Below are 47,129 nucleotides of genomic sequence, written 5' to 3' on the forward strand. Positions count from 1 at the left end.
TCGTGGTCGCCGCGCAGCGTCGCGGCCACGCCGGTGACCAGTGAGGTCATCAGCTCCGCGGCGGGCGGGTCACCGGCTCGGCGCAGCGTCGACACCCGGCGCGCCACCTCGGCGTACCGGTACTGGTCGCCGGCGAAGCAGACCGCCTCGCCGGCCCGCACCAGCGCGCCGAGGGCGGCGAGGCGGTCTACGCCGCAGACCGCCTCGGCGGCGGCGAGCAGCGTGGTCGAGGCGACCGAGGGCGAGCCGCACCGCAGCTCCAGCTCGCCGCGGAGCAGCTCGACCCGGCCGGCCACGGCGGGGTCGGCCCGGTCGGTCGGCAGCCCGGCCAGCAGCCGCCGGGCCCGCTGCGGCCGGCCGGCCGTCCAGGCGTGACGGGCGGCGGCCACCAGGCGGGCGGCGGCGTGCCGCGGTTCGGCGCTCAGCTCGGCAGCGCGGTGCAACGCCGCCGCGGCGGTCTCCCCGGCCGAGCGGGCGGCCGCCTCCTCCAGTTCCGCCGCGAGCGCCGGGTCCGGGCCCTCGGCCGCGGCGGCGAGGTGCAGGGCCCGGCGCAGCCGCTGCCCGGGGCCGTCGAGCACGCCCGCGAGCAGCAGGTGGGCCGCGCGCCGCTCGGCCAGCGGCGCGCCGTCGACGATCACGGCCCGCGCCGGTGGCTGGGGCAGGGCGACCCGCCGGGGGCTGACCCGGACCAGACCGGCGGCCTCCGCCGGGGCGAGGGCCTCGACCGTGGCGCCGGCGGCGCGCGCCGCCCGCACCAGGGTGGCCGGGTCGCCGTCCTCGTCGAGCGCGGCGAGCAGCAGCACGCGCCGGGTCACGGCCGGCAGCCGGTCCAGGCGGGCCCGGTACCCACGACCCAGCGCCCCGTCGACCGGCGGCGCCTCGGGCAGCGGCTCGTCGCCCCGGCACTGACCGGGCGTGAGCACCTCGGCGAGGTCGACCAGGGCCTGCGGATTGCCGCCGGCCACCGCGGTCAGCGCGGAGGCCACCGCCGGCGCGACCTCCGGCGCCCGGTCGGCGAGCAGGGCCGCGCCGGCGCGCTCGTCGAGGGGCGGCAGCGCGTGCTGGGGCACCCCGCCGACCACGGCGTCGGCCCCCGCGGTGAGCAGGACGGCGACGGGCAGGTGGCGCAGCCGCCGGGCCACGAAGCCCAGCACGTCCGCGGTCTGCCGGTCGCCCCGGTCGAGGTCGTCCACGGTGCACAGCAGCGGGCGCTCCCGGGCGGCGACGGCGAGCAGTCCCCGCACCGCCATCGACAGGGCGAGCCGGCGGTGGGCGGGACAGCCCTCCCCGGCCAGCGTCCGGCGCAGCACCCGGCGCTGCGCCTCGGGCAACGCGTCGGCGCGGTCGAGCACCGGGTCGAGCAGGCGTTGCAGCCCCGCGTACGGCAGCGCCGCCTCCTCCGCCAGGCCCGCGCCGGCCAGCACGGTACGGTCCCCGGCGTGCCGGTGCGCGTAGGCGACGAGGGCGCTGCGGCCCGTGCCCGGTTGGCCCCGCAGCAGCAGCGCTCCCCCGGCGTCCGGTCCGCCGTCGAGCAGCCGACGGACGGCCCGGCACTCGGCGTCGCGGCCCCACAGTACGGGTTGTTGCACTGTCGATGCACTAACCATGCATCGAGTGTTACCTATAAGTAACCGGAAGGAAAGGGGTGGCTCCCCCGGCCGGCGGGGACGCCTCAGCCGGCCGCCGCGCCGGCCAGCAGCGCGCCCACCGTGCGGGCCATCACCGCCCTGGCCTGGTCGACGCCCAGCCCCAGCCCGTCGCGCAGCATCGACCAGGCCGGCCACATGCTCGCCGCGACCAACGCGTGCACCAGCTGCTCCCGGCCCGGCCCGGCCTGCGCCAGCTCGGCGGCGAAGAGCCGCTCGACCTCGTCGCGGACCCGGGCGATGTGCATGAGCCGGTTGCGGTGCAGCTGCTCGGAGACCGGCTCGCGCATCTGGGCGGCCCGGGCGGACGGTGCGATGAGCTGGAGCAGCCGGGCCCGCTGCCGGCAGTACGCGTCGACCCGCTTGGCCAGCGGCAGCGCCGGCGAGATCGGCCGGTACGCGGCGTCCTGCTGGCGGAGCACCTCCGCGCCGCTGGCCTCGAAGAGCGTCTCCATGTCCTTGAAGTTCGTCCAGAGCGTCCGCAGCGAGATGCCCGCCCGCTCGGCGATGCGCTCCCCGGTGGGTCGCAGGTCGCCCTCGGAGATGAGCGCGAGGTGCGCCTCGACGATCGCCGCCCGGGTGCGCGCGGCACGGGCCGCCCGCCCGTCGACCCGGCCCGGCGCCTCGACCCCGCCCATCCGCGCTCTCCCCCTCACCGCTGCCACCTCGCCACCGCCTCGCGAGTCTAGACGCGCGCCGCGTCGCGAACCGGCTGGTGCCGGCGCAGCTCCCGGCGGGCCAGCGACTGCCGGTGCACCTCGTCCGGGCCGTCGGCCAGCCGCAGCGCGCGGGCCCGGACCCAGAGCCCGGCCAGCGGCGTGTCCTGGCTGACCCCCGCGGCCCCGTGCGCCTGGATGGCCCGGTCGATCACCCACTCGGCGGTCGCCGGCACCGCGATCTTGATCGCCTGGATCTCGGTGTGCGCGCCCCGGTTGCCGACGGTGTCCATCAGCCACGCGGTCTTGAGCACCAGCAGCCGGGCCTGCTCGACGCGGACCCGCGCCTCGGCGATCCAGTCGCGGACCACGCCCTGCTCGGCCAGCGGCGCGCCGAACGCGTGCCGGTCGGAGACCCGGCGGCACATCAGCTCGACGGCCCGTTCGGCCATGCCGAGCAGCCGCATGCAGTGGTGCACCCGGCCCGGTCCGAGCCGGGCCTGGGAGATGGCGAAGCCATTGCCCTCCGCCCCGATCAGGTTGCCCGCCGGCACCCGGACGTCGACGAAGTCGATCTCGGCGTGGCCGCCGTGGTCGCTGTCGTCGTAGCCGAAGGTCCGCAGGCCCCGGCGGACGGTGACCCCGGGGGTGTCCCGCGGCACCAGGATCTGGCTCTGCTGCCGGTGCCGGGGCGCGGTCGGGTCCGTGCGCCCCATCACGACGAGGATCGCGCAGCGCGGGTTCAGGGCGCCGGTGACGAACCACTTGCGGCCGTTGACCACGTACTCGTCGCCGTCGCGCTCGATGCGGGTGGCGATGTTCGTGGCATCCGACGACGCGACGGCCGGCTCGGTCATCGCGAACGCCGAGCGGATCCGGCCGTCCAGCAGCGGGGCGAGCCAGCGCTCGCGCTGCGCCGGGCTGCCGAACCGGGCCAGCAGCTCCATGTTGCCGGTGTCCGGCGCCGCGCAGTTCAGCGCGACCGGGGCGAGACCGGGCGACCAACCGGTGATCTCGGCCAGCGGAGCGTACTGCAGGTTGGTCAGGCCGGCGCCGTGCTCGCCGGGGAGGAAGAGGTTCCACAGGCCGCGGCGGCGGGCCTCGGCCTGGAGCCCGGCGACCACGGGCGGGGCGGCCCACGGGTCGGCCCCCTCACGCACCTGCTCCTCGAACACCGGCTCGGCCGGGTGGACCCGCTCGGCCATGAACGCGAGCAGGCGTTCCCGTAGCCGCTCGGTGGTCTCGTCGTACCGGAAGTCCATCAGGCGCTCTCCATCCTCTGCGGAAGCGGTGCGGCCACCGGCGGCGGCCCCGCGCCCCCGCCGGGCCCGCCCCCGGACGTGCCGGCGGGACGCGTCCCCCGCCGGGCGGCGCGGGCCGGACCGCCCGGCGCGGGCGGGCGGTCCGGGGTCGTCGGGGTCGGGCGGCTCAGCCATGCCGGCGCTGCTCGGCGTCGCGCTGGGTCCGGTTCATCGCGCGCAGCCAGCGGTCCGGGTCGGTGGCGCGGCGGGCGTACCAGGCCGCGACCTCCGGGTGGGGCAGCACCAGGAAGCGGTCGTCAGCCAGCGCCGCGCTGACGCACTCCGCTACCTGCTCGCAGCTGACCGCGGTGGCGTCGAGCAGGGCGGCGCTCGTGTCGTCGGCGGCGGCCAGCATCGGCGTGCGCACCCCCTGCGGGCAGAGCGCCTGGACGGTGATCCCCCGGTGGGCGTAGCTGGCCCGCAGCCACTCGGCGAAGGCCAGCGCGGCGTGCTTGGTCACCGAGTAGGGCGCCTTGCCGAGCAGGGTGAGCAGGCCCGCCGCGGAGGCCGTGACCAACAGCCGGCCGCGACCGGCGGCGAGCCAGTGCGGCAGCAGCTCGCGCGCGGCGAGCACGTGCGCCATCACGTTCACCCGCCAGGCCCGCTCCCACGCCTCGTCGGGGGCGTCGACGCCGCCGCCCGGGGCCACGCCGGCGTTGGCGCAGAACAGGTCGACCGCGCCGAGGCGGTCGCGCGCGAAGCCGACCAGGGCGGCCACCCCGGCGGGATCGGCCGCGTCGCCGGGGCAGGCGTACCCGCCGATGCGCGCCGCCACCGCGCGGGCCGCCGCGGCGTCGAGGTCGTTGACCACCACCCGGGCGCCGTCGGCGGCGAACCGGGCGGCCAGGGCGGCCCCGATGCCGGACCCGGCCCCGGTCACCACCACGCCCGCCCCGGCCACCGTCAGCCCGCGGGACGCGGGCGCCGCGGTCATCCGGCGATCCGGCCGGCGAGGCCGACGCCGCCGTCGAGGACGAGGGTCTGCCCGGTGATCCAGGCGGCGTCGGCGCAGGCGAGGAAGGCGACCGCGCCGGCCACGTCCTCCGGTTCGCCGAGGCGGCCCAGCGGGTACGCCCGGGCGACCTCGTCCTCCCGGCCCTCGTGCAGGGCCGCGGCGAACCGGGTGCGCACCACCGCCGGGGCGACCGCGTTGACCCGGACCGCCGGCGCGAGCTCGACGGCCAGGCAGGCGGTGAGGTGGTTGAGGGCGGCCTTGCTCACGCCGTAGAAGGCGATGCCCGGCGACGGGGTCAGGCCGGCGATCGAGGAGACGTTGACGACGCAGCCGCCCCGGTCGGCCATCCCGGCGGCGCAGACCTCCTGCACCCAGCCGAGCGCGCCGACCAGGTTGACGTCGAGGATCTTGCGGGCCGCGGCCAGGTCCAGCTCGGCGAGGGGCCCGTACACCGGGTTGATGCCGACGTTGTTCACCAGGACGTCCACCGGCCCGAACGCCTCGGCGACCAGGCGGACCGCCTCGCGGCGGTGCCCGGCGTCGTCGGCCCGACCGGGCACGGCCACGGCGCGGGCGGGGCCGCCCAGCTCGGCGACGGCCTCGGCCAGCGCCTCGGGACGACGGGCGGTCAGGCCGACCCGGGCTCCCTCGGCGACCAGTCGCCGGGCGACCGCCAGGCCGATCCCGCGGCTGGCCCCGGTGACGAGGGCGACCTGGCCGGACAGCCGGCCTGAATCTGCATTCACGATGCAGATAGTAGAAGTGGCGCGAGTACGCGTCAACGACAAATGCCGATGAGCTTCTCACAATCCGTTGACACGGCCGCCCGATTAATCGCACCGTCGATGCAGATACCGACACCGCTCGGGAAGGGACCTCCGCCATGCCGGAAGCCGTCATCGTCGCCGCCGCCCGATCGCCGATCGGACGGGCACACAAGGGCTCCCTGCGCGACCTGCGCGCCGACGACCTCGCCGCCACGATCGTGCGGGCCGCCCTGGACCAGGTGCCGCAGCTCGACCCGGGCGAGATCGACGACCTGATGCTCGGCTGCGGTCAGCCCGCCGGCGAGCAGGGCCACAACCTCGCCCGGGTGGTGGCCGTCCTGCTCGGGCTGGACCACCTGCCCGGCACGACCGTCAACCGGTACTGCTCGTCGTCGCTGCAGACCACCCGGATGGCGCTGCACGCCATCCGGGCCGGGGAGGGGCACGTCTTCGTCTCGGCGGGGGTCGAGTGCGTCTCCCGGTACGACCGGGGGCGCGCCGACGGGCACCCGGGCAGCGCCAACCCCGCGTTCGCCGACGCCCTGGCTCGCACGGCGGCCCGGGCCGCGGGCGGCGCGCCGGCCTGGCACGATCCGCGCGAGGGTGGCGCGCTGCCGGACGTCTACCTCGCCATGGGGCAGACCGCCGAGAACGTCGCCCACCTGCGCGGGGTGTCCCGGCTCAGCCAGGACGAGTTCGCCGTACGGTCGCAGCTGCTGGCCGAGAAGGCGATCGCCGACGGCTTCTGGGCCCGCGAGATCACCCCGGTGCGCGTGCCCGGCGGCGCGGTGGTGACCGCCGACGACGGGCCGCGCGCCGGGGTGACCCTGGAGGCGGTGGCGGCGCTGCCGCCGGTGTTCCGGCCGGACGGCACGGTGACCGCCGGCAACTGCTGCCCGCTCAACGACGGCGCCGCCGCGCTCGTCGTGATGTCCGACGTGCGGGCCCGCGAGCTGGGCGTGACGCCGCTGGCCCGGATCGTCGCCACCGGCCTGAGCGCGCTCTCCCCCGAGATCATGGGGCTCGGGCCGGTCGAGGCGTCCCGGCAGGCGCTGCGCCGCGCCGGCATGTCCGTCCGCGACGTCGACCTGGTCGAGATCAACGAGGCGTTCGCCGCCCAGGTGTTGCCGAGCGCGCGCGAGCTGGGTGTCGACTGGGACCGGCTCAACGTCAACGGGGGCGCGATCGCGGTCGGCCACCCGTTCGGCATGACCGGCGCCCGCATCACCACCACCCTGATCAACTCGCTGCGCTGGCACGACCAGCAGATCGGGCTGGAGACCATGTGCGTCGGCGGCGGACAGGGCATGGCGATGATCATCGAGCGGCTGAGCTGACACCGGCCGGGGGCGCGCCCCGACCGCACCCGGCCACCGCGGACCGGGCACGGTCGGGGCGCACGCGCGGTCGCCGGCGGCGCCGACCGGTCGGGCGCTCGCGCGGTCGCCGGCCGCGCGAGGTCCAGGGGACTCAGGAGGCCGACGGGATCCCGTTGGCGGGCGGGCCCACCGGCGCGGCCGTGTACTCCCGCACCGGCCCGTCGCCCTCGTCGGTCTCGTACGTCGGCCCGAAGTAGGCCTGCGCGCCCCCGCTGACCCGGTTGAGCCGCTGCCCGCCGTATCCCGAGTGGTCGGTGGCGGAGAAGCGCAGCGGGGCCAGCCCCGGCCCCTGGTAGCCGCCCTTGCCGACCGCCTCCAGCACCGACTCCCGGGTGACGTCCTTGCCCGCGGCCTGCAGGACCTGGACGAAGAGGTAGCCGACCGCCATGCCGTAGACGGTGTTGCCGTCGAACGGCGCGTTTCCGTTGTGCTCCTTGTTGATCCTGGTGAAGAGCTGGATCCACGGGTTGGCGGCGTCGTTCTGCATCGGCAGGTAGTTGGCGCCGATCATGCCCTCCAGCAGCCCCGCGTTCTCGCCGAGCTGCTTGGCCAAGGTCGGCTGGTCGGCGCCGACGTTGGAGACGAGCCACTGCGGCTTGAAGCGGAGCCGGGCTGCGGTGCCGACGGCGAGCGCGGTGAACCCGGGCACGGTGGCGAGGATGACGACCTCGCACCCGGCCGCCTTGAACGCGCCGATCTGGGGCGCCACGTTGGGGTTGCTGGTGACGTACGTCTGCTTGGCCACCACGGCGCCGGCGCCCAGCACCTTCTCCACGCCGACCAGGCTGTCGCGCCCGAAGTCGTCGTCCTGGCCGAGGAAGCACACCTTGCGCCCCGGCAGGCTGGTCTTGACGTGGTGGGCCAGGATCTTGCCCTCCACGGTGTAGTCGGGGTTGAACCCGAACGTGCCCGGATACCGGTCGGGCTGGTCCCAGCTGCGGCTGCCCGAGGCGACGAAGAGGTCGGGCACCCGGTTGCTCTTGAGGAAGTCGAGCACACCGCTGTGGGTCGGCGTGCCGAGCCCGTTGAGGATCGCGAAGACCTTGTCCTGGAGGACCAGCTGCCGCACCACCTGCTGGGTGTTGGCCGGGTTGTACCCGTCGTCCATCACCTTGTAGGTGATCTTGCGGCCGTGCACCCCGCCGTTGGTGTTGACGTAGTCGAAGTACGCCTTGGTGGCCGGGGCGATCTTGGAGTAGCCGGCCGCCGCCGGGCCGGTGAGCGGCATGTGGGTGCCGACCACGATCTCGGTGTCGGTGACGCCGGGCACCGGCCCGCGGCCTGTCCCGCCGCCGTCGTCACTGCAGCCGGCGGCGGTGACGAGCAGGGCGACGGCGCTGGCGATCGCGAGAGCGCGTCGTGTCGAGGGTGGCATGTGGACACCGACCTTTCCTCGGTCCGGTTTCTGGTGGTGGGGCGGGGGTACGCGTCCGGTGGGACCGGACGTTCAGGAGCGCCGCCGGCCGGGCAGGCGGGCGGCCAGCGCCCGGCCGAGCCGGGCCAGCAGACCCTGCACGCCGCCGGGCGCGGCGATCATGACGACGACCAGCGTCACCCCGAAGATGGCCAGCGGGAGGTTGCCCTCCATCCGCTGCGCCGCCGCCGGGGAGAGGCTGAGCCCCTCGGTCAGGGCGTGGGTGAGATCGGGCAGGGCGACCAGCAGGACGGCACCCCAGAGGGCGCCGGTCAGGCTGCCCAGGCCGCCGACGACGACGGCCATCAGCAGGAACAGCGACAGCGTCAGGGAGAACGCCCCCGGCGACACGCTCTGCGCGAGGACCGCGAGCAGGGCGCCGCCGAGGCCGGCGCCGGCGGCGCTGACCACGAACGCGAGCACCTGGGTACGGGCGACGTGGATGCCGGCGAGCCGGGCGGCGACCTCGTCGTCGCGGACCGCCCGGAAGGTGCGGCCGTACCGGCTGCGGACCAGGTTGGCCAGCAGCAGCAGGGCGAGCAGGGTGGCCGCCGCGGCGATCCAGAGCTGCCACCGCTCGTAGGGGAAGTACGGGCCCAGCGCGGCCGGCGGGGGCTCGACCGGCACCGCCAGTCCCTGCTCGCCGTTGAGGACGCCGTCGAAGGTGACGGTGAGCGCGGGCACCACGACCGCGACGGCGAGGGTGACGCCGGCCAGGTACGGGCCGCGCAGCCGGGCGGCGGCCACCCCGACCACGGCGCCGACCGCGAGGGCGGCCAGGACGGCGGCGCCCAGTGACACCGCCAGCAGCCAGCCGCCGGTCGCCCCGGCGTCGGCGAACGCGTTCTGGCACAGCGCGACGGTGTACGCGCCGGTGGCCATCAGCGCGCCGTGCCCCAGCGAGAGCTGCCCGTTGAGGCCGGTGAGGACGGTCAGCCCGGCGGTGGCGCAGAGGTAGGCCGCCACGGTGGCGAGCTGGAAGTTGCGGAACGGTTCCAGCCCGTAGCTGGCGGCCACCAGCAGCAGCGCGGCGACGGCCGCGACGCCGAGGTGGCGCAGCAGCGTCGGGGCGCGGCGGGCGTCGGCCGGACCCGCGCCGGCGCTCGCCCGCGCGCTCGGCGGGGTCGCCGCCCGGGTGGCGGTCACACCCGCCTCGCCGTGACCGGGGCGAACAGCCCGCCCGGGCGGACCAGGAGCACCGCCAGCAGCAGCACCAGCACCGCGAGCGGGGTGAGGTCGCTGCCGGCGTACCCGCTGACGTAGGAGAGCACCAGCCCGACCGCGAGCCCGCCGACCACCGCCCCCGGTGGACTGTCCAGCCCGCCGACCACGGCGGCGGTGAACGCCGAGACGAAGACCAGGTCCATCGCGTGCGGGTGCAGGCCCAGCTCGGTGGGGATGACCAGCATCCCGGCCAGCGCGCCGACGCCGGAGGCCAGCGCCCAGCCGAGCGTGAGCATGCCGCCGACGTTCACCCCGAGCAGCCGGGAGACCTCGGGGGCGAACGCCGCCGCGCGCATCCGCAGGCCCACCGCCGTGCGGGTGAAGGTCCAGGCCAGCCCCACGACCACCACCGCGACCGCCGCGAAGACGAACAGGTCGTACGGCGAGAGGACGGCGACCCCGCCGACGGTCAGCGCCGTGCGGGAGAACGGCGCCTCGGCGGGGCGGAACTCGTTGCCGTAGACCATGCCCAGCACCGCCTGGATCAGCAGCACCAGCCCGAGCGCGACGATCACCGGGTTGAGCGGCGACGCGTGGTCGACGAAGCGCATCACGGCCACGTCGACGAGCGCGCCGAGGAGCAGCCCGGCGGCCAGCGCGGCCAGGAAGCCCAGCCAGTACGAGCCGGTCGCGGCGGAGACGCCGTAGGCCACGTAGGCGGTGGCGACGGCCATCGCGCCCTGGGCGAAGTTGACGATCCGGGCGGCCCGCCAGATGAGCACCAGAGCCAGCGCGAACGCCGCGTAGACCGCCCCCCTGGACAGGCCGTCGAGGGTGAGGAAGACGAAGCGGTCCAACAGTCCTCCCTTGCGGGGACGAGATGGTCAGAAGCCGAGGTAGGCGTGGCGCAGGTCGGCGTCGTCGCGCAGCCGGTCGGCGGGGGCGGTGGTGACGACCCGCCCCAGGGACATCACCACGCCCTGGTCGGCGATCCAGAGCGCGCTGCGCACGTTCTGCTCGACGAGCAGCACGGTCAGCCCGGTGCGATCGCGCAGCCGGCGCAGCAGGGCCATGGTCTGGGCCACCACCCGGGGCGCCAGCCCGAGTGACGGCTCGTCGAGCAGCAGCAGCCGGGGGCGGCCCACGAGGGCCCGGCCGAGGGCCAGCATCTGCCGCTCCCCGCCGGATAGCTGGTGGCCGAGGTGGCGCCGCCGCCGGGCCAGCGGCTCGAAGAGCTGGTAGACCTCGTCGAGCGCGCGGGCCGCGTCGGGCCGGTCACGGCGCCACAGCCCGCCCAGGCGCAGGTTCTCCTCGACCGTCAGCTCGCCGACCACGCCGCGCCCCTCCGGCACGTGTGCCATGCCGCGGCGGACGAGCTGCTCCACGGGGACGCCGCGCAGGTCCTCCCCCGCCAGCACCACGCGGCCGGCCGCCGGGCGCAGCATGCCGGAGAGCGCGCGCAGCAGGGTGGTCTTGCCGGCGCCGTTGGCCCCGACCACCGCTGCGATGGTGCCGCGCGCAACGGTGAGGTCGACCTCGTGCAGCACGGGCGCGCCGCCGTAGCCGGCCACCAGCCCGCGCACCACGAGCAGATCCCCGTCGCTCATGCCGGCCCTCCACTTCGCTGCGCGCCGGCATGAGGCACCACCGCACCCAACCCGATGATCCGCTCGCTCATGCCGCGGCCTCGTCGACCTCGGCGCCGAGGTAGGCGTCGGCGACGGCCGGGTCGTCGCGGACCTCGTCGGGGGTGCCGGCGGCGATCACCCGGCCGAAGTCGAGCACGACGATCTCGTCGCAGACGGACATCACCAGGTCCATGTGGTGCTCCACCAGCAGCACCGCGCACGGGTCGGTGTCGCGCCGGGGCAGCTTGCGGATCAGCTCCGCCAGCTCGGCGATGTCGTCGGCGCCGAGGCCGCCGGCGGGTTCGTCGAGCAGGAGCAGCCGGGGCCGCGCGGCCAACGCGCGGGCCAGCGCCACCCGCTGGCGTACGGCGAAGGGCAGGGTGCCCGGCGCGGCGTCGGCGTGCCCGGCGACGCCCAGGCTGTCGAGCACCTCGAGGGCGTGCCGGCGCAGCCGGCGCTCGTCGCGGTCGCTGCGCGGCAGGCCGAACAGGGCCGGCAGGAATCCGGCTCGGGCCGTGTGGGTGGCGCCGACCATCACGTTCTCCAGCACGGTGAGGCCGGCGAACAGGCCGGTGCCCTGCAGCGTCCGGGCGATGCCCAGCCGGGTCAGGTGGTGGGGGCGGGGTCGCAGCGGACGGCCGTCGAGGGTCAGCGAGCCCTCGTCCGGGGCGACGAAGCCGCAGACGACGTTGAACAGGGTGGTCTTGCCGGCGCCGTTGGGGCCGATGACCCCGACCACCCGGCCGGGGGGCACCCGCAGCGAGACGTCGTCGAGGGCGGTGAGGCCACCGAAGCGCACCCCGATGTGGTGCAGCGCGAGCCCTTGCTCCATCACCCATCCTCGGGATCCGACGACAGTTATTACACTGGGAGTGTACGTTTCTGGAGTCCGTCGTCAATACCTTCGATGCGCCGCCGCGACACGCACTGCGGTCTCCACCCCGACACACGGCGGCCGGCCGATTTCTGCACCGGCCGGGCAGCCAACCGCAGCGGGACACGCGTCGGGGCGGCCGCGCCGGGCAGCCGCCCCGATGCGCGTCACGCGCTCGGACAGGTGTTGCGGTACTCCTCGACGGCGCTGCCGCTCGGGCCGGGGCAGAGGAACTGCTCGTAGCGGGTGTCGTTGTCCACGAACCGCTTCAACCAGGCCACCGCCTGCCGCGCGGTGGGCGTGTTGACCGTCTGCGGGAAGAAGTGGCTCGCCCCGTTGAGTTCCAGGTACGCCTTCTCCGACGAGGCCGGGATGCTGGTGTAGAACGGCTCCGAGTGCGACGAGACCGGGGCGACGCTGTCGCTCTCGCCGCCGATGATGAGCGTCGGCACCCGGACGTCCGACCAGCTCTTGTCCAGGTTCCACGGCGCCAGCGGCACGGCGGCCTGCAGCGACGGCCGGGCGACGGCGGCCTCCAGGCTGCCGCCACCGCCCATCGAGTGGCCGGACACCGCGAGCCGGGTGCTGTCGATGCGGCCGCGCACCGAGCTGCGCTCCACCAGGTAGTCGAGCGCGGCGAGCAGCTGCCGGCCGCGGCTGTCCGGCTGGTCGAGGCGGGTGTTGGTCTCGATGCCGATCACCACGAACCCGTGCGAGGCGATCCGCGGTCCGAGCCAGCTGATGCTGGACCAGGCGGCGGTGTAGCCGGGCGAGATGGCGACGGCGCCGAAGGTGCCCTCGCTGGTGCTGGTCGGGTAGTAGATGACCCCGCCGCCGAAGCCGGTCACGCTGAGCGAGGAGACGCTCTGCGAGGCGGTGGCGAAGGGGCCGCGGCTGGCCTCCAGCAGCGCGACGGTCGGGGCGGGACCGCGCTCGTACGGGTTGTCGGCGGCCCGGGCGGCGGGCGGGGCCGCCAGGGTGGCCGTGGCGGCCAGTGCGGCGGCCAGGGCCAGCCCGGCGGCGCGGCGGACGGAACGGGGGCGGGTGGTGGTTGGTGATGACACGTCGGGCACTCCCTGCGGGTCGGGGCATATCGACATGCATCAGTCTTGGGCGGCGGCGGGGCCCTCGCATCGGCGAAATCGCCAGTCCCCCCGGCCGGCGAAATCCGGAGCCCGGGTTTCCGGCCCCGAACCCCGGGTAGGGCACCCGGTACCCCGGCCGAATGGAGACGCTGTGTTCAATCCGTTGGACCACAAAGGAATCCCACTGGAGAGCCAGATCCGCAACTGGCGCGAGCTCAACGTGGAGCCGATCGACCCGGAGGCGGTCGACCCGTACACCCGGTGCCGCATCATCACCATGAACGGCATCGAGGTCGAGGCGATCAACTTCCAGCACCAGTTCGCCCGCAACTGCCCGGACCAGGAGGTCCGCCGGCAACTGGCGTACGTGCGGTATGTGGAGAGTCAGCAGCAGCGGGCGGTGAACTGGCTGCTGCCCGGCGTGGCGAGCGTGCTGGAGACCACGCTCGGCTACGAGCAGGTCGCCGTCGACCTGACCGCGTGGGTGGCCCGGCACGAGCCGGATCCCTACCTGAAGCAGGGCTACGAGTTCGGCGTGCTGGAGGACTTCGACCACCTGTACCGCTACGCCAACCTGTACGAGATGGTGGAGCGACGCAAGGCCGAGAAGATCGTCGACGGCCTCACCGAGGTCATGCCCGGCCGGCCGACCGTCGCCGAGCACCGGCACCCGTTCGACGAGGTCCGCACCCCGTACGACCGCGACGCCGTGGACCCCCGGTCCAAGCTGCACGCACTGACGATCCTGTCGGCCGAGCAGCAGGTGATGTTCTACTACATGAACGTCGGGCCGCAGTACATGGAGCCCATCGCCCGGCAGCTCTACCAGGAGATCAGCCTCATCGAGCAGGAGCACGTCACGCACTACGAGTCGCTGCTCGACCCGGGCGAGAACTGGTGGGAGCGGCTGCTCACCCACGAGTACAACGAGTGCTGGCTGTACTACTCGTTCATGGAGCAGGAGAGCGACCCGCGGATCAGGGCGGTGTGGGAGCTGCACCTGCAGATGGAGCTGGCGCACCTGCAGCAGGCCGCCGACCTGCTGCGCCGCCACGACGGCCGGGAGCCGGAGCAGATCGTGGGCACCGGGCTGCCCGAGCCGCTGACCTTCGAGCCGAACAAGGAGTACCTGCGCCACCTGCTCGCCACCCAGGTCGACGTGACCAAGATCGGTGAGGGGTACGTGCGCGAGGCCCACGAGCGGTTCGAGTGGATGCAGCAGCAGCTGCACGACGGGCAGAAGCCGCCGAGCGAGCAGGTCATCGACATGCACCGGGAACGGTTCGGCGACGAGTACCGCATCGAGACCGAGGGACCGCACCCGGTGGAGGCGCTGCGCGCCCGGGGAGGCAGCCATGCCTGACACCACCGGCACCCCGGCCACGCCGGGGCCCGCGGAGGACGTGGTCGACCTCCTGCTCGCCCAGCACGCCCAGGTCGAGCAGCTCTTCCTGCTGGTCATCGGCAGCACCGGCCAGACCCGCCGGGACGCCTTCGACGACCTGGTCAAACTGCTCGCCGCCCACGAGACCGCCGAGGAGGAGGTGCTGCACCCGCTGGCCCGTACCCTGCCCGGCGGGGGCGGCGACGCCATGGTCGACGAGCGGCTCGACGAGGAACGCCAGGCCAAGGAGACCCTGAAGACCCTGGTGCAGGGCGGCGTGGACGCCGACGGCTTCGACACCGGCATCATCCTGCTGCGCGACGCCGTGCTCGCCCACGCCCGTCACGAGGAGCGCTACGAGTTCCCCCTGCTGCGCCAGCACGTGCCCACCGACCGGCTCCGCACGCTGGCCGCCGCGGTCCGCACCGCGGAGGCGACCGCGCCCACGCGCCCACACCCGAGCGCGCAGACCGCCAAGGGCAACCTCGCCGCGGGCCCCGCGCTGGCGGTCATCGACCGCGTGCGCGACGCCGTCCGCAAACCGTCCGCCAGCTGAGACGCCGAGCACCCGGCACGCGACGCGACGCGCCCACCCCACCACGACGGTCGGGTGGGCGCGTCGCACGGGCCGGTTCCACCGTCGGGTTCCACCGGGCGCCGGACGCGCCGGCGGAACCCGGGGAGGTCACCCGAGGGTGAACCGGAAGAACCGGGGGCGGTAGATCCCCGGGTCGCGGTAGTGGTCCCCGTCCGTCGAGATCCGGGTGTCCATGCTGTTGACGTTGTACGACGCGACGAACGTGTCACCGGAGCTGAGCGCCGCGTGCACGTGCGCGTTGTACGAGATCACGTTCGGGTTCCAGTAGCTGCCGTACGGTCCGGGCTCCGGCATCCGGTAGACCGGGGTCTTCTGGGTGAACGGGCCGAACGGCGAGCAGGACGTCCAGGCGTTGATCTGGCCGCTGAACGCCTGGGTGCTGTCCTGGCTGAGCAGCAGGAACTGCCCGCCCCACGGGGTGACGCTGTACTCGTTGGCGATGCCGGTGAGCAGGTTGCGGGAGTTCTGTTCCCGGAAGGTCCAGCCCCAGGGGGTGTGGTACTGCCAGGTGCCGTCGGCCAGGTCGCTGCCGTACACCCGGGCGATGCGCATCTGCTTGTTGATCGGGGAGTCGTCGACCCCGTAGACGTAGGTGTAGCCGTCGTTGCTGCGGCTGGCCGGCAGCAGCGCCGAACCCCACGCCACCCCGCTGGCCGACGGCAGCTCCCGCACGCTGACCGGGGTGCGCAGGTTGGACAGGGCGAAGTCCGCCACCACGTTGCGGTTGAACCGCCAGTCCCAGGCGCCGGGGCCGAACCGCTCGTACTCCTGGAACACCACCTGGAGCTGGCCGTCGGAGAGGTGACCGTCGCCGATCCAGTACCACTTGCCGAGCGCCGACGGCGGCATCAGCGCCTGCGGCGCCCCGGCGGTGCCGCCCTGGTAGGTGGTCAGGCTGCCGCCGCTCTGCACCACGAACGTGTTGTTCACCAGCGGCGCGCTCAGCGGCCGGGTGCCGTCGGCGTTGAGCGGGCCGAGCCAGGTGTCGGAGAAGAGCCAGACGATCCGGCCGTCCGGCAGCTTGACGGAGTACGTGGAGTCGCCGCCGGTCCAGCCGTCCGGCGTGCTGGCCGCGTACCGGTTGAAGGTGCCCTGCGGCTCGACGTTGATCTCGACACTCTTCACCGAGAGCGGGCGCAGCGCGCACGAGCGGGGCTTGAGCGGCAGCGTCGTCTCGACGTAGGTGCTGAACGTCTTCGGGCTCTCCGCCGCGTCGGCGGAGTGGATGTCCAGCTCGGTCCAGGTGGAGACCAGGGTGGCGACCATCGGGTACTTGAAGTCCGGCACGGTGATGAGGCCACCCGCGTCGGGGTACCGGACGGTCTGGATGCTGGGGTAGGCGGCGGTCGTCCCGCCGCTGCCGGCGGGCGCCCAGACGATCACCGCGGAGCTGCGGTTGGTGTCCTTCGTGACGTCGACCAGCAGCGTCGAGCAGTATCCGCAGCTCGAGTCGCCGGAGTTCCGCACCGCCCAGAAGTCGTGGTAGACGGCGCCGCCCTTGCGCAGGATGTCCTCGTACGTGACGTGGGTGCCGGCGGGGGTGGAGTGCTTCTTGCGGGCCGGCCGGGCGCCGCCGAGCCCGTCGTCGTTGGTCGGGGTGACGCCGCTGATGTTGCCGCGCCACAGCGCCGTGTCGGGGTCGGTGTAGCCGTAGTTGCGCCACGCGTCCACCGTCGGGGCGGGAGCGGCGTTCGCCCTGGCCAGCCGGTAGTTGGCGATGTGGTAGCCGAGCAGCATGTCCTTGAAGTTCAGGCCGTAGCCCTGCGCGGTGTGCCGGATCGCCTCGATCGGCAGGTGGTCGTGGTCCCGGACGCTCTCCCACGTGCGGCGCACGAAGGCCGCGTCGACCTGCTCGGTGAGGTAGGTCGGCAGCAGGAACGCGCCGTACTGGGGGCCGCCGCCGAGCCCGCCCCACGAGTTCAGCGCGGCGCCGGGCTTGCTCAGCACGTCGTGGACGTTGCGGGCGTACAGCGCATCCTCGCCGGCGATCGGCACGTACGGCTCGCGCACGTACGTCTGGTGGGCGGCCCATTCGGCGGTGGCCTCCATCCACCAGTTCATCGAGCCGAACTCCTTGCCCCCGACGAAGTGGGAGAAGTAGTCGATGCCGACGTCGCTGCGGTCCCAGTACTGGTACTGCATGACGTGGAACAACTCGTGCCGGGGCAGGTAGTCCCAGTCGTCCTGCCCGTTGGGCACGAGCATGGTGGCCTGCTGGTTGAGCCCGATCGGCAGCACGAAGGGCGCGTCGATCGGGAAGCCGAGGCCGCCGACGACGGGAAGCTCGTCCACGCCGTAGACCAGCACCCACGGCTTGCCCTCCCGGACCGGCAGCGGGTAGCCCATCTCGCGATACTCGGCCACCGCGATGCTGAGCGAGTTCAGCATGTACTGCACGGCCTTCGCGCGACCGTTCGGGTTGAAGTCCGCCGGGACGCCGGGCTGACTGCCGGAGGCGACGTTGTACAGGATGAGGAACTCGCCGGCGGAAGCCCGGCACCGGAAGGTGACGCCGAGGTACTCGTACGGTTCGGCGGCGCAGTCGTCGTAGCCGGCCGCGGCGGCGGGTGCGGCGACGTCCGGGGCGATGCTCCGCGCCGCCTCGGGCCCGGCGCCCGCCGCGAGCATGGACAGGTAGGCCAGGTACCGCTGCGGGTCGCGGATCGTGCCGGTGGGCCGCAGGTGCGCCGGCACCGAGCCGGGCGCGCGCAGCGCCGCCAACCCGTGCCGCACCGCCTCGTCGCGGGAGAGCTTCCCCCGGTGGTACGCCGACAGGATCTTCTCGTTGGGCCCGAAGTCCGGCGCGGCGGCCTTCGGGCGCTTCCCGCCGCTGGGCGGCACCGCCTTGAACGGCTTGGCCCGCTGCACCGGCGGCGCGGTCGCCCCCGCGTCCGGCGCGTCGGGTTGCTGGGCGGTGCCCACCGTGCGGCCCGCGGCCGGCGGCGGGCCCGGGTCGGGGGCCGCCTGCGCGGCGCCACTGGTCAGCACGGCGGCGGCCAGCAGGACCGCCGCGGTGACCAGGGCCAGAGGGTTCCTCATCTCGCTCCCTGTGATCGATGACCGGCGTCGGCCGGTACCGTCGCGACGCGGCCGGCTCCGGCCGCGGCCGGCACGGTAGCCACGGGCGGTTAACGATCGGCTGGCGTCAGGCCGCGCGGTGAGCGCCGGCGCGGGGCGCCGGGGAGCGGGCGGCTTTCGCACGGGTGGCCGTCCCCGGCGACGGCGGCGCGGGGGCCGGGCCGCCTCCGCATCCTCGACGCGGCTGTGCGATGCGGCCGGGCGGCGACACCGGTGACCGAACCGGTCAGGAATCAAGAAGCGTCGGGCACGGGCCTGTTCGTAGCGTGATCCTCAAGTGCATCATCCTCACGCACCAAGGAGACAAGGCATGAAGGCGAACGTCAGCTCGATCCTCCTCGGCGTCCGGGACATGGCCCGGTCCAAGGAGTTCTACACGGAGGGGCTCGGTTGGAAGATCAAGGACGACTACGGCGTCTCGGTGTTCTTCGAATCGGACACGGGCTCGCTCGTCGGCTTCTACGGGCGCGAGGGCCTGGCCGACCAGGTGGGCGCGAGCCCGCAGGGCAGCGGCTTCAGCGGGCTGGTCCTCACCTACGTCGTCCGCAGCCAGGCGCGGGTCGACGAGATCATCGCGCAGGCCGAGAAGGCCGGCGCCACGATCCTCAAGCCCGCCGGCGCCCTGCCGTGGGGCGGGTACGGCGGCTCCTTCGCGGACCCGGACGGCTACATCTGGAGCCTCGGCTACAGCGACCAGGGAACGGACCAGCCCTACGCGGAGTAGCCGCCGGGAGGCGTCAGCGGTTCTGGGCGAGGCGGCCGGGTGCCGGGCCCTCCGGCGGGACGCCGCCGGACGGATGGGGCCCTCGCCGCGGCGGCGGGACCCGCGGAGACGGGTGGGGTTCGGCGTCGACGCGGGATCGCGTCGACGCCGGACCGCCGCGCCGTCCACCGTGGACGTCGGCTAGATTGCGGACGTCTTCGGGGAGGCCACGTGCCACGTAATGCCATCGACCTGCGCCTGCTCGGGCCCGTCACCGCGACCAGCGGCAGGACCGACATCCCGCTGGGGGCGCCGCAGCAACGCACGGTCCTGGCCGCGCTGCTGATGGAGCCCGGTCGGGTGGTGCCGGTCGACGACCTGATCGACGCCGTCTGGGGCGAGCGCCCGCCGGCCGCCGCCCGCAAGGCCGTCCAGGTGTACGTCTCGCGGCTGCGCCACGCGCTGCCCACCCTCGACCTGCACGGACGGCCGCCGGGTTACCGGCTCGACGTCGCGCCGGACCGGGTGGACGTGCACCGCTTCCGCGCGCTGGTGCGGGCGGCCGACGCGGTCACCGGCGAGGACGCCCGGGGGCTGCTGCGCCGGGCGCTGGCACAGTGGCGCGGCACCGCACCGCTCGCGGGCCTGGGCGACGCCCCGCTGGCCCGGGCCCTCGCGCCGGTGCTCGTGGAGGAGCGGCTGACCGCGCTCCAGCGACGGGTCACCCTCGACCTCGAGGCCGGCCGGCACCGCGAGGTGGTCAGCGAACTGGTCGCGCTGACCGCCGCGCATCCGTACCGGGAGTCGGTGCACGGCCTGCTGATGCGGGCGCTGCACGGCGCCGGCCGGTCCGCCGAGGCGCTGGCCGCCTACCGGGCGCTGGAACAGCGGCTGGCACGGGAGCTCGGGGCGCGACCCGGTGCGGAGCTGCGCCGCCTGCACGGCCGGATCCGCCAGGGAGACGCCGCGACGCCGCCGTCGCAGGCGGGCGTCCCGCACGCCGCCGGCCCGTACGGTGCCGAGGTGGAACGCGTCGACGACCCCGCGCTCGTGGCCGAGCGGCTCTGGTCCGTGGCCCGCGACGCGCGGGAGGTGCTCGCGGTGCACCCCGACCGGCGGGCGCACCCCGAGGATCTGCCCCGCTTCCTGCACCGGCTGGGTCGCGGCGGCACCGTGTGGCGCACGATCGTGCACCAGCGCTGCCTGTCCCGGCCGGATCAGGTGCGCTACTCGGCCCGGCTGCACCGGGCCGGGGACCGGCACCGGGTCACCGAGCACCCGGTGCAGCGGATGGTGCTGGTGGACCGACGGATCGCCTTCGTCGCCAGCACACCGGGCGACGGGCGCCGCGGCGGCGCGCTCGTGATCCGCAACGCGGGCGTCGTGGCCACCCTCGCCGACCTCTTCGAGCACACCTGGGCCAACACCGTCGACATCGAGCCGGCCGGGGACGGCCGGACCTGACCGGCCGGTTCCGGGGCCGGAGCCCACGACCGGACCGGACGCCGTACCCGTCTTCCGGCGCCCGCCCGGCGGCTCCGGGCGGCCACGCTCAGGTGGCGGGCAGCGCGGCGGCGAATTCCCGCGCGTCCGGACCCGGCGACCGGACGACCAGACCGAGCGCCGACTCCGGCAACCCGGTGACCGGCACGAAGGCGACGTCCGGGCGGACCTGGAACCCGGCGGTGCGCCGGCACACCAGCATCCCGCCCCGGCCCGCGGCGACGAGGGCGATGCCCTCCTGGAGGGTGCTCACCGCCGGCCCGGGCGGGATCGGCCGGCCGTCGGGCGTGACGACGGGCGCCTGTGCCGCCCGCCAGTACTCCGGCGCGGGTGCGGCCGGACCGACCAACGGCAGCTCCACCAACTGCTCGGCGTCCACGGCGGGGCGCGCGGCGAACGGGTGCCGCACGGAGACGGCGACGGTCTGCTGCTGCCGCGAGAAGACCCGCCGCAGCACCAGGCCCGGTTCCCGCACCGGCAGCAGCACGATCGCGGCGTCCACCTCGGCGCGGCGCAGCGCGCCGAACGGGTCACTCAGCGGCAGCTCGGTCAGGTCCACCCGCCGGCCGGGCGCCTGGTACGCGTTGACGGCGGCGGCGATGCCCGCGTCCACGTGCCCCTGGAAGCCGAGGCGCAGCACGTCGCGGACGCCCCGGGCCGCGTCCCGGGTCTCCTCCACCGCCTGCCGCAGGGCCGCGTACGCGGGCCGCACCCCGGCGAGCAGTTGTTCGCCCAGCGGGGTGAGGGCGACCCGGCGGCTGGTGCGGTCGACGAGCCGGCCGCCGACCCGCCGTTCCAGGACGGCGAGGAGCTGACTGACCCGGCTCTGCGAGACCCGCAGCCGCTCACCGGTGCGTCCGAAGTGCAGCTCCTCGGCGAGCACCAGGAAGCACTCCAGCTCGCGTAGCTCCGGTCCGCCGGTCATGCCGTTCCCCTCCCCCGTCGTGCCGGGACCCGCGCGCGCCCGATCGATGAGCCACGCTCATCGTCCGACGAACACTTCGTCGTTGTTCCGTGCGGCCGGCCGGACCAGGCTGGACAGCATGACCAAGATCAACGCTGTGGCGTCGGCCACCACGACCCGGTGGACCGGGGTCGGCGCGGTGGCCGGCGCCGTGTTCGCCGTGGTGACCACCGAGATGCTGCCGGTCGGGCTGCTCACGGCGATCAGCGCCAGCCTGGGCAGCAGCGCCGGTACCGTCGGACTGACCATGACGGTACCCGGCCTGGTCGCGGCGGCCGTGGCGCCACTGGTGCCGCTGGTGGCCGGGGCACTGGACCGCCGACGGTTACTGGTCGCACTCGGCGCGGCGCTCGCCGCCGCCAACGTCGCCTCGGCCATGGTCACCGACATCGTGCCCCTGGTGGCGCTCCGCCTCCTGGTGGGCGTGTGCATCGGCGGCATCTGGTCGGTGGCCGGCGGGCTCGCCGTCCGCCTGGTGCCGGCCCGCTCGGTCGGCACCGCCACGTCGATCATCTTCAGCGGCGTCGCCGTCGCGTCGGTGCTGGGCGTACCGTCCGGGGCGCTGCTCGGCGAACTCGTCGGCTGGCGGGCCGCGTTCCTGGCCGCGGGCGGGCTGTCGCTGGCGGTGACGGGTCTGCTGGCCGCCACGCTGCCGCCGATGCCGGTACGGGAACCGGCACGCCTGCGGGCGATGCGCGAACTGCTCGATGACCGGCTGGTGCGCACCGGGCTGATCGCCGTCGCGGCCGTGGTCGTCGGGCACTTCGCCGCCTACACGTACGTCCGGCCGGTGCTGGAGCGGCTCGACGGCGTCGAGGCGGGACTCGTCGGCGCGCTGTTGCTCATGTACGGCCTGGCCGGGGTGGCCGGCACCTTCGTCAGTGGCGCGTTCGCCGCCCGCACCCCGCACCGCACGCTGGTGGCCGTCGCGGCGGCACTCGGCACGGTCGTGCTCGCGGTGCCGCCGCTCGTGGCGGCGGGGCTGCCCGGCGCCGTGACGGCCATGCTGGCCTGGGGAGTCGCCTACGGCGGCGTCTCCGTCACCTGCCAGAACTGGCTGCTGCGGGCGGCACCGGGGGCCGGGGAGCCGGTGACCGCGCTCTTCGTGGCCGCGTTCAACCTGGCGATCGCCGGCGGGGCGCTGTTCGGCGGCCGGGTCGTCGACGCGGCCGGCCCGACCGCCGCGACGACGGTCGGCGGTGCCCTGGTGCTGACCGGACTGGCCGTCCTGGTGTTCGGAGCCGGTTCCCGCCGTACGGGCGTCTCGACCGCCCGACGTCCTGACCCGGCTGCGGGCCGCGGCGGCATGCCGGCGACGGACGGTCACGGGGCCGATCCACGGCGGACCGGACCGACCGGTCCACGGCGGACCGGCAGCCGTCGCTGATCATCTTGTCGGGCGCACCTGTTACGGTCTCGCCGCCGCTGCACCAGTCGACCGGAGGTAGGCGTGATCAGTTCGCACGTGTCGTCGTTCGCCGGGCTGCCGGTGTTGCCGTTCACACCGGGCATGACCCTTCCCGACGACCCCTCGGCGGTGGCCTGGCGGCTGGAGGTCGAGGACTTCGACGCCGAGCCCGAGGAGTTCGACGGCCTCGTGCGGGCGCTGCGCGAGCAGGTGCCGGCCGACGCGGTGCGCGCCCTGGTGATCGGCGAGTGGGGCGAGGCGTACGAGCGGCCACTGCCGGTGGAGGCGCTGGTGGCGGCGGCCGGGGAGTGGACCGGGCTGCGGGCGCTCTTCCTCGCCGACCTGACCTTCGAACAGTGCGAGATCTCCTGGCTCCGGCACGGCGACATCACCCCGCTGCTCGCGGCGTACCCGTCGCTGGAGGTGCTGTGGGTGCGCGGTGCGCAGGACCTGCGACTGGAGCCGGTCCGGCACGCCGGGCTGCGCGAGCTGCGGTTCGAGTCGGGCGGACTGCCCGCCGGGGTGGTGCGGGCCGTCGGCGCGTGTGAGCTACCGGCCCTGCGCCGGCTGGACCTGTGGCTCGGCAGGTCCGACTACGGCGGCGACGCGACCGTCGACGACCTGGCCGGCGTGCTGGCCGGCGCCGGCCTGCCCGCGCTGCGGCACCTGGCGCCGTGCAACGCCGAGATCGCCGACGCCGTGGCGAGGGCGGTGGCGACCGCGCCGGTCGTCCCGCGGCTGGAGGTCCTCGACCTGTCGATGGGCACGCTCACCGACGAGGGCGCGAAGGCCCTGCTGGCCGGGCAGCCGCTGACCCACCTGGCGCGGCTCGACCTGCACCACCACTTCCTCAGCGCGGAGACGGCCGCGTCGGTGGTCGCCGCGCTGCCGGGCGTCGAGGTCGACCTGTCCGACCGGCAGGCCCCCGACGAGTACAACGGCAAGGTGTACCGCTTCACCGCGGTCGGGGAGTGAGCGGCGGTGACCTTCGTCTCGCACGCGCGCGACTTCGCCGGCCGGCCCGTGGTGGACGTCCCCGCCGAGGGCCCGCTGCCCAGCATGGACGCTCCGGTCTCCTGGCGGTTCGACGTCTGGCACTACGACGGCACCGACGACGAGGGCCTCTCCGAGGAGTTCCGGGAGGCGTTCGACCAGTTCGTCGCACAGGCCGGGCCGTCCGTGGAGTCCCTGGTCGTCGGTTCCTGGGGCTATGCCGCGTTCCACCCCGCCCCGATCGCGCAGCTCTGCGCGGCGGCGCCCCGGCTGCCCGCCCTGCGTGCCCTGTTCCTCGGTGACATCACCAGCGAGGAGTGCGAGGTCTCCTGGATGAAGGTGGGCGACGTCAGCCCGCTGCTGGAGGCGTACCCGGCGCTGGAGGTGCTGCGGGTGCGCGGCGGCGAGGACTTCGGGTTCTCGCCGGTGCGGCACGCTCGGCTGCGGGAGCTGGTGGTGGAGAGCGGCGGGCTGTCCCGGGCGTTCGTCGCCGCGGTGCTCGACTCCGACCTGCCCGCGCTGACCGACCTGGAGCTGTGGCTCGGCACCCCCGACTACGGCGGCGACGCCGACGTGGCCGACCTGGCCCCGCTGCTGGCCGGGGAGCGGTTCCCCGCGCTGCGTCGGCTCGGGCTGCGCAACGCGGAGATCGCCGACGATCTCGCCGAGGCGCTGTCGGCGGCGCCGGTGGTCCGCCGGCTGGAGCGGCTGGACCTGTCGCTGGGCACGCTCGGCGACCGGGGCGCGGCGGCCCTGCTGGCCGGGCAGCCGCTGGGCCACCTGGCGGAGCTGGACCTGCACCACCACTACCTGTCGGTGGAGATGGCCGAGGCGGCGGTCGCCGCGCTGCCGGGCGTCCGCGTCGACGTGTCCGACCCGCGCGAGCCGGACGAGGACGACGGCGAGAGCTACCGCTACACGGCGGTGTCGGAGTGACATGCGGCTGACCGTCGTCGGCAACCCCGACAACCGTCGGGTCGGCCTGTTCACCCGGGCGGTGCTGGCCGCCGGCCTGCCCCCGCCCGCGGTGCTGCCCTGGGTCGACGTGCTGACCGGGGCGGCCCCGCCGGCGCCGGGCGCGCTGGTGCGGGTCGACTCGCCCGGCGAGGACCCGGAGGTGGACCGGCTGCTGCGCCGGGCCGCCGCGCCGGCGCGACACGGCGAGCTGGTCGGCCTGGCCGACGCGTACGCCGGTCTGGTGGCGGGCCTGGGCCGCGTCGCCGCCGGCGGGGCGGAGCTGCTCAACGACCCGGAGGACGTCGCGGTGATGTGCGACAAGCGGCGCTGCCACGCGCGGCTGTCCGCCGCCGGGGTGCCGGTGCCGGCCGCGCTGCCCCCGGTGCACGGCTGGGCGCAGCTGCGGGCGGCCATGGCGAAGCCCGGATGGGGCCGGGTATTCGTCAAGCCGGCGCACGGCTCGTCCGCCGCCGGGGTGATCGCGCTGGCCGTCGCCGGGCGGCGGGTGCAGGCGGTCACCACGATCGAGGCGGCCCCGGACGGGCTGTTCAACTCGCTGCGGCCGCGCCGCTGCACGGACGAGGCCCAGGTCGCCGCGCTCGTCGACCGGATCGCGCCCGAGGGCCTGCACGTGGAGCGGTGGCTGCCCAAGGCGGGGCTCGGCGGCCGGGTGGTCGACCTGCGGGTGGTGGCGGTCGCCGGGCGGCCCACCCACGCCGTGGTGCGCGCCGCCCGGGGGCCGCTGACCAACCTGCACCTGGGCAACGCGCGTGGCGACCTCGGCGCGCTGCGGGCCGCCGCCGGGCCGGCGGCGTGGGCGGCCGCGATGGAGACCTGTGAGCGGGTCGCCGCGTGCTTCCCCCGCACGCTCCAGGTGGGGATAGACCTGATGTTCCTGGTCGGCTGGCGGCGCCACGCGGTGGCCGAGGTCAACGCGTTCGGCGACCTGCTGCCCGGGGTGCTGGCCGGCGGCCGGGACACCTACGCCGAGCAGGTGCGCGCCCTGACCGACGGCCGATGGGAGCGCTGGCGGGCGGCGGGTGGCCCGGAGCCGGCGCGCGGCGACGCGGCGGGGCGGGAGCCGGCGCGCGGGGACGCGGCGGGGCGGGAGGTGCTGCCGTGCGGAGCCTGATCGGCAGCCACGACCTGCTCCTGCTCACCCTCGACACGCTCCGCTACGACGTCGCCGCCGACCTGGCGGAGCGGGGGCGCACGCCACACCTGGCGCGGGCGTTGCCCGGTGGCCGGTGGGAGCGGCGGCACTCCCCCGCCAGCTTCACCTACGCCGCGCACCACGCGTTCTTCGCCGGCTTCCTGCCGACCCCGGTCACGCCGGGCCGGCACGAGCGGCTGTACGCGGCGGCGTTCCCCGGCAGCGAGACCGCGGGCAGAGACACCTGGGTCTTCGACGCCCCGGACCTGCCGACCGCCCTCGCCGACGTCGGCTACCACACGCTCTGCCTCGGCGGCGTCGGGTTCTTCAACCGCCGCAGCCCGCTCGGCGCGGTGCTGCCCGGCCTGTTCGCCGAGGCGCACTGGGAGCCGGAGTTCGGGGTGACGTCCCCCACCTGCCTGGACGCGCAGCTCGACCGGCTCGCCGAGGTGCTGCCGCGGGTGCCGGCGCGGCAGCCGCTGTTCACGTTCCTCAACGTCGCGGCCCTGCACCAGCCCAACCGGCACCACCTGCCCGGCGCGCGGGCCGACGACCTGGCCAGCCACGCCGCCGCCCTGGAGTACGTCGACGGCCGCATCGACCGACTGTTCGCCCTGCTCACCGGGCGGGGGCGGCCGGTGTTCGCGATCGTCTGCGCCGACCACGGCACCGCCTACGGCGAGGACGGCCACACCGGCCACCGCATCGGCCACGACGTGGTGTGGACCGTCCCGTACGCCCACTTCACCCTGCACCCGGGAGAATGGTGACCAGCACCGACACGGGCCTCGACGGCTCGCCGTACCAGCAGTACCTGTACGCGTACCCGCACAAGACCTCCTATCGCCCGCTGCGTCCGCGTCCCGCCCTGGCGGACGTGTGGCGGGCCGAGGCGCGTGACGCGCTCTTCCTCTACGTCCATGTGCCGTTCTGCGAGATGCGCTGCGGGTTCTGCAACCTGTTCACCCGCGCCAACGCGCCCGCCGAGCAGGTCACCGGCTACCTGCGGCAGCTGCGCCGGCAGGCCGAACGGGTCGCCGACGCGCTCGGCGCCGACGCCGGGTACGCCCGCGCGGCGTTCGGCGGCGGCACCCCCACCTACCTGACGGCCGACGAGCTGACCGAACTGTTCGACATCGCCACCGCGATGGGGGCCCGGCTGCCCGGCGTACCGCTGTCGGTGGAGACCTCGCCCGCCACCGCGACGCCGGAGCGGCTCGCGGTGCTCGCCGCGCACGGCACCACCCGGGTGAGCATCGGCGTGCAGAGCTTCCTCGACGCCGAGGCCCGCGCCGCCGGCCGGCCGCAGCGGCGCGCCGAGGTGGAGGCCGCCCTCGCGGCGATCCGCGAGGCCCGGATCCCGGTGCTCAACATCGACCTGATCTACGGCATCGACGGGCAGACCGCCGACACCTGGCGGCAGAGCCTCGACGCGGCCCTGGCGTGGCGGCCGGAGGAGCTCTACCTCTACCCGCTGTACGTGCGGCCGCTGACCGGGCTCGGGCGGCGGGCGCACGGCCGCGCCGACTGGGACGCCCAGCGGCTGGAGCTCTACCGGCAGGCGGTGGCGACGCTGGGCGCGGCCGGCTACCGGCAGGAGTCGATGCGGCAGTTCCGCCGGGCCGACGTGCCGGCCCCGGACGGGCCGGACTACTGCTGCCAGGACGACGGCATGGTCGGGCTGGGCTGCGGCGCCCGCTCCTACACCACGAGCCTGCACTACTCGTTCGACTACGCGGTCGGCGTGAGCGAGGTGCGGGCGGTGCTCGACGACTACCTGGCCCGCCCCGCCGACGACTTCCGGCACGCCGAGTTCGGGTTCACCCTCGACGGCGCCGAGCAGCGCCGCCGGTGGCTGCTCAAGTCGCTGCTGCGCGCCGACGGCGTCGACGCGGCGGCGTACCGGGCCCGGTTCGGCCGCCCGCCCGCCGACGACTTCCCGGAGCTGGGCCGGCTGGTCGAGCGGGGCTGGGCCACCGACGGCGGCCTGCGGCTGACCCCGGCCGGGCTGGCCCGCTCCGACGCGGTCGGCCCGTGGCTGACCTCGGCCCGGGTCCGCGACGCCATGACCGGGTACGTGCCGCGGTGAACCTGGCGATCCTCTACCGGGGGCCACTGGCGAGCTGCAACTACGACTGCCCGTACTGCCCGTTCGCCAAGCGGCACGATCCGCCGGAGCTGCTGCGCGCCGACCGGGCGGCCCTGGACCGGTTCGCCGGCTGGGTGGCGGGCACCACCGACGTGCGGCTGTCGGTGCTGTTCACCCCGTGGGGCGAGGGGCTGACCCGCCGCTGGTACCGGGACGCGATGGTGTCGCTGTCGCACCTGCCGCACGTCGACCGGGTCGTCATCCAGACCAACCTCGCCGCCCGGGTGGACTGGCTGGCCGACGCCGACCCCCGCGCCGCCGCCCTGTGGACGACCTACCACCCCGGCCAGGTCGACCGGGACCGCTTCCTGCGCCGCTGTGCCCGGCTGTCGGAGCTGGGCATCCGCTACTCCGTGGGGGTCGTCGGCCTGCCGGAGCACCTGGACGAGGCGCGGGCGCTGCGCGCCGCCCTGCCGGCCGAGGTCTACCTGTGGGTGAACGCCGCCGAGGGCCGGCGCTACGACGCCGCCGAGGAGGCGACCTGGACGGAGCTGGACCCGCTCTTCGGCTACAGCGTCCGCCCGCACGTGTCGCTCGACCGGCCCTGCCATGCGGGAGAGACGGCCGTCTCGGTGCTCGGGGACGGCACCGTGCGCCGCTGCCACTTCATCGCCGAGCCGATCGGCAACCTCTACGACGGCTCGTGGCGGTCGGCCCTGCGCCCGCGCCCGTGCGGCAACGCGGTCTGTGACTGCCACATCGGGTACGTGCACCTGAAGCCGCTCGGGCTGCGGGACGTGTTCGCCGGCGGGGTGCTGGAACGCATCCCGGCGGCCTGGCCGGCGACACGCCTGCCGGCTGCCGTCGCCCGGCCGGCGACCGTTCCCCGAATGGCGACTGTGTCCCCGCCGGTGGCCGGCCCCGCGCCGGTGCCGCTCGCCCCGCCGCGTCTGCGCCGACCCTGAGCGGCACGCCCGCACCGATCGTTTCGGCCCGCCGGGCGCGAGCGAAGGGGCGGCCCGGTCCGATGCCGGGCCGCCCCTTCGGGACGCAAGACTCAGTGCGCGCCGGGTGCGGCGGCAGCGGCCTCCTGGACGCGCCGCTCGTCGCCGCTGAGGGTGTGCAGCGGCTTCTCCCGGATGAACAGCACCACCACCAGGGCGAGCACCGCGAAGGGGGTGGCCACCAGGAACAGCTCGCCGGTGGCGGTCCCGTACACGTCCTGGACGATCTTCAGCACCGGCTCGGGAAGGGCGGACAGGTCGGGCACCTCGGTGGAGCCCTCCCCGCCCGTGGCACCGCCGCCCAACGGGCCGAGCTTCTCCGCGCTCAGTGTGGCGACCCGGTTCGCCAGCACCGCGCCGAGCGCGCTGACGCCGATCGTGCCGCCCATGCTGCGGAAGAAGGTCAGCACGGAGGTGGCCGCGCCCAGCTCGTGCGCCGGCACGTCGTTCTGCGCCGCGAGCACGAGGTTCTGCATGAGCATGCCGACGCCGATGCCGAGCACCGCCATGTAGACGCTGAGCAGCACGATGCTGGTCTCGGTGTCGATGGTGGCCAGCAGCAGCATGCCGGCGACCATCACGACGGCGCCGGCCACCAGGTAACGCTTCCAGCGGCCGTACTTGGTGATCAGCTGGCCGGCCACCGTCGACGAGACCAGCAGGCCGAGGATCATCGGCAGGCTCATCAGCCCCGCCACCGTCGGCGACTTGCCCAGCGAGAGTTGGAAGTACTGGGACAGGAACACGGTGCCGCCGAACATCGCCACGCCGACCAGGATGCTGGCGACGGTGGTCAGCGAGACCGTCCGGTTGCGGAAGATCTCCAGCGGCACGATCGGCTCCTCCGCGCGGGACTCCACCCAGACGGCCAGCGCCAGCAGGACGAGACCGCCACCGACCATCAGCGCCGTCCATCCGGACGCCCAGGCGAACTTGTTGCCGGCCAGCGACGACCAGACCAGCACGGTGGAGACCCCGGAGGTGATGAGCAGCGCGCCGAGCCAGTCGATCTTCACCTTGCGGCGGGTCACCGGCAGGTGCAGGGTGCGCTGGAGCAGGACGATGGAGAGCAGGGTGAACGGGACGCCGATCAGGAAGCACCAGCGCCAGCCGAGCCAGGAGGTGTCCACCAGTACGCCGCCGATCAGCGGGCCGGCGATGGTGCCGACGCCGAACACGGCGCCGAAGATGCCTGCGTAGCGGCCCAGCTCGCGCGGCGGGATCATCGCCGCCATCACGATGGTGGCCAGGGCGGTCATGCCGCCCGCGCCGATCCCCTGCACGGCCCGGCTGACCAGCAGCACCTCGACGTTCGGGGTGAGCCCGGCGATCAGCGAGCCGACCACGAAGAGGCCGAGGGAGAGCTGGATCAGCAGCTTCTTGCTGTAGAGGTCGGCCATCTTGCCCCACAGCGGCACGGTCGCCGTCATGGCCAGCAGCTCGGTGGTGACGATCCAGGTGTAGACCGTCTGGGTGCCGTTCAGGTCGGCGATGATGCGCGGCAGCGCGTTCGCCACGACCGTGGAGGCGAGGATCGACACGAACATGCCGACCATCAGGCCGGAGAGCGCCTGGAGCACCTCTCGGCGGGACATGCGGCCGGCGCCGACCTCGGGGGTCTTGGCGGGCACGGTGGCGGTCATTGACGCTTCCTCACGGGTGCGGGTTCACGGGCCTTCCGGGGACCGTTCCCCGGAAGGAGGCTTGCAGGGGTCAGGACGGGCCGGGTTGCGGCAGGCCCGCGGCGAGCGCGGCGAACGCCTCGTCGGTGAGGTCGGCCAGTTCCGGTCCGTCGGGTTGGGTGGCCCAGCGGGTCATCGCCGTGCGCCAGGCCGCGCCGGCGACGGCGGCGACCAGGGCCGGGTAGCCGTGGCCGGGGTCCACCCCGACCCGCGCCGCGACGACCTCGACGATGGCCCGCTCGGCCTCGGCGTTGCCGGCGACCAGACGGGGCAGCAGCGCGGGGTTGCGCGTCACCACCTCCAGCCGCAGGCGCCACAGCTCGCGCTCGGTGCGCACCTCGTCGATCAGCTCGTCGAGCGCGGTCCGCAGCGCGGTCAGCACCGGCACCTCCGGCGGCACGGCCGCCAGGCGCGCCACCAGCCGCGCCGCGTCGCCCGAGTGGTCGCCGACCAGCGCGTCGTCCTTGCAGGCGAAGTAGTTGAAGAAGGTACGCGGGGAGACCTCGGCCGCCTCGCTGATCTCCTCGACCGTCACCTGGGCCAGACCGCGCTCGGCCACCAGGCGGAGCGCCGCCTCGGTCAGCGCGGCCCGGGTGCGGCGCTTCCTGCGGTCGCGCCGTCCGGGTACGGGCTCGGTTGCGGCGGTGTGCACGCGCGAACGCTACAAGCGATCTTGCAGTGTCTGCAAGAAATTATCGGTGAAGTCACGCGGACCATCGGCCGACCGACGACAGGCCGGGCCCGACCCGCCCGGGAGCTCCGGACGCCGCGCCGCCGGACGCCACCGGCCGGAGGCCCGCGGGCATCGGGCAACCTGCGAGAACACCGGTCTGCGGCCGGTCACCAAAATCCAGTCATGACTGTCACTGAGCAAGGAGCCGCAGCCGTCGTCCCGCGGGCGACGCCGGCCGGACGGGGACGGATCGTGCTGCTCGCCACGGCCGCCGGTGTGCTGCTGTCGGTGCTGTGGTCGTACGAACTCGTCGACCACGTCATCGGCGACTCGGTGGCCAACGCGCTGCTCGGCCACGACGCCAAGGCGACCGCGATCGGCGGCACCCTGGCCGGTCTCGTCTTCGCCTTCGTGTCCGGGCTGGCCGGCACGTTCACCGCCTGCAACATCGCCATGGCGGCGTCCATCGGCCCGATGAGCCAGGCCGGAGCGGGCTCCGCGACGAAGACCGGGCTGCGCAGCCTGGTGCGGCCGGTGGCCTGGCTCACCGCCGGCATGGTCGCCGTCGCCGCGGTCTACGGCTTCGTCGGCGTGCTGGTCGGCGAGGGGCTGCCCCAGCTGTCCACCGCGACCGTCGGCGGCCTCCCGGTACGCCTGGTCCAGTCCATGGTCGTCTTCGGGGTGATCGGGCTGACCTTCGTCTACCTGGGCCTGGCGGCGCTCGGGGTGCTGCGGGACCCGTTCGCGAACCGACCGGCGGCCCGGGTGGTGGTGCTCGGCGCCCTCGTCGGCGGCTTCCTGATCGGCCGGCCGTACCCGCTGTTCAACAAGCTCTTCCACTGGGCGGTGGAGACCGGCAACCCGCTCTACGGGGCCGGCGCCTTCGTCCTCCAGTCCCTCGGCAACATCGCCGTCGTCACGGCGCTGTTCGCGCTGATCGTGGTGCTCACGCGCGGCCGGTTCGTGCGCTGGCTGGCGGCGAGCCCGCCCCGGACCGCCGCGCTGACCGGCGGGATGCTGATCGCGCTGGGCGTGTTCATGGTCGTCTACTGGGACGTCCGGCTACCGGCGATGTTCGACTACGGATGGTTCCCGACCATGCCGTACAACAGCAGGTGAGCGATGCCGCGCGGGCCGGCCGGCGCCGGACCCGCGGTGGCGGCCGGTCGCCGCGTTCGCGCGGCCGCCCGGACCACGGTGCCGCCGGCCGGACCCGGCGGCACCACTGTCGGCGCCTGCGCGCCGGCCCGACCTCGGCCGGGACCGGTCGCGGGCGCGGCGCCCCCGTCCGGCGGGCGACACCCGGGCGGCGCGGCGCCCCGCTACCCGCGCGGCACGTAGGCCGGCAGCACCCCCGCGGCCAACGCCTGCGCCACGGTCTGGGCGGTGGCGTCGCGGGTCGACAGCCGCCTCGGCCCGGTCGGCCAGGCGATGCCGAGCTCCGGGTCGAGGGGGTTGACGGTGCGTTCGGCCGCCGGATCGTACGGCGACGAGCACAGGTACACGACGGTGGCCGGATCGGTCAGCGCGCAGAACGCGTGGCCGAGCCCGGCGTCGAGGTGGACGGCCCGACGGTCGACGTCGTCCAGCCGCACCGCCTCCCACCGGCCGAAGGTCGGCGAGCCCACCCGCAGGTCCACCACGACGTCGAGCACGGCACCGGAGACGCAGGTGATGTACTTGTCCTGGCCGGGTGGCACGTCCACCAGGTGGATGCCGCGGATCACCCCCCGCCCCGAGACGGAGACGTTGGACTGCGCCACGGTGAACGGCCGTCCGACCGCCTCGGTGAAGCGGCCCGCCTGGTACCACTCCAGGAACATGCCCCGGTCGTCGTGGTGCTGCTCCGGGGTGACCAGCCACGAACCCTCGATCGTCAACGCCCGGATGTCCACCGCTGTCCTCCTCACCCGTCGCGGAACCCGGCGACCGACCACGGTCGGCCGTCGGGCCAGCGAATCGGAAAACCGACGCGGCGTCCACCGGCCACGCCGGACCATGCTTCGTCCATTGTGGACGACGAGGCCGGGACGGCGAGGGCGATGACGCACCGGGGGCGGCGATGAGCGTACCGACGCCACGACTGCTCGTGACCGGCGCGGGCGGGCTGCTAGGCCGCGAGTTGTGCGAGGTCCTCGCCGGCGCCGACGGCCGGCACACCACCCTCGACCGGGCCGCTCTGGACATCACCGACACCGCGGCCGTCGGGCACGCGGTGCCCGGCCACGACGTCGTCATCAACGCCGCCGCCTGGACCGACGTGGACGGGGCCGAGTCGGACGAGGCCGGCGCCACGGCGGTGAACGGCGCCGGCCCCGCCAATCTGGCTCGGGCGTGCGCGCGCCACGGGGCGTTCCTGATCCACCTGTCCAGCGACTACGTCTTCTCCGGCGAGACCGGGGTGCCCTGGCCGGAGGACGCCGCGCCGGCGCCGCTGAACGCCTACGGTCGCAGCAAGCTCGCCGGCGAGCGGGCCGTGCGCGGCCTGCTACCCGGTCGAGGCTACGTCGTCCGCACCGGCTGGCTGTACGGCCGCCACGGCCCCAACTTCGTCCGGGCCGTGCTGCGCCGGGCCGCCGAGACGGAGTTCGTCGACGTCGTCGACGACCAGCACGGCCAGCCCACCTGGGCGCGCGCCCTCGCCGGCCGGCTGGTCACGCTGGCCGGGCTGGCCGCCGCGGGGCGGGCCCCGGCGGGGATCTACCACGGCACCGCGGCCGGCCGGACCACCTGGTACGGCTTCGCCCGGGTGGTCTTCGCGCTGCACGGTCTCGACCCGGGTCGCGTCCGCCCGACGGACAGCCGGGCACTCGCCGCCCGGCCGGCCCGACGGCCACGGGTCTCCGTCCTCGGGCACGACGGGTGGGCGCGCGCCGGCCTCGGCCCGCTGCCGCCGTGGCGGCGGATGATCGAGGCGGCCGTGGCCGAGGAGCGGGGTGCGGCCACTGCCGCCGCCAGCAGCGCAGACCGCACGCGACGGAGGTCGGCATGAACGCGACGAGGATCCTCGTCACCGGCGGCGCCGGCTTCATCGGGTCGCACTACGTCCGGACCCTGCTGCGGCCCGGCGGGCCGGGCGGCGTCCGGGTCACGGTGCTGGACAAGCTGACCTACGCGGGCAACCTCGCCAATCTCCGCCCGGTCGCCGGCCACCCCGCCTACCGTTTCGTCCGCGGCGACATCTGCGACGGCCACCTGGTGGACCGGCTAGTGGCCGAGCACGACCAGGTCGTGCACTTCGCCGCCGAGTCCCACGTCGACCGGTCCATCGCCGACGGCGGCGACTTCGTCCGCACCAACACGCTCGGCACCTACACGCTGCTCGAGGCGGTCCGACGCCGGCACGGCGACCGCGCGGTCTTCGTACACGTCTCCACCGACGAGGTCTACGGCTCCATCGAGCACGGCACGTGGCCGGAGACGGACCCGGTCCTGCCCAGCTCGCCGTACGCCGCCGCGAAGGCCGCCAGCGACCTGCTCGCCCTGGCCTTCGTCCGGACCCACGGGCTCGACGTGCGGGTGACGCGGTGCGCCAACAACTACGGCCCGCACCAGCACCCGGAGAAGCTGGTGCCGCTGGCGATCACGAACCTGCTGGACGGCGGCGACGTCCCGCTCTACGGCGACGGGCTGCACGTGCGCGACTGGCTGCACGTCGACGACCACGTCCGGGCGCTGGAGCTGGTGCGGACGCGCGGGCGGGCCGGGGAGGTCTACAACGTCGGCGGGGGCACCCAGCTGACCAACCGGGAGATGGCCGAGCGCCTGCTGGAGGCCTGCGGCGCCGGCCCCGACCGGATCCGGTACGTCGAGGACCGCAAGGGCCACGACCGGCGCTACGCGGTCGACTGGAGCAAGATCAGATGCGAACTCGGGTACGCCCCGCGCAGGGACCTCGTCGACGGGCTCGGCGAGACGGTCGCCTGGTACCGCGCGAACCGCACCTGGTGGGAGCCGCTCAAACGACGTCCGGTGTTGCGCAAGCTGGGAGACCGGCCGGAACGGGCCGCGGGTTAGCCTGACTGTCCTCGATCGACACCGGACGGGAGGTCCGCGATGGTGTCCGTCGCCTGTCACGGCGGGTTCGCGCCGGACGACGGGCGGGCCGCCGGAACCGGCGGGACCGCCGAGGTGCCCGAGGTCGACGCCCGGCACCTGTCCTGGTGGACCGGAGCCGACCCGGACGGCGGGGCGGGGGCGCGGCATCGATTACCCGCCGGGCGGGCGCCGGCGGACGGCGCGGACTTCTGGCGGTGGTGGGGCGACCCCTCAGCCGCCGACGCGGACGCCGGCCCGGCGGCGACCGACGTCGGATCGGGCGGCCCCGGCCTCATGCCGTAGCCGGACGGCCTCGCACCGGGTACGCGCGACGCGGCGGGCCCCGGATCGCCGCCCTCGGGCGAATTACACCACTGTCGTCACGGGGTACCCCGTACGACGTCGGATGTGATATTTTTCCCGAACTGAGAGGAGCCGTGCCCGCGGCCCGTCAGTAACCACTCTGGGACAGCACGCAGCTGCGACGAACGCGATGTCCACATGCGCCCATCGAGGAGACACCGTGCCGGTGCCCTGTCGGGACCGTGCTCTGCCTGGTTCCCCGCTGCCGACCGGCACCGCCGCGCGCGTTCGTACGACCGCCGCGGCGATCTGACCCAGCCCGTTGAGATGACCTTCGGCGAGCTGGGTGCGCTCCCCCTGACCGCCCTGGTCACGCGGCCCGTCACGGAGCAGTTCCCCGATCTGCGGCCGGGCGCCGCGCGCTTCGACGCCCCCGCCGGCACGCTGGTGCACCACGCGGTCCGCGACGTGCTGACCCGCTATCCCGCCCGTGCCGGGGAGTTCAGCGCCGACGTCGCCCACCCGCGCTCCCGCACGGTGCTCGACTGGGCGGCCGGCCGGTTCCGGGCGCTGATCGGGGCCCGGGGCGGCGTCGTGTCGTTCGGCGCCGACATGACGAGCCTGACCGAGGGGTTCGTCCGGTCCGTGGCGCCCGCCCTCCGCCCCGGCGACGAGGTGATGTGCACGGCTCTCGACCACGCCGCGAACGTGGACCCGTGGCGCGAGTCCGCCGTGCGGCAGGGCGCCGTCGTCCGGGTCGCCGACCTGTCGCCGAACGGTGAGCTGACCGTCGAGGCGGTCACCGAGCAGCTCAGCCCCCGCACCCGGTGGGTCGCGGTCACCGCCGGCTCCAACGTCCTCGGCAGCGCGCCGGACATCCCGGCGATCTGCGCGGCCGCGCGGTCCACCGGTGCCCGGATCTTCGTCGACGGGGTGCAGGCGCCGGCACACCGGTTCGTGGACGTCGCCGCGTGGGGCTGCGACGCCTTCGTCACGTCCGCTGACAAGTGGTACGGCCCCCGGTGCGGGGTGCTGTGGAACCGCGACGGGCGGCCCGGATCGGCGGTCGTCCGGACCGCCGATCGGCCGGGCGCCGAGCACGGGCCGGGGATCGAGGTGGTGCTCGCCGCCGGAGTGGCGGCCGAGGTGCTGCTGAACTGGGATCGTCCCGCCGTGTTCCGGCACGGCGAGCGGCTCGCCAACCTGCTGGCCCGCGGCCTGCGGATGATCGACGGGGTGCGCGTCCTCGGCCGCCCGGACGGCAGGTCCCCGATACCGATCGTCTCCTTCCAGGTGGTCGGCCGCTCCGCCGCCGACGTGGCGGCGATCCTCGCCGCCGAGGGGATCGCCGTCGGGCACGGCACCTTCGGCGCGGAGGGGGCGCTGCGGGCCGTCTCGCCCGACGTGCCCGAGTCCCTGCGGGCGGGGGTGGCGCGCTACACCACCCGCGACGACGTGCGGGCGCTGCTCGGCGGCGTCGCGGCGATCGCGGCTTCCGGCGTCTGACCCCGCGGCCGTCCGGCGTCCGCGCCGGCCGGCACTCCTGCCGGCTCGGCGCCGGCCTGACCGCCGGTCACCGGCCGGGTGTCTCGCAGCTTGCGGAGTTGTCCCCCGGCGGCGCACGGGTGTCGTGCCGCCCGGACAGGCCGTGCCACGATCGGGCGGTCGCGCGGCGGGGACGGGGAGGCGCCGATGGACGCAGCGGGGGCGGCGGGACCGTTGGTCCTCGACGGCGGGCTCGGCACCGAGCTGCAACGGCACGGCCGGTCCGTGACCGCCCCGTGGTGGACGGCGCGCTGCCTGCTGGACGCCGACGGCCGGCGCCTGGTCTCCCGGATCCACGCCCGGTACGTCGCGGCGGGAGCGGACGTGCTCACCGCCGACACGTTCCGCACCACGCCGCGGGCGGCGCGCCGGGCCGGGACGGACGACGCCACCGCCGCCGGCCTGGTCCGCACGGCCGTGGCGCTGGCCCGGGGGGCCGCCGACCCGGCGGTGGCCGGCCGCCGGGTGCTCGTCGCCGCCTCCGTGGCCCCGGTCGAGGACTGCTACCGCCCGGACCTGGTGCCCGACGCGGCGGCGCTGCGGCGGGAGCACGGCTGGCTGGCCGAGCAGCTCGCCCGAGCCGGCGTCGACTTGGCGCTGGTCGAGACCATGAACACGGTCCGGGAGGCGGTCACCGCCACCCGGGCGGTACGCGAGCACGGCCTGCCGGCCTGGGTGAGCTTCGTCTGCGCCGGTGACGCCCGCCTGCTCTCCGGCGAGGACGTCGCGGCGGCGGCCGACGCGGTACGGGCAGCCGGCGCGGCGGCGGTGCTGGTCAACTGCACCGACCCCGCCGGGACCGACCGGGCGTTGCGGCGGCTCCGGGAGGCGGGGCCGGGCCTGCTCGGCGCGTACCCGAACGTGGAGGACCGCAGCGGCGTGCCGCCGGCCACCCCGGTGGACCGTTATCTCCCGCCGCGCCTGACGCCCGCCGCCTTCGCGGACCTCTGGGACGCCTGGCGCCCGGTCGGGCTGGGCATCGTCGGCGGTTGCTGCGGCACCACGCCGGCGCACATCGCCGCGCTCCGGTCCCGCCTGTCGCCGCTGCCGGGCTGACCGCGCCGGCTCGGGCGGGCAGTCGGGCGGCGGTCACTCCCGCCCGCTCGGCGCCTCCCGTCAGGGCCGTGGAGCCGCTCGTCGGACGGGACGCCCGCCCCGCGCCACTGCGTGCCGGGGCTGAAGGCCACCCCCAGATGCCGGACGCTCTGCCGGTGCGCCGCGCCGGCTCCTCGGCGACCGGCTCCGGGCCGGCCGGGTCGGGCAGCAGCGTTCGTACAGATCTGTGAAGTGCCGCAAGTCGCGGAAACGGCAGAGCCGGACCATCGCCGCCTCGTGGAGCCGGCCGGGGCCGAGGCCGTGCCGGCGGGCGATCCCGCCGCGGGGTGCCGGGACGCACCGGTCGTTCGAGGCGCCCGTGCGACTCGACCTTGGGCAGGCGGAAAGGCACGTCGGCGAGGTCCCGCCCGGTCGGTACGGCGGTCGTCACCGGGCAGATTCTAGGCAGGTCCCGGATGGACAAAGCGCCACGTATCGACAGGTCCGCGATTTCTGCGGGCAGGAGGGCAATTTGGAAGAGGCGGTCATGTACTATGTCTAAGTAAAGAGGCGTGGCTGGGTCCGCGCTGCGGCATAAGGAGCGCCGTGAAAGAGCAACGGGACCGTCGGACGTACGGCCAGCAATGCGGTCTGGCCTTCGCACTGGACGTGGTGGGTGAGCGGTGGACGCTGCTCATCATCCGGGAGCTGCTGGTCCGTCCGCGCCGCTACCGCGACCTGCTGGACGCCCTGCCGGGCATCGGCACCAACCTGCTGGCCGACCGGCTGACCTTCCTCACCGAGGCCGGCATCATCCAACCGCTGGACGCCGAGCGGCGCACGGCGGGCTACGCGCTCACCGAGCTCGGCGAGAAGCTGCGGGAGCCGGTCCTGGTGCTGGCCCGGTTCGGGCTGACGCTCCTCGCCGAGCAGCCCGCCCGCACGGGCGCCTCGGTCACCCGGGCCTCCTGGGCCGTCCTGGCCATCGAGTCGATGGTCGACCCGGCCCGGGCCCTCGCCGACGAGATCTACGAGTTCGACATCGAGGGCGAGGTGTTCCACGTCCGCGTCACCGACGGCCAGGCCCGCACGGTGCAGGGGACGGCCGGCGCGGACGCCACGCTGCGGGTCGCCACCGACGCGCGGACCTTCTTCGACCTCGGCAGCGGCGCGATCGAGCCGGTCGAGGCCGTGGTCAGCGGGGCGGTCTCCGTCACCGGCCCGCCGTCGGCGCTCCCCCGCTGCCTCTACCTGCTCGGCCTGGGCGGCCGACCGGCCGGCGAACGGATGCTCTCCGCGGCGGGCGGCGGCCGGCGCTGACGCTCGCCGCCGGCGGTCGGCACGCGCCTGGCCGCCTCGGCGTGCGCCGGCCCGGACAGCCCGCTGTCCACGGGGGTCCGCCCGGGTGGCCCGCCGTCCATCGCGGCCCCCGGCTCCGCGAGGGCGACCTGGAAGCCGATCCGGCCCCGGAGGGCGTGCCGGCTGCTGATCGCCATCAGCAGGTCGGCCAGCGACTCCAGCGCCGGCGCGCGGTCGATGCCGCCAACGTCCACCGGGGCGAACCCGAGCCGCCGCACCAACGCGCTCACCTCCGCCTTCGCCGCCGGATGGTCGCCGGCCAGGGGCACGGTGACCGGACGCCCGTCGAGGACGGGCTCGTCCAGCATGCCGGCCGGGACGGTGTTGAGCGCCTTGACGACGCGCCACTGCGGTAACAGTTCCGCTAGCAACCGGCCGCCGGAGCCGGCGGGAGCGGGCGGGGCGGCACCGGCCGTCGGCGGGTTCGTCGCATCGATGACCGTGCGCCCCCGCCCGTCGTCGAGCCGCCCCGCCAGGGCCAGCTCCACGGCGGCGGCGAACGGCAGCATCAGCACGACCAGGTCGGCCCCGGCGACGACGGCGCCGGTCGGGACGGGCCGGATGCCGGGGTACGGGGCGAAGTGGTCCGGCGGCCGCGCCGGCTCGCCGCGACCGGCGATCAGCACCGGCCGCCCGTGCGCCGCAAGCGCCCTGGCCAGCGCCGATCCCATTCGACCGCGCCCGATGATGCCGACGATCATGGGCGGGGCCGTGTCGCGAGGTGGGGGTACGAACCGTGGGGTGCGATCGTCCGCATCTCTCCGCTCCGGGTCATGGTCGAGAGCTGCCCGGCCTGGCCGGGCACGATTCGATCGGTGCCGCCGGTTGCCGCAGGCCAGTGTCCGGGACCGCTCTTGACGGCGACTTGACGCCGGGATGAACCCGGGGCGGCTACCCAGTGCGACAGCTCCGCCTCTTTAAGTATGGAAGTTCTTCACTTAAAGTAGAGGAGCACTGAGCACAGCGCCACGACAGCTGGGGGACGTGTGAACCGGACCGAGATCGAACTCCGAATTCAGATCCTCGGTCCCGTCCGAGCGACGATTCGCGGCAGGGAGGTCGACCTCGGCCCCCCGAAGCAGCGGGCGGTCCTCGCCCTGCTGGCCCTGCGGGCCGGACGACATGTGCCGCTGGACGACTTGATCGCCGCGCTCTGGGCGGGACAGCCACCGACGCGGGCCGCCAACCTCGTGCACACCTACGTCGCGCGGCTGCGCCACGCGGTCGAGCCCGACACGCCTCGGCGCCAGCGCACCAACGTCATCGTGTCGGTGCCGGGCGGATACCGGCTGACCGTCGCCGACGACCAGCTCGACCTGCAGGTGTTCCGGGCGGGCATCCGGAAGGCGTCGGCGCTGCGGGAGGGCGGCGAGCTCGACAGCGCCTTCGCCCGGTACGGCGAGAGCATCGACCAGTGGCAGGATCCCCAGGTCGGGGACCTGTCCGCGCTGCTCGCCGAGCAGGACGACATCGGCCCGCTGCGACAGGAGTTCCTGGCCGCCGCGCTCGACTACATCGCGATCGGCCTCGAGCTGCGACGGCCGGACGCGGTGCTGCCGCTGGCCGAGCGGCTGGCCCAGGCGGAGCCGCTCAACGAGCGGGTGCAGGCCCGGGTGCTACAGGCACTCACGCACATCGGCCAGCGCGCGTGGGCCATCGAGCGGTACGCCGACGTGCGCACGAGACTCAAGCTCGACCTGGGCGTCGACCCGGGTCCCGAACTCACGGCGGCGTACCGGGAGGTGCTGGACGCCCGGCCCGGCGTCCACCAGCCACCGTGGCGGGGGCCGGCGCCGGTGGTCGACGACCTGATCGGCCGCGCGGCGGACCTCGCGGCGACCTGCGACCTGCTGCGCGAGTACCGCCTGGTGAGCCTGACCGGCGCGGCCGGCGTCGGCAAGACCGCGCTCGGCCTGGCGGCGGCGGAGGAGCTGCGGGAGCGGTTCGCCGACGGCGTGGCGGTGATCGACCTGGCGAACGTCCGCACCGGCCCGGACCTGACGCGGGCGGTCGAGGCCGCCGTCGACGAGCCACCGACCCGGGGCGCCGGCCGCCCCGAGCCGCTGGTGCACCGGCTGCACGACCGCAAGCTCCTGCTCGTGCTCGACAACGCCGAGCTGGTCACCGACGAAGCCGCCGACCTGGCCGACGACATCCTGCGGAACTGTCCCCAGATCACCATCCTGCTGACCTCGCGGGAGCTGCTCGGCCTGCCCTACGAGGCGGTGTACCCGGTGCGTCCGCTCGACGTGGACGCGGAGCCGGGCCACCTGGCCGCGCAGCCCGCCCTGCAGTTGTTCGCCCGGCGGGCGGCGCAGGTGCGGCCGGGATTCCGGCTCACGGAGTCCAACGTCGAGGCGGTGGCAGCGGTGTGCCGGGCGCTCGACGGGCTGCCGCTGGCCATCGAGCTCGCCGCGGCCTGCCTGCGGACCCAGCGGCTGGAGACGCTGGTGGACGGGGTCGGGGACCCCCTGCGTCGGATCCAGCCGCCCCGCCGGGGCGTGCCCAGTCACCACCGCTCGCTGCACGCCGCCGTGCACCGCAGCATCGAGCTGCTCGACCCGGCCGAGCAACGGTGCTTCACCGCCCTCGGCGCGATGCCGGCCGCGTTCTGCCTGGAGGCGGCGGCCGTCGCCGACAAGGCGATGGCGGGCGAGCCGCGTACGGTGCAGATGCTGCTGGAGCGGCTCGTGGACAAGTCGGTCCTGGAGGTCCGGCACAGCTCGTCGGGCCGGCGGTACCGGATGCTCGGCACGGTGCACGCCCTGGCCCGGCAGCTCCTGCACGAGCACGGCGTGGACGGCGAGCCGCCCTCCGTCGGCTGCACCTGCGGCTGCCACACCGGTCGCTGAGACAGGGGACAAGCGTCAATTTCTGCTATATGATTCTCCAGTAGATTGCCCCGGTCGACGGGCGGGAGATGCCGGATGGACCAACGCCACCTGCTCATGCACCAGGCGATGCTCGGTGACCGACACCGCATCGAGTCGTACGACCGGGCGCTGGCCGCGGCGGTCGACGAGGACACGGTGGTGGCCGACGTCGGCGCCGGCACCCTGGCGCTCACCGCGCTGGCCCTGCGGCACGGCGCCGCCCACGTCTACGCCGTCGAGGCCGACCCCCAGGTCGCCGCCGTCGCCGACCGGATCATCAAGGCCAACGACTGGGACGACCGGGTGACCCTGGTCGTCGGGGACGCCCGCCTCGCCCGGCTGCCCCGTCAGGTCGACGTGACCGTCTGCGAGCTGATGGGCAATCTCGGGCCCGAGGAGGACATGGCCCGCATCCTGCGCACGTTCAACCGCCGCAACCTGCGACCCGGCGGGACGGTGGTGCCGGAGCGCGTGGTCACCCGGCTCGCCGCCGTGCAGTTCGACGACGAGGGCTGGGGCATCTGGCACGACGACTTCCTCGGCATGCGGCTCGACGTGGTCCAGGAGCTGGTCGAGCCGTCGGCGCACCTGCACTTCCTCACCCGGGAACCGGTCCTGCTCGGCGAGCCGGCCGTCCTGGTGGACACCGGCCGCGGCGACACCGGCCTGCGCACCGCCCGGCCGCTGACCCTCCCGCTCGACCGGGACGGCACGCTGCACGGCGTCCTCGGGTACTTCACCGCCACGCTGGCTCCGGGCGTCGAACTGTCCAACATGCCCTCGTACCCCGGCTGCAACTGGGCGGTCTTCGTCTGGCCGCTGCGGCACACCCGGGTCGCCGCGGGCGACACCGTGCACGTGCGCCCCCGGCGTCCGGACGGTCCCGCCGCTCGGGACGTGACCCGGTGGCGCCTCGACTGTCAACTCGACCGGGCGGACAAGCGATGATCATCTACACCGCGGCGTCGGTGCACGACCTCTCCATCGACGCCGACCAGCTCGCCGGCCTCACCTGGTCCGGCCACGCCCTCTGGTACGCCGACCAGGGCCGCGAGGAGGTGACCTGCCTCGACCCGCGCACCGGCACCCCCGGGCAGACCCTGTCCTGCCCGGGGCTGACGGCCGGGCTCACCACGCTCGGCGGGCACCTGCTCTACGCCACCGAAGGGGCGCTGCGGCTCTGCGACACGCAGTCCGGCGACATCCTCCGGGACGTGCCGAGCCCACGAACGGGGGTGCCGATCTGCGGGATGGAGGCGGGCAAGGACGGCATCTGGCTGGGCTGGTCCGACGCGCTGGAGCTCCGGCACGCCTCGGATCTCCGGCTCCTGGCCACCGTGCCCGCCCCGCTGGGGATCGCCGGGGTGACCGTGACCGACCGGTACGTCGCCCACACCGACCGGCTCGGCGAGGCCATCACCGTCTTCGACCTGCGGGCAGGGCGCAACGTGCTGCAGATCCACGTCGACGGCAGGCCCACCAGCCTGACCTGGGACGGGCTGCGGCTGTGGTACGGCGATGCCGCCAACCTGCGCCTGCGGGCGCTGGACGTGCCGGGGCTGTCCGCGACAACCGCCTGACCCGGCCTGCTGACCCCTCGGCAGAAAGGCGCACGATGGTACCGTCCAAGTTCATCTTCAGCCTCTCCCCCCTCGGCTCGGCGGCCCTGCGCGCCACCCCACCCTCCGGGTCCCGCCGTCCACCGCTCGCGCCGAGCGGGGCGGGGTTGGGCGCCCGCGCCGTGGTCATCGGTGCGGTGGCGACCGCTTCGCTCGCCGCGGGGCTCACGGCGGCCGCCGCGACCGCGCTGCGGCACGGCCGGACGGCCGGCCGGCGCCGCTTCGCCCGCGAGGTCGCGCGGACGGTCGCCCGGCTCGGCCCGACGTTCATCAAGGCGGCGCAGGTCCTGGGCACCCGCCGCGACGTCGTGCCGGCGCTGCTCTGCGACGAGCTGTCCGTGTTGCAGGACGACGTGCCGCCGATGGACGCCGCCCAGAGCCGGGCCGCGCTGCGGGAGGTGTACGGCGACCGCCTGCACACCGTCTTCGCCTCCGTCGAGGAGACGCCGGTGGCCAGCGGCAGCATCGCCTGCGTCTACCGGGCGACCCTGGCCGACGGGGCGACGGTCGCGGTGAAGCTGCGCCGGCCCGGCATCGGCCCCCAGATGACGGCCGACCTCGCCCTGCTGCGCCGGGGCGCCGCGGTGGTCGCCCGGCTGCCGATGTTCCGTGGCGTGCCGGTGCGGGAGGTGGTGGACAACCTCTGCGACTCGGTACTGGGACAGCTCGACCTCGGCCGCGAGGGGCGTGACCTCGACCGGCTGCGGGAGGACCTGGGCTCGGTCCCGCGGGTGCGGGTGCCCCGGGTGCACGCGGCGGCGAGCCGGCCGGCCGCCATCGTCATGGACTTCATTCCCGACCTGGCCGTCGACACGGGCGCCCGGTGCTCCCCCGCGATGCGCCGGACGTTCGCGGCGTCGACCCTGACCGTGGTCTACCAGATGCTGTTCATCAACGGCTTCGTGCACTGTGACCTGCATCCCGGCAACCTCTACTTCACCCGCGGCGGGCAGGTGGTGGTGCTGGACGCGGGCTTCAGCGTCCAACTGTCGGAGAAGATGCGCGAGCTGTTCGCGGACTTCTTCCTCAACATGTCGGTCGGCCGGGGCGACCGCTGTGCCGCGATCGTGCTGGACAGCGCCATCGGCGTGGCCGACGACGCGGACGTGCCGGCCTTCACCGAGGGCGTCAAGGACCTGGTGACCCGCAGCTACCGTCTGTCGGCCAAGGAGTTCAGCCTGATCGCCTTCGCCGGCGAGCTGTTCGACCTGCAGCGCCGCCACGGGGTGGCCGCGTCGCCGGAGCTGGTCTTCCCGCTGCTGTCGCTGCTCGTGGTGGAGGGCACGGTGCGGGCGCTCGATCCCGACATCGACTTCCAGGAGACCGCGAAGCCGGTGCTCAACCGGGCGCTGTTCGGCATCCGCTGACCGCGGGCCCGGTCCCACGCCGAGGCCGGGAGCGGGTCGGGTCCCCGTGGCACCCGGCCGGTCCCGGCTTGCTCGGTAGCCGCGCGTCGGGTTCCGGTGGCACCCGGCCCGCTCCCGGCCTGTCCGGTCGCCGCGCGATGCCGGAGGCGCCGAAGGCACGCGCGGCGGGCCGGTCGCACCGGCGACCGGCCCGCTGCGCTGCCGGGCTGGTCAGCCCGGTCCTCCGGCCCCTACCACCGGGCCGCCCCGGCCGCCACGGCGTCCGCCCGTGCCCGCGGCCAGGCCGCCACGAGCAGCGGCACGAGCCGCAGGTCGGTGGTGGCCAGCCGGTCGAAGCGACGCCACAGCGTCACCGCCGCGCCCGGGTCCGTGGCCCGCAGCGCCTCCCGGGCCACCTCGACGGGGTCGCCGGCGCGGCCGTCCGACGGCCACATCCGGTGCACCAGGTCGCGGCCGGCGTCACCGGCCCAGGCCGGCACCCACTCGTGCAGCACGAGGTCGACGCCCGGTCCTCCGGAGGGGGCCAGCGGGACCGGCACGACGGTGATGCCGTACCGCGCCAGCACCGCCACCAGGGCGGCGGCCACGGCGCCCAGCCGGGAACCGGCCGGGACACCCAGCGTCAGCCGGGTCCCCTCCCCGAGCCCGGCGTCGGCGAGGAGGCGTCTCGCCCGCTCCCGGTCACCGGCATCGGGTGCGCCGTCGGCGCCGCGTTCCGACGCCGCGTGCCCCGGCTGCAGGAAGCCGTGCTGGGTGGCGGCGCCGTCGGCGCCGGCCGCGCAGACCGCCTCCGCGAGCGCCGCGCGGTCGAGCGCCCAGGACAGCGCGTGCCGTACGGCGTGGGGCTCGGCCGCCCCACCGGCGCCGGCGGAGAGGTAGTAGCTGCACCCCGTGGCCGCGAACCGGCCCCGCGGTGACGGCACCGACCAGGAGAGCACCCCGAAGTCGGAGGCCGGGTCGACCGGCTGGCCGTCCGCCGACGCGACGACCTCGATGCGCCGGGCGGTGCGGCGGCGCACCGGGTCGGTGCCCGGATCCCAGCGGGGGTTGGGTTCCAGGACGAGGTCGCCGCCCGGCGACAGCCGCTTGGCGATGCGGTACGGCCCGGCGGAGGGCGTGCACCGGTACAGCTCCGGGCTCTCGGGCACGTAGTAGTCGTACTCCCGGGGAGCCGCCGCGGTGAATCCCGTGGCGAGCAGGTCGACGAGGTCGTTGGCCGGCGCGGTGAGGCGCAGGACGACGGTGTCCCCCTCGGCGCGCAGCCCCGGGATCCGGGTGCTCTGCTGGAACTGGGCGAAGGCGGGGGCGTGCGCCTCCCAGTGCCCGAGCGCCTCGTCGTACGCCCGGTAGTAGTCCCCCATGCCCTCGATGATCTCGCCGAGGTACGGGCGCATCGACCGGGCGAGGGGGTGGGCGGTGCGCTTGAGGCCACGGACGACGTCGCCGGCGGTCAGCTCCCGGGCGGCCTGGGCGTCCCACCGGATGCCGCCGCGCAGCCGGACGCGCCAGGTGCGCCCGTCCGCGCTGATCCCCCCGTTGTCCACCGTGGGCAGCTCCAGGGCCGCGTCCGGCACCGGCCGGACGGCCGGGTCCGTGGTGGCGGGGATCGCGAACAACTGCCGGGTGAGCAGCCGGAGGACCTGCCCGGTCCCGATGTGCTCCGCAGCGGGCTCGTCGGGCAGCCCGCCGTCCACGGGGCCCAGGAAGCGGAGCGTGTCCGCCTCGGTGGGGGTGTCGGTCACGGGCTCGTGCTCGCGTACGCCGGTCATGCCGTCACCGCCCCGGCGCCGGGGAGCGTTCCGGCCGCCGGCTTGTCGGCGCCCCGGAAAACGAGGCGGGACTTGTCGACGTTGTTGGGGTCGCCTTCGCAGTCGACGACGACGATCTGGCCGGGGGTCAGTTCGTTGAACAGGATCCGCTCGGACAGGTTGT

40 protein-coding genes and 1 pseudogene (1 of these 41 only partly in view) are annotated in these 47,129 nt (G+C 75.0%); 22 read left to right on the forward strand and 19 right to left on the reverse strand.

Translation table 11 applies throughout. The features are described 5' to 3' along the window. The 5 genes from ACGF7U_RS30045 to ACGF7U_RS30065 all read right to left on the reverse strand — a co-directional run. Window positions 1-1,589: the 5' portion of a LuxR C-terminal-related transcriptional regulator gene (locus tag ACGF7U_RS30045; protein ID WP_393112422.1), read on the reverse strand. 1,138 nt of this gene lie to the left of the window's left edge; only the first 1,589 of its 2,727 coding nucleotides appear in the window; the start codon lies at window positions 1,587-1,589; its stop codon lies beyond the left edge, outside the window. Between the two features lie 83 nt (window positions 1,590-1,672). Continuing rightward, on the reverse strand, window positions 1,673-2,284 hold the full coding sequence (locus ACGF7U_RS30050) for a TetR/AcrR family transcriptional regulator (RefSeq protein ID WP_393112504.1): 612 nt from the start codon (window positions 2,282-2,284) through the stop codon (window positions 1,673-1,675). A gap of 47 nt (window positions 2,285-2,331) precedes the next feature. Beyond that, window positions 2,332-3,564, reverse strand: coding sequence for an acyl-CoA dehydrogenase family protein (locus tag ACGF7U_RS30055; RefSeq protein ID WP_393112424.1), 1,233 nt, complete (start codon window positions 3,562-3,564; stop codon window positions 2,332-2,334). A gap of 166 nt (window positions 3,565-3,730) precedes the next feature. Further along, window positions 3,731-4,537, reverse strand: a complete 807-nt coding sequence (locus tag ACGF7U_RS30060; protein ID WP_393112426.1) for an SDR family oxidoreductase — start codon at window positions 4,535-4,537, stop codon at window positions 3,731-3,733. Then, complete coding sequence (locus ACGF7U_RS30065; RefSeq protein WP_393112428.1) at window positions 4,534-5,304, reverse strand: SDR family oxidoreductase; 771 nt, start codon at window positions 5,302-5,304, stop codon at window positions 4,534-4,536. The genes ACGF7U_RS30060 and ACGF7U_RS30065 overlap by 4 nt, the downstream gene beginning before the upstream one ends. Before the next feature lie 137 nt (window positions 5,305-5,441). Between ACGF7U_RS30065 and ACGF7U_RS30070 the strand changes: the two genes are divergently transcribed. Beyond that, the gene (locus tag ACGF7U_RS30070) at window positions 5,442-6,662 is read left to right on the forward strand and encodes an acetyl-CoA C-acetyltransferase (protein WP_393112430.1); all 1,221 of its coding nucleotides are present in this window, start codon (window positions 5,442-5,444) and stop codon (window positions 6,660-6,662) included. A gap of 133 nt (window positions 6,663-6,795) precedes the next feature. Here the strand turns inward: ACGF7U_RS30070 and ACGF7U_RS30075 are convergent, their stop codons facing one another. The 6 genes from ACGF7U_RS30075 to ACGF7U_RS30100 form a co-directional block, all read right to left on the reverse strand. Then, the gene (locus ACGF7U_RS30075) at window positions 6,796-8,079 is read right to left on the reverse strand and encodes an ABC transporter substrate-binding protein (RefSeq protein WP_393112432.1); all 1,284 of its coding nucleotides are present in this window, start codon (window positions 8,077-8,079) and stop codon (window positions 6,796-6,798) included. Between the two features lie 72 nt (window positions 8,080-8,151). After that, window positions 8,152-9,264: a branched-chain amino acid ABC transporter permease gene (locus ACGF7U_RS30080; RefSeq protein ID WP_393112434.1), complete on the reverse strand. Its 1,113-nt coding sequence runs from the start codon at window positions 9,262-9,264 to the stop codon at window positions 8,152-8,154. Continuing rightward, window positions 9,261-10,139: a branched-chain amino acid ABC transporter permease gene (locus ACGF7U_RS30085; protein ID WP_393112436.1), complete on the reverse strand. Its 879-nt coding sequence runs from the start codon at window positions 10,137-10,139 to the stop codon at window positions 9,261-9,263. Before ACGF7U_RS30085 ends, ACGF7U_RS30080 begins: the two co-directional genes overlap by 4 nt. A 27-nt stretch (window positions 10,140-10,166) precedes the next feature. Then, window positions 10,167-10,889 carry an ABC transporter ATP-binding protein gene (locus ACGF7U_RS30090; RefSeq protein WP_393112438.1) on the reverse strand — a complete coding sequence of 241 codons (723 nt, stop codon included), beginning with the start codon at window positions 10,887-10,889 and terminating at the stop codon, window positions 10,167-10,169. Between the two features lie 67 nt (window positions 10,890-10,956). Next, window positions 10,957-11,742 carry an ABC transporter ATP-binding protein gene (locus tag ACGF7U_RS30095; protein WP_393112440.1) on the reverse strand — a complete coding sequence of 262 codons (786 nt, stop codon included), beginning with the start codon at window positions 11,740-11,742 and terminating at the stop codon, window positions 10,957-10,959. Window positions 11,743-11,951: 209 nt separating this feature from the next. Then, a complete protein-coding gene (locus ACGF7U_RS30100) occupies window positions 11,952-12,884 on the reverse strand; it encodes an alpha/beta hydrolase family protein (RefSeq protein WP_393112442.1) in 933 nt (310 codons plus the stop codon). A gap of 136 nt (window positions 12,885-13,020) precedes the next feature. Here ACGF7U_RS30100 and ACGF7U_RS30105 point away from each other — a divergent pair, with 136 nt between their 5' ends. Both ACGF7U_RS30105 and ACGF7U_RS30110 read left to right on the forward strand, forming a co-directional pair. Next, entirely contained in the window at window positions 13,021-14,232 is a 1,212-nt protein-coding gene (locus ACGF7U_RS30105; protein ID WP_393112444.1) for a hypothetical protein, read from the forward strand. Then, window positions 14,225-14,809 (forward strand): hemerythrin domain-containing protein, encoded by a 585-nt coding sequence (locus ACGF7U_RS30110; RefSeq protein ID WP_393112445.1) that lies wholly within the window; start codon window positions 14,225-14,227, stop codon window positions 14,807-14,809. Before ACGF7U_RS30105 ends, ACGF7U_RS30110 begins: the two co-directional genes overlap by 8 nt. A gap of 129 nt (window positions 14,810-14,938) precedes the next feature. Here the strand turns inward: ACGF7U_RS30110 and ACGF7U_RS30115 are convergent, their stop codons facing one another. Beyond that, window positions 14,939-17,890 carry a DUF4185 domain-containing protein gene (locus ACGF7U_RS30115; RefSeq protein WP_393112447.1) on the reverse strand — a complete coding sequence of 984 codons (2,952 nt, stop codon included), beginning with the start codon at window positions 17,888-17,890 and terminating at the stop codon, window positions 14,939-14,941. Between the two features lie 349 nt (window positions 17,891-18,239). Here ACGF7U_RS30115 and ACGF7U_RS30120 point away from each other — a divergent pair, with 349 nt between their 5' ends. Both ACGF7U_RS30120 and ACGF7U_RS30125 read left to right on the forward strand, forming a co-directional pair. Beyond that, window positions 18,240-18,653, forward strand: a complete 414-nt coding sequence (locus ACGF7U_RS30120) for a VOC family protein (RefSeq protein ID WP_393112449.1) — start codon at window positions 18,240-18,242, stop codon at window positions 18,651-18,653. 210 nt (window positions 18,654-18,863) lie between these two features. Then, window positions 18,864-20,096, forward strand: coding sequence for a BTAD domain-containing putative transcriptional regulator (locus tag ACGF7U_RS30125; protein WP_393112451.1), 1,233 nt, complete (start codon window positions 18,864-18,866; stop codon window positions 20,094-20,096). 88 nt (window positions 20,097-20,184) lie between these two features. Here the strand turns inward: ACGF7U_RS30125 and ACGF7U_RS30130 are convergent, their stop codons facing one another. Further along, the gene (locus tag ACGF7U_RS30130) at window positions 20,185-21,060 is read right to left on the reverse strand and encodes a LysR family transcriptional regulator (protein ID WP_393112453.1); all 876 of its coding nucleotides are present in this window, start codon (window positions 21,058-21,060) and stop codon (window positions 20,185-20,187) included. A 118-nt stretch (window positions 21,061-21,178) separates the two neighbouring features. Between ACGF7U_RS30130 and ACGF7U_RS30135 the strand changes: the two genes are divergently transcribed. From ACGF7U_RS30135 to ACGF7U_RS30165, 7 genes are all read left to right on the forward strand, one after another. Beyond that, window positions 21,179-22,486 carry an MFS transporter gene (locus ACGF7U_RS30135; RefSeq protein WP_393112455.1) on the forward strand — a complete coding sequence of 436 codons (1,308 nt, stop codon included), beginning with the start codon at window positions 21,179-21,181 and terminating at the stop codon, window positions 22,484-22,486. A gap of 63 nt (window positions 22,487-22,549) precedes the next feature. After that, window positions 22,550-23,482, forward strand: coding sequence for an STM4015 family protein (locus tag ACGF7U_RS30140; RefSeq protein ID WP_393112457.1), 933 nt, complete (start codon window positions 22,550-22,552; stop codon window positions 23,480-23,482). Between the two features lie 6 nt (window positions 23,483-23,488). Then, window positions 23,489-24,436 carry an STM4015 family protein gene (locus ACGF7U_RS30145; RefSeq protein ID WP_393112459.1) on the forward strand — a complete coding sequence of 316 codons (948 nt, stop codon included), beginning with the start codon at window positions 23,489-23,491 and terminating at the stop codon, window positions 24,434-24,436. 1 nt (window position 24,437) lies between these two features. Next, window positions 24,438-25,589 carry an STM4014 family protein gene (locus tag ACGF7U_RS30150; protein WP_393112461.1) on the forward strand — a complete coding sequence of 384 codons (1,152 nt, stop codon included), beginning with the start codon at window positions 24,438-24,440 and terminating at the stop codon, window positions 25,587-25,589. After that, entirely contained in the window at window positions 25,577-26,380 is an 804-nt protein-coding gene (locus ACGF7U_RS30155) for an STM4013/SEN3800 family hydrolase (protein WP_393112463.1), read from the forward strand. Before ACGF7U_RS30150 ends, ACGF7U_RS30155 begins: the two co-directional genes overlap by 13 nt. Further along, window positions 26,377-27,699 (forward strand): STM4012 family radical SAM protein, encoded by a 1,323-nt coding sequence (locus ACGF7U_RS30160; protein WP_393112465.1) that lies wholly within the window; start codon window positions 26,377-26,379, stop codon window positions 27,697-27,699. Before ACGF7U_RS30155 ends, ACGF7U_RS30160 begins: the two co-directional genes overlap by 4 nt. Beyond that, entirely contained in the window at window positions 27,696-28,664 is a 969-nt protein-coding gene (locus tag ACGF7U_RS30165) for an STM4011 family radical SAM protein (RefSeq protein WP_393112467.1), read from the forward strand. The genes ACGF7U_RS30160 and ACGF7U_RS30165 overlap by 4 nt, the downstream gene beginning before the upstream one ends. Window positions 28,665-28,756: 92 nt before the next feature. On the opposite strand, the gene ACGF7U_RS30170 is transcribed toward ACGF7U_RS30165, so the two are convergent. Both ACGF7U_RS30170 and ACGF7U_RS30175 read right to left on the reverse strand, forming a co-directional pair. Then, on the reverse strand, window positions 28,757-30,346 hold the full coding sequence (locus ACGF7U_RS30170; RefSeq protein ID WP_393112469.1) for an MDR family MFS transporter: 1,590 nt from the start codon (window positions 30,344-30,346) through the stop codon (window positions 28,757-28,759). Between the two features lie 70 nt (window positions 30,347-30,416). Further along, window positions 30,417-31,037, reverse strand: coding sequence for a TetR family transcriptional regulator (locus tag ACGF7U_RS30175; RefSeq protein ID WP_393112471.1), 621 nt, complete (start codon window positions 31,035-31,037; stop codon window positions 30,417-30,419). A gap of 204 nt (window positions 31,038-31,241) precedes the next feature. Between ACGF7U_RS30175 and ACGF7U_RS30180 the strand changes: the two genes are divergently transcribed. Then, window positions 31,242-32,177, forward strand: coding sequence for a hypothetical protein (locus ACGF7U_RS30180; RefSeq protein WP_393112472.1), 936 nt, complete (start codon window positions 31,242-31,244; stop codon window positions 32,175-32,177). A gap of 203 nt (window positions 32,178-32,380) precedes the next feature. Here the strand turns inward: ACGF7U_RS30180 and ACGF7U_RS30185 are convergent, their stop codons facing one another. After that, the gene (locus tag ACGF7U_RS30185; RefSeq protein ID WP_393112474.1) at window positions 32,381-32,953 is read right to left on the reverse strand and encodes a dTDP-4-dehydrorhamnose 3,5-epimerase family protein; all 573 of its coding nucleotides are present in this window, start codon (window positions 32,951-32,953) and stop codon (window positions 32,381-32,383) included. Between the two features lie 167 nt (window positions 32,954-33,120). On the opposite strand from ACGF7U_RS30185, the gene rfbD reads away from it, so the two are divergent. From rfbD to ACGF7U_RS30210, 5 genes are all read left to right on the forward strand, one after another. After that, the gene (gene rfbD / locus ACGF7U_RS30190; RefSeq protein WP_393112476.1) at window positions 33,121-34,050 is read left to right on the forward strand and encodes a dTDP-4-dehydrorhamnose reductase; all 930 of its coding nucleotides are present in this window, start codon (window positions 33,121-33,123) and stop codon (window positions 34,048-34,050) included. Next, window positions 34,047-35,075: a dTDP-glucose 4,6-dehydratase gene (gene rfbB, locus ACGF7U_RS30195; RefSeq protein ID WP_393112478.1), complete on the forward strand. Its 1,029-nt coding sequence runs from the start codon at window positions 34,047-34,049 to the stop codon at window positions 35,073-35,075. The genes rfbD and rfbB overlap by 4 nt, the downstream gene beginning before the upstream one ends. Before the next feature lie 651 nt (window positions 35,076-35,726). After that, a complete protein-coding gene (locus ACGF7U_RS30200) occupies window positions 35,727-36,905 on the forward strand; it encodes an aminotransferase class V-fold PLP-dependent enzyme (protein WP_393112480.1) in 1,179 nt (392 codons plus the stop codon). 186 nt (window positions 36,906-37,091) lie between these two features. Next, entirely contained in the window at window positions 37,092-38,000 is a 909-nt protein-coding gene (locus ACGF7U_RS30205) for a homocysteine S-methyltransferase family protein (protein WP_393112482.1), read from the forward strand. A gap of 585 nt (window positions 38,001-38,585) precedes the next feature. Beyond that, window positions 38,586-39,299, forward strand: a complete 714-nt coding sequence (locus ACGF7U_RS30210; protein WP_393112484.1) for a winged helix-turn-helix transcriptional regulator — start codon at window positions 38,586-38,588, stop codon at window positions 39,297-39,299. Here the strand turns inward: ACGF7U_RS30210 and ACGF7U_RS30215 are convergent. Continuing rightward, a complete protein-coding gene (locus tag ACGF7U_RS30215) occupies window positions 39,227-40,039 on the reverse strand; it encodes an NADPH-dependent F420 reductase (RefSeq protein WP_393112486.1) in 813 nt (270 codons plus the stop codon). The genes ACGF7U_RS30210 and ACGF7U_RS30215 overlap by 73 nt on opposite strands. 285 nt (window positions 40,040-40,324) lie before the next feature. Here ACGF7U_RS30215 and ACGF7U_RS30220 point away from each other — a divergent pair, with 285 nt between their 5' ends. From ACGF7U_RS30220 to ACGF7U_RS30235, 4 genes are all read left to right on the forward strand, one after another. Continuing rightward, window positions 40,325-42,190: a BTAD domain-containing putative transcriptional regulator gene (locus tag ACGF7U_RS30220; protein WP_393112488.1), complete on the forward strand. Its 1,866-nt coding sequence runs from the start codon at window positions 40,325-40,327 to the stop codon at window positions 42,188-42,190. 75 nt (window positions 42,191-42,265) lie between these two features. After that, window positions 42,266-43,159 carry a methyltransferase domain-containing protein gene (locus ACGF7U_RS30225; RefSeq protein WP_393112490.1) on the forward strand — a complete coding sequence of 298 codons (894 nt, stop codon included), beginning with the start codon at window positions 42,266-42,268 and terminating at the stop codon, window positions 43,157-43,159. Beyond that, window positions 43,156-43,791: a hypothetical protein gene (locus ACGF7U_RS30230; RefSeq protein WP_393112492.1), complete on the forward strand. Its 636-nt coding sequence runs from the start codon at window positions 43,156-43,158 to the stop codon at window positions 43,789-43,791. Before ACGF7U_RS30225 ends, ACGF7U_RS30230 begins: the two co-directional genes overlap by 4 nt. 35 nt (window positions 43,792-43,826) lie before the next feature. Continuing rightward, window positions 43,827-45,197, forward strand: a complete 1,371-nt coding sequence (locus tag ACGF7U_RS30235) for an ABC1 kinase family protein (protein WP_393112494.1) — start codon at window positions 43,827-43,829, stop codon at window positions 45,195-45,197. Window positions 45,198-45,427: 230 nt separating this feature from the next. Here ACGF7U_RS30235 and ACGF7U_RS30240 read toward each other — a convergent pair whose 3' ends face one another. Both ACGF7U_RS30240 and ACGF7U_RS30245 read right to left on the reverse strand, forming a co-directional pair. Then, entirely contained in the window at window positions 45,428-46,966 is a 1,539-nt protein-coding gene (locus ACGF7U_RS30240) for an ABC transporter substrate-binding protein (RefSeq protein ID WP_393112496.1), read from the reverse strand. Then, window positions 46,963-47,129 (reverse strand): annotated as a pseudogene (locus ACGF7U_RS30245) (AAA family ATPase); the annotation flags it as partial. The gene ACGF7U_RS30240 and the pseudogene ACGF7U_RS30245, both read right to left, overlap by 4 nt.

Source organism: Micromonospora sp. NPDC047670, assembly GCF_043204915.1.
GTDB lineage: Bacteria > Actinomycetota > Actinomycetes > Mycobacteriales > Micromonosporaceae > Micromonospora.

Bases quoted from the DNA above. Each gene is read 5' to 3' on its own strand.
- ACGF7U_RS30050 (WP_393112504.1), bottom strand. From the start codon at position 2,284: ATGGGCGGGGTCGAGGCGCCGGGCCGGGTCGACGGGCGGGCGGCCCGT.
- ACGF7U_RS30055 (WP_393112424.1), bottom strand. From the start codon at position 3,564: ATGGACTTCCGGTACGACGAGACCACCGAGCGGCTACGGGAACGCCTG.
- ACGF7U_RS30060 (WP_393112426.1), bottom strand. From the start codon at position 4,537: ATGACCGCGGCGCCCGCGTCCCGCGGGCTGACGGTGGCCGGGGCGGGC.
- ACGF7U_RS30070 (WP_393112430.1), top strand. From the start codon at position 5,442: ATGCCGGAAGCCGTCATCGTCGCCGCCGCCCGATCGCCGATCGGACGG.
- ACGF7U_RS30075 (WP_393112432.1), bottom strand. From the start codon at position 8,079: ATGCCACCCTCGACACGACGCGCTCTCGCGATCGCCAGCGCCGTCGCC.
- ACGF7U_RS30090 (WP_393112438.1), bottom strand. From the start codon at position 10,889: ATGAGCGACGGGGATCTGCTCGTGGTGCGCGGGCTGGTGGCCGGCTAC.
- ACGF7U_RS30095 (WP_393112440.1), bottom strand. From the start codon at position 11,742: ATGGAGCAAGGGCTCGCGCTGCACCACATCGGGGTGCGCTTCGGTGGC.
- ACGF7U_RS30100 (WP_393112442.1), bottom strand. From the start codon at position 12,884: ATGTCGATATGCCCCGACCCGCAGGGAGTGCCCGACGTGTCATCACCA.
- ACGF7U_RS30110 (WP_393112445.1), top strand. From the start codon at position 14,225: ATGCCTGACACCACCGGCACCCCGGCCACGCCGGGGCCCGCGGAGGAC.
- ACGF7U_RS30115 (WP_393112447.1), bottom strand. From the start codon at position 17,890: ATGAGGAACCCTCTGGCCCTGGTCACCGCGGCGGTCCTGCTGGCCGCC.
- ACGF7U_RS30120 (WP_393112449.1), top strand. From the start codon at position 18,240: ATGAAGGCGAACGTCAGCTCGATCCTCCTCGGCGTCCGGGACATGGCC.
- ACGF7U_RS30130 (WP_393112453.1), bottom strand. From the start codon at position 21,060: ATGACCGGCGGACCGGAGCTACGCGAGCTGGAGTGCTTCCTGGTGCTC.
- ACGF7U_RS30135 (WP_393112455.1), top strand. From the start codon at position 21,179: ATGACCAAGATCAACGCTGTGGCGTCGGCCACCACGACCCGGTGGACC.
- ACGF7U_RS30150 (WP_393112461.1), top strand. From the start codon at position 24,438: ATGCGGCTGACCGTCGTCGGCAACCCCGACAACCGTCGGGTCGGCCTG.
- ACGF7U_RS30170 (WP_393112469.1), bottom strand. From the start codon at position 30,346: ATGACCGCCACCGTGCCCGCCAAGACCCCCGAGGTCGGCGCCGGCCGC.
- ACGF7U_RS30180 (WP_393112472.1), top strand. From the start codon at position 31,242: ATGACTGTCACTGAGCAAGGAGCCGCAGCCGTCGTCCCGCGGGCGACG.
- rfbD (WP_393112476.1), top strand. From the start codon at position 33,121: ATGAGCGTACCGACGCCACGACTGCTCGTGACCGGCGCGGGCGGGCTG.
- rfbB (WP_393112478.1), top strand. From the start codon at position 34,047: ATGAACGCGACGAGGATCCTCGTCACCGGCGGCGCCGGCTTCATCGGG.
- ACGF7U_RS30200 (WP_393112480.1), top strand. From the start codon at position 35,727: ATGACCTTCGGCGAGCTGGGTGCGCTCCCCCTGACCGCCCTGGTCACG.
- ACGF7U_RS30205 (WP_393112482.1), top strand. From the start codon at position 37,092: ATGGACGCAGCGGGGGCGGCGGGACCGTTGGTCCTCGACGGCGGGCTC.
- ACGF7U_RS30215 (WP_393112486.1), bottom strand. From the start codon at position 40,039: ATGATCGTCGGCATCATCGGGCGCGGTCGAATGGGATCGGCGCTGGCC.
- ACGF7U_RS30225 (WP_393112490.1), top strand. From the start codon at position 42,266: ATGGACCAACGCCACCTGCTCATGCACCAGGCGATGCTCGGTGACCGA.
- ACGF7U_RS30230 (WP_393112492.1), top strand. From the start codon at position 43,156: ATGATCATCTACACCGCGGCGTCGGTGCACGACCTCTCCATCGACGCC.
- ACGF7U_RS30235 (WP_393112494.1), top strand. From the start codon at position 43,827: ATGGTACCGTCCAAGTTCATCTTCAGCCTCTCCCCCCTCGGCTCGGCG.
- ACGF7U_RS30240 (WP_393112496.1), bottom strand. From the start codon at position 46,966: ATGACCGGCGTACGCGAGCACGAGCCCGTGACCGACACCCCCACCGAG.